Consider the following 57,671-nt stretch of genomic DNA (forward strand, 5'->3'; position numbering starts at 1 on the left):
AGACAATTTCTTCAAGCGATTGTTTAAATCCACCCATGACCCAGCGAACCGCAATTTGAGTCACATAGCCATTTAAACCTGTGGCAACCAAGGAAATTTCTTGTTCACTGCGTTCAATATGCGGCATCATTAGGGTAACAAAGGAGTGAATTAATCGGTCAAAACGGCCCATCGTTTCATGGATTGTGGCATGATTATGCAGTTCTTGAACCAGCATGGCGTCAATATAAATAATACGCGCCACACGTGGATCATTTTTTAACATGGTAAAGATTGCAGTTAAGCCACCACGGATCATATTTTTAGGATCAGGTGCTGCTTGCATGACCCCTTGCATCACGGTTTGTTGTAATTGTTCAATCAGTTGTAGAAAGATGACTTGGAACAGTTCTTCACTTTTTTTGAAGGACTCATAAAAATAACGTTCAGTCAGTTTCGCTTCATTACAAATATCTTTAACGGTGACAGAAAAAAAACCATGCGTGCCGTAGGCTTCAATCCCTGCTTCGATCAACTTTTCTCGACGTGCAAGTTTTCGCTCAGATAAGGACATACCCTTAAATTGACGTTCTTTGACTGCTTTATTTATAGTTTTCTTTTCAGTTGAAAGTGGTTCATTCATTGTAAAAAATTACTCGTGTCATATTTGATTGTCACAAAGAAGCGCTTATTTTAGCAATAAAAGCCATTGAAACCTATTCTAGAATTTTTGTATAAAAAAACATCGGTTAAATCACAATATAATATTGACAATAATGATTGTCAAAATTATATTGAGCAAGTGAGCTGCACATCACTCTGAATGCTTTGTGCGGGTTTAAAAAAGGATAGACAATGAAAAATTTTAAAAACAAAGTCGCTGCAATTACTGGTGCTGGCTCTGGTATGGGACAACAACTTGCTATTTTATTGGCAAAAGCAGGTTGTCATTTATCCATTAGTGATGTGAATGAAAAAGGTTTATCTGAAACCGTTGAACTGGTCAAATCATATAATGTCCGTGTGACCTCAAAAAAAGTGAATGTTGCCAAAGTTGAAGAAATGCGAGCTTGGGCTGAGGATACTGTGCAAAATCATGGTTCTGTAAACATGATTTTTAACAATGCTGGTGTAGCTTTAGGATCTACCGTAGAAGGTGCATCTTATGACGAACTTGAATGGATTATGAATATCAATTTCTGGGGCGTTGTCTATGGAACAAAAGAATTTTTGCCTTATATCAAGAAAACAGGTGATGGACATATCATCAACATTTCGAGCTTATTTGGTTTAACGGCTCAGCCGACCCAGTCTGCATACAATGCATCTAAATTTGCGGTACGTGGTTTTACTGAATCATTACGTCAAGAATTAGACATTGAAAAGTGTGGCGTATCTGCTCTATGTGTTCATCCTGGCGGTATTCGTACCAATATTGCAAATGATGCGCGTATGAATGACAGCTTACGTTCTTTGGGGATGAACCCTGAGAAATCAGCAAAAGCATTTAATAAATTATTGCGTATGCCTCCAGAAGATGCTGCTCAACAAATGTTGGATGCTGTATTGAAAGACAAGCGCCGTTTACTTATTGGGAATGATGCAAAAACCTTAGATTTAATTCAGCGTATTTTACCGACTGGATATCAAAAAATTACAGGTTTTGCGACTAAGTTTAGTAAAAAGTTAGAACCAAAATAGTTGATTGATATTAAAAAACCGTCAAGCTGACGGTTTTTTTCATTTTAGACTTTGAGAAATAATGGGTTGAATAACAACTTAATATCCATTCGTTTAAATTAAGATCTCAATGGTTTTCTTTTTCCAGACAAATTGGTAATAAAGACCTTGCATAAGACATAGACTGAAAAAGGTCAGGGCAAGCGCATACCAAATGCCTTGTAAACCAAACCATTGACTAAATAAGTAGGCACACGGAACTTCAATGAGCAGAATGGATAAAATATTAAAAATCATAGGCACAGTCACAGTTCCGCTGGCCCGCATGATCGAAGCAAAAATTGCACTTGCTCCAAAAAATATAATTGACCACAACACGATAAATAGTAATTGCTGACCCAACTCAATTACAGACGGATCTGTAATAAACAACGCCATCAAATATTTTGAACAAATATAGGCCAAGAGTACCAATGAACCTGTAATCACGATATTACTCAACAGCGCTGTTCGCGTCACTTTTGCCAGTAGTTCAGATTTCCCAGCACCAATAGCTTGAGCTGCGAAGATAGAACCAGCAATGGCAATCGACAAAGCAGGGAATTGGATATAGTTCAGGACTTGGTTGACTGCACCATATGCTGCTGTTGCGTGAGCGCCATGTTGATTGACCAGTCCAATCACCACCAGTCCTGCGACCGAGTTGGTCACCATTTGAATACCTGTCGGCACACCCAAGCGCAAGATACTGCGACTAAATTGAGGGTGATAGCGGATATGTTGGATTAACGCTGCATCAGGTCTTAAAGCATGATCTTTTTTATTCAAATAGACATAAAGGAAAACTAAAGTTGAAATAAAGCCTAGGCCACTGGCAATTGCTGGAGCAATAATGCCGAGCTTAGGTAGCCCAAAATAACCGCCAATCAACGCTGGAGTTACAATGACGCCAACAATGATCGTTAGACTTGAAGCCATCAATGGTGTGGTACTGTCACCCACACCACGTAAAATAGACGTATAGGTGATGTAGATGAATAGAAAAGGACTACTCATTAACATCCATTGAACATAGGGCAGGGCAAGATGCATGATTTTGGGATCTATCCCCAAAAGCAATAGAATCTGTTTGGCAAAAAACACCCCTAAAAAGGCAATGATTGATCCACCAATGAGGGTCATAAATAACAATGCGCCAACAATGGTACGCACTTTTTCGATATCTTTAGCACCCCAAGCTTGTCCAACTAGAACAGTCGCACCTGTAGATAGACCAATCACAAAAGCCAGCAATAAAAATAGGATCGGAAAAAATACTGAAATTGCGGCAATCGCTTCTACTCCCAGCATTTGCCCAACAAAAATGGTATTAATTGTTCCAGACAGGTTTTGCAGAATATTGGTTAGAATCAATGGACCAAGGAAGATTAAAAAAACCTTCCAGAATTTGGGTTGGTGAAGCATATCGGGACGAGCTGGCATCTTTTATTCTACTGTCTATTTCGAGTATCTTTATCTTATTGATAATATAACAAACGCTGAGAAAAAAGCCTGAGTATTTGAGTAACTCAGGCTTTAATTTTACAGAGATGATTTGTATGGGTTGGGATTAAATTTGGGTTAAAATTTCACAGGCCTGAATCAAAGTTTGCTCCTTTTTGGCAAAACAAAAACGCACTAAACGTAAATTTTCAGGGGCTTGCTTATAAAAAACAGAAACTGGAATCGCCACAATTTTATGTTCTTCCGCTAAGAATTTACACATATCGATATCATTTAAATCTGGGCGAATTTGGCTGTAATCAACATTTTGAAAGAATGTGCCTTGAGAGGGAATTAAACTGAATTTTGAATTCGCAATACCTGAAATAAACAGGTCACGTTTTTGCTGATAGAAGCTTGATAGATCGTCAATATGTTCAGGATGCTGTTGCATAAAATTGGCAAGCGCCATTTGTACGGGTGTTACCCCACAGAAGTTGGCAAATTGATAAATTTGAAGGAATACTTTCATGAGCTCGGGTGTCGCAATGCAATAACCTGTTTTCCAACCTGTTACATGGAAAGTTTTACCAAAAGAACCGACCACAAAACTACGTTCTCTGAGTTCAGGAAATGACAATGCTGAATAATGTTTTTCGCCGTCATAAATCAAATGCTCATAGACTTCGTCTGAAAGCACAATAATATTTTTATCTTGGATTAATTCAATTAAATTTAGCCAGTCTTGTTTAGACCAAATCGCGCCAGTTGGATTGTGTGGGGTATTTACAATGACCATACGGGTTTTATCTGTAATTGCAGATTTGACTTGATTCCAATCCACAGAAAACTCAGGCGCATTGAGTGGAATATGAATGGCTTTACCACCGGCCAATTGCACGCTCGGAGCATAGCTGTCATAGCTTGGATCAAAAATAATCACTTCATCACCACGATGAATTATGGCTTGTATTGCGCTAAAAATCCCGATCGTTGCGCCTGGTGTGATGGTAATTTCTGTGACTGGATCAAGTTGTAATTGATCACGTTTTAAAAACAGTTGAGCCAGTTGTTCTCTTAGTGGTAATAAACCATCACCCGCTGCGTATTGGTTAAAACCATCTAATGTAGCTTGGCTGAGTGCTTGTAGCAACGCTGGTGGTGCATCAAAGTCTGGAAAACCTTGTGACAGGTTAAGGGCGTTAAGACGATGTGCCATAGCGGTCATGATGCTAAAAATGGTGACACCTTGAGCAGGGAGTTTGGAGTGGATTTCGATCATGACCAGACTGATTTTATAAATGTATTAGTGGCAGTTTAGCAGGTCGTTTTAAGGAGCTGAATAGGATTAAGTAATCTATTGGTTAGGGGGAGAGGTGCTGTAGGAATTTAAGATAGAGAAATTAGATTTGAGAGGGGTAATATGTTGTTACAGAGTATGTTGGGTGAAGTTCATTAAAGCGATGTTGTTCTAGAGTCAAAGTAAGTTGACTTGCGGTAGGATCCTGACTATAACTTATTTATAATAATTTTAGCGATACTACAATAATGTAAAATAAATCAATCACATATAAAACTTTATGGGTCTTTGCACTCATTCTAAGTTTAGGATTCATTATCTCCGCAAGTGTCTTGGGCTATGCACTTAAGCAGTTTAATGGAGAAAAAAATTCAATAGTCGTCAAAGGGTTGGCTGAAAAACCCATACAAGCGGATTTAGCACGCTGGGAAATTCATCTGCAAACCAGTCATGCTTCAGACAGTGTTTCAGCCGCCTATCAATTGTTGGATCAAGAAATAAAAGCGTTACAAGATTTCTTTGTTGAGCGTGGATTTAAGGCAACAGAAATGAAATTGGGTAATAAAAGCTCTCAACCCTATTATGAGGAAGTTAATCAGGGAGATGGGAAAGTTACCCGTGAGTTTAGAGGTTATACTGCGATGCAGTCGTTGGTGATTGATAGTCGTGATATTCAAAAGATTGAAAAAGCAGCAAAAGATGCTTATTTATTAGATGAAAAAGGCATATCCATCGAGCAGAAACCGCAGTATTTAGTGTCAAATCTAGAAGAAATAAAAATGTCATTGATCGCCAATGCAACTAAAAATGCGCATAGTCGCGCCAATGAGTTTGCAAAGGTCGGAGGGGTAAAAGTCGGTGCGATGCGTTCTGCAAGTCAGGGTGCGTTTTATATTTTACCTGAAAGTGGTTCTGATGATGATAGCGATTATGGCGGTGCTTATGACAAAGCCACCATTAATAAAATTGCGCGTGTTGTCGTGACCATCAATTATGCGATTGATTGATACAGTTGATAAAAAGTCCAGTGCTAAAAAATGGGAGCTAGACTCCCATTTTTTTATGATTTAAATATGATTCATCACGATTAGCCAAATACCTAAGATAGAATCCATTTTATTGTATTCTTAAATCGCAAAATCAATCACAGCACGAATCACACCTAAACTTAGACCAATAAATGCGCCTACTACAACACCATTGACACGGATCATATGTAAATCACCACCTACCTCATTTTCAATCTTGGCGATCATTTCGGTAGAGTCCCATTCATGGATACGTTGACTAATAAATTTAATCACTTTCTCACTATATTGGTCACTTAAATTGATGGCAATTCCGCTGATTCGATCATTCAATAATTCTCGTACAGACTGATTTTGCATCAAGTTTTCACCAAGCTGTTGAATGGCGATACGTAAATTCATGGCAATACCCGAGTCTGCTTTAAGCAAGTCAGATTTAACCGCATCACATAAAATCACCACGGCACCAGTAATAAAGTTGAGTACCGGTTCGCTGTCTAAAAGAGCATTCTTGGTTTCATTTAAACTTATGCTGGCATGACTATTGTTATCCGCCAATTGCAACATAAGCTCATGTGCAGCTTCTTCAATTTTTTGACGAATAGGATGCTCGTGATCAGCAAGCATGGATTCCACTTTTTCAATCACTGAATCAATGGTCCGTTGCTCAACATCAATCCCAATCCAGCTGGCACCTTTAGCAAGACGGGAAACACCAAGCTCTTTAAACATAGTTTGAGTGATTTCACGGGTTTTTTCAGGATGGGTCATCATCCATTCATGGGCAATATCCAGTCCACGTTGTAATACATCTTGATGAAAATCATTTTCTAAAACTGCGCGCAACATTTCACTTGCCAATTGGTTCATTCGAGTATTTCGAACCCATTGAACACTGTTGTTTTGAATAAAGCGTCCAATTTGGTCTTGCCCCACAAATTCAAAAATTTTCGGAACCGTTTGCTGAATTACGTCCACCACTTGACCGTTATTTTTAGGATTGGCCAGCCATTGACCGACAGCAAAACTAAGATCAATACTTTTTAAACTACGTTCAACAATTTGTGGAGATAGAAAATTCTCTTGGACAAATTTACCCATCGATTCCGCAATACGTGCTTTATTACGTGGAATGATTTCGGTGTGATCTTTTAGAAATTTAGGAATGGGAATTTTCCCAAAGGGATTACGGAACAATACGGTAATCGCATACCAATCGGCTAAGCCACCGACCACGCCAGCTTCAGCGCCCAGCATGAGAATATGAATAAACCAAGCGTACTCAGGCATCAGTTTGGCGGAAATGATCAAAGCAAACCATGCGACAACAGCCACCACCAAGGCGATGGTCGCAAAGCGTTTGCTTCGATCTAAGTTTGGAATTTCATTAAGAACTTCACTTTGTTCAATTCCGCTCATTCATTTTCCTAAATAGATTTCTGCATTTTTATTTCGTTGATGTTACCGCATCAGGCTGTGGTTGCAGTACTTGTCCTGTCGGACTAACACCATATTTTTGTCCTAAAGATTGCAAAATCAGACGAGCGTCAAATGCATCATTCGGCGATGATTTTTTATCTTTATAACATTCTATCGTATAGGAAATTTGAACAGGGTCAATGGTCACGACTTGTGGCATATCATAAAATGGGTCATTCCAGAACACAGGATGACGACGATAGCCCCAGCCATATGGATAGTAGTTTGATGACGGATAAACTACTGCTTTACGAGGCGGTTGCTGAGTTCGATTGCTTGGGTCATCTAAAACCTTGAAGTAAGTAAATCCATTTAAAAGCGTTGTTTGTGCAGCTTTGACAAGATTAATTTCTTCAGCTGTTCCAAAACTCATATTGCTATTACCTTGGAAACTGATGCGATAGCTATGATCATTGAGAGGTACCGTGGTGTATTGTCCAAGCTGGTCAAAGGTACGCGGTTTGCTAGGGGTCGTTGCACAACCTGTGAAGGTGAGTGCCACCGCAATAGCCAGACCAATGAGTACTTTGTTCATGTGTCTCTCCTTTCCATTCTTCTGGATGGAATTTAATGAATTTTTAATCCTCTGTATATTGTTCTAAATTGATGGACTGACAATGAATTTCAAGAAGAATTTTGTTAATTCAAGATGATATCGATCATGGAAAATGGTGGTTCACATAAAGTTTAAACAGTAAGCCCAGTATTATGCGTATTTGATCCATAATAAAAATGGACCTTGTTTATAGAGAAATTAATGAGTATTCAAATCAAAGGCTATATTGCAACAAGCGCAGATGGCTATATTGCAACACTAGATGGTTCTGTAGATTTTTTAGCGCCATTTCAAAGTATTGATTGTGGATATGATGATTTTATCCAAGATATCGATATTGTGATTATGGGGCGTAAAACCTATGAAGTGATTTGTTCTTTTGGTGAGGCGTGGCCTTATCCAGACCAGAAAGGATTTATCGTCACTTCTAATCCTGATTTAGCTTTAACTCATGCCTCGCTTTCGCGGTGGAACTTAGGTGTGGATGAACTTGTTGAGCACCTTAAACAGAATTATAACGGTAATGTCTGGATTGTCGGTGGAACACAATTGCAGAATACCTTTATTGAACAGAAGCTACTCAATATCTTAGAAGTTTTTATCATGCCTGTTCTTCTTGGAAAGGGCATACCGCTCTTTCCAAGTTTTGACTCGCGTGAACAGCAGTTAAAGTCCATACATGCTGAAATGATTGAAAATACCATTATTAAACACAGCTATGTTTTCTAAAAGTTGATGATTGTTGTGGGTCATTATGATTTAGATAAGGTACTAAAACAGATTATGCAAAATATTTCTGCATAAGCTGTTTAGATGAAAATGAATAGGATTAAAAATGACTATTTGGCTGTTTTAAAAATTCAATTTCTTCTACCGTTGAGCTTCGCCCTAAAATTTGATTACGGTGAGGATAACGCCCAAAACGATCAATAATCACTTTATGCTTTTTCTCAAAATCTAGATTGAGTGGATTGCCCAACTCTTCAAAAAGTTGTAAAGCTTGGATATGGATAATTTTTGATTCACTGTGCATAAATGGCATATACAGGAATGAACGCTGTTCAGGGCTTAATTGCTGATCTAAATTTAGCTGAATGGCTTCTTGTGATAACGCAAGTGCCAAGGCATCTTGTGCAAAAGATTCAGCATGATCTCTATACAAATTACGCGAGAATTGATCCAAAACAATAATTTCAGCCAAGCGACCTTCTGCTGTGGCGCGCCAAGTCCATAGTTCACAATGTTTGGCTTGATCCAAGGTATGTGCAAATCGCTGGTGCAAAGTTTGATCGAATGCGTCACTTTTTGCGAACCAAAATGGCTGAGTTTCTTCACTAAACCAAAAATCGATAATTTCTTGATAATTCATAGTAGTTACAATTCTTTAGTGATGATTTTTCTATAAAATCACAAATTTTAAATGTCTTGTAGAGGTAGTTTGTGTTAAAAACTTTTCCGAAATAAAATGAATAATTGATTTAAAACAACGATGCTTATACGTGTATATCGATAAATAACGTTATACTGCGGGCATCAAAACATTTTATTTTAAAAAATTCTTTAAGATAAGCGAGTAAGTATGAGTCAACCCGAAACGATTTCCCAATCATTAGTACCAAATTGGGTGGATTCTACCTTATTCAGAGGCATGTTACGTGGCATCGAACGTGAAAGCCTGCGTATGCAAAGTAATGGCTTTTTATCACAGGCTGATCATCCTCAGTCTTTAGGCTCAGCCCTAACACATCCGCATATCACCACAGATTATTCAGAAGCTTTGATGGAGTTTATTACACCTCCCAAAGAAAGCATTCCTGAAGCCTTAAACTTTTTAACAGATGTACATGCTGTTGTGCATCGTCATTTAGAAAATGGTGAAAAGTTGTGGACTTTGTCCATGCCATGTATGTTGGATGACAAAGAAGAAAATATTCGTTTGGCGCAATATGGCACATCTAATATTGGTCAATTTAAAACCTTATATCGTCATGGCCTAGGCATTCGTTATGGTCGCCGTATGCAGACAATCTCGGGTGTGCACTATAATGTATCTTTTCCAGATGCGTTATTTGAACAATTACAACAACACGAAAGCAATGAAGCACTTAAAGCATTAAGCCTGCAAGATTATCGCAGTCATCGTTATCTTGGGTTAATCCGTAACTTTATTCGTTTAACTCCTCTCGTGATGTATTTAGTAGGTGCAAGCCCTTCAGTCTGTAAATGCTTTATGACAGGGCGTGAACATCAATTGTTGCCTTTAATTAAAGGCACATTATTTCTACCTTATGCAACAGCATTGCGCATGGGGCGTTTTGGTTATCAAAATTCCGCACAAAAACAATTGGGTATTCATTACAACAATTTAGAAAGTTATGTGGCTGAATTACAAAAAGCGGTTAATTCCCCTTATGCACAGTTTAGTCATTTAGGTTTAAACGATGCCAATGGTAAGCCGATTCAAATTAATGATCACGTCTTACAAATTGAAAATGAATACTATAGCTTAGTACGTCCAAAACAAGTGCCACAAGAAGGGGAAACTCCTTCTCAGGCCTTGTCAAATCGTGGTATCGGCTATGTCGAATTACGCGCGGTAGATGTAAATCCATACAGTGCAATAGGTATTGATGAAGATACAGCAGGCTTCTTGGAAGTGGTTGCGTTGTATTGTTTACTGAAAGAAAGCCCTGATCTATGGGATGAAGAACAAGATATTATTGAGCAAAACCAAGCTGAAGTGGTCAATCGTGGTCGTGCACCAAATGCGAAAATCATTGATGCCGGTGTTGAATATCCATTACTTGAGTGGATTCAACAGCATGTCACCGCCATGCACCCCCTTGCAGATTTATTAAATCAATCCTATTCAACGGATTTATATCGCCAAGCGATGATAGTGATGCAAACACGTATTGATGATGTGGATGAAACACTATCTGCGCATGTGATTGCCGATACTGTAGAGCAAGGTGGCACATGGAATTTTGGTGGCTATATGGCCAATCAGCATATCCAAAGTTACGAACAACATGTATTAAGTCCAGAAACTTTAGCGTATTTTGAGGGGCTTACTCGAACATCTCTCGCAGAACAACAGCAACTTGAACAAAATACAAGTATAAGTTTCGAGGATTATCTGAGTAAATTTAGATAAAGCATTGATTAGATAATGAGGAAGTTCCATGCAATGGCGTAGTTATCGCTTCGTAAGTGGTCTTTTATTTTTGGCAAGTGTGATTGGTATGTCATTTGCGCTCTATTTAGAGCATGTACAAGGGCTTGAGCCATGTCCACTATGCGTATTTCAACGTATTGGATTGATTGGCCTAGGGCTAATTTCACTGATTGCCTTTTTGCATAACCCAAAAACAAATGTATTTAAACGCATTTATAGCTTCTTGGGTTTCGCTGCAATTTCTTGGTCAGTTGGTGTTGCCGCTCGCCACGTGTGGCTACAGAACTTACCTAAAGATCAGGTTCCAAGTTGTGGGCCAGGTCTAGACTATTGGGTAAATACATTGCCTTTAAAAGCGGTGTTTGAAAATGTCCTTAAGGGTTCTGGCGAATGTGCTATGGTCGATTGGACTTTTTTAGGACAATCTTTACCCGTTTGGTCATTATTGTTTTTTAGTGTATTGGCATTGATCAGTCTGTGGCAGTTGTTTAGAAAGTACTAATTTAAAACATCAAGAGCCAGTCTAAACTGGCCTTTTTTTCAAATAAACTTCATTTATGTATAAATCAAGAAAAATCATAAATCATAAAATAAATTTAGCTGGGATCAGCATACTAGTCTGCTTGTCAACGGCACAAGTCTCTGCAAAGCTAGTCACTGTGATCAGTAAAGATGTGTCTTGTCAGTTTAAATCTGAATTTGATGACACTATCCCAGCCGACATTTCCTATATAAAATTGGGTGCTCAGCCATTTAAAAAATTTATTGTCGATCCAGATTATTTTTCAAGTCGAATTGAAGACTGTCAGTTGCATGGTGGCAGATACTACGTATTGTCCGTATCACAGAGCCATCCTGCTAGAACGCTTGCCCAGTCGCTCATTGAGGTGACGCAATTTGATTTAACAGGTAAAAAAACTTAGCCAAAAGAATTATAATAAAGCTTGGACTTGTGAATTAAAACAAGGCTTACTGATCGATACACAATGTGCAGAAAAAATCAAACTTTGATGAATATGGTGACATGATTGATCCTCATCAGAACAAGTCTTATCAAATTGAAGTGAAATAGCAGAAAAAAAAGTGGATTGAAGATCTGCTTTTTTACGATTAGGTTTCAACAATCCCTTGCATACTTTCTAATTTAATCAAATATTTGCGAATTTGTTCTTCCGCCAACTCATCATGGTGCGGATAAAACCATTTGGCAATTTGTTCCGAAACCAAAGGATGATATTGAATCTCAAGATGGTTTAAGCCATAAAACACAGCTTTATGCGATTCAGGTAATTTTAACTGGAAACGTGGGTTCGGATGTTCACCCAAGGCACTTTTAACACTGACCAGATAGTCGCCAATCACTTTTAAGGTGCGGTTTTTGCGGTTTTCAAATTCTAAGGTACCTGCAATTAAAAAGGTATTGATATGAGAGGGTAGCGGAGCGGGTTTACGGTTGTCATCCATCAAACCAATACGAGCATTGTTATGCTCCCAGTCATCATCTCGAACACTTCCATAGCGCAAGTCTAAGATGCCATTACTGCGGATATTGACGATATGACTGATCATTTTAACAATAGGAAAATTACCCACTTTCTCTTGCATGGCAAATCCGAAACGTTCTAATAACGCACCATGATGCGGAGAACCAATACAAACTAGATTCTCTACCATATGGAACCACTGGTGCATGTTTTGTTTGCCATAGAACAGCGCACTGCGAGATACCAAGCCACCCATACTGTGCCCAATTAAATCAATACTGGTAATGCGAGGGTTACGTTTCACTAAGTCTTCTAAAAGATTTGCTAATGAACGTCCATTGGCTGAAATTCTGCGCCCAGTATTGTAGTGAAAATACAACATGGTGTTGTGATCACGCTGGGCCAATAGTTTCTCACCAATACCGCCATTGTTACGGTTGGTCCAATCTTGATAATTCATACATAAACCATGTGAGAAAATCACTACACGTCCAGCCAAATCACCTTGCTGTAATGCACCATAATGATCATAGAGTACAGGTGAGAGTGCCAGAGGATTATGGCTCGCTAACAAATAATCGCCCAATACCCCATTTAAAGCACTGACTAAAAAAGTCATATGGGAGGTCAAAGGCTTATCATGCAAATTTGGAAAACGTTCAATGGTTTTACGTAAAACTGGAGCAAGCAGATGGCTACCATAATTTTGCAACGCGTGATAACCAAATTGATAGAATTTATCGACAATTGGACGTGACTGAAATCGTTTGGCTTTTTGTTTACTTAAGCCAAAAATACTCAGCAACATTTCGCGTTGAATCGACTGGATGAAGTCTTGAACCATGCCACTGAGTGGCGTACTCACTAACTGCGCTAAACCTTCTAATACGTCGGCCTGACTTGGAGGCGAGCGATCCCACTTACAATAGGTTTCGTGTAAAGGGGTTAAGCTTGGCATTGTTATTTCCTCATCCATATTGATCTGGAACAAAGACTTTATTTTTGCTGTAGATCAATGTATAAATCCCTAGGCAATCATCTTATCTTGTTCATCCTGAACGCTATTTAAAATACCGATAATTGCGATTATGTTTTAGTTTTTTGTCGGACAATATCACGACATATACAAATTAAAACAATAATGTGATTCAAATCACATTAAAAACTAAAACATTGGTGGTAAAAAAGCAAACTATTTTCAATGAATATTATTTATTTACATGGTTTTAAAAGTAGTCCTTTATCAATAAAAGGGCAACAATTAGATGATTATTGTCGATGCTATTCATCGCATAGTGTGCATTTGCCTGATTTAAACCAACATCCGCAACTGGTTTTAGATCAAATTTCAGCGCTCATTGAAAAATTGCCTGATGTTGTACTGGTGGGGAGTAGCTTTGGTGGATTTTATGCGACACAATTGGTCGCAAAATATGGTGTGCCTGCTGTTTTAATTAATCCAGCTATGCGACCATGGCAATTGTTCAGTAACTTATTTGGAATTGAACAGATTCCCTATAAGATCAATGAAAAATGGACTTTAGATCGTTTACAACTTGACTACTTGGAAGCGATTGCCGTGCCATTTGTACAAGATGCAGACAAAATACTGGTCTTATTGCAACAAGGTGATGAAGTTTTAGATTATCGTGACGCTGAACGGTATTATAGTGCAGCTCCACACACATCATTAATCATGACAGAAATGCATGGTAATCATGCGATGGAAGATTTTGCAGATAAAATACCCATGATTCTGGAATTTTTATCATACTCCGTAAAATAAAAGGAAAAAACTCAACGTGTCTCAATATACGGCCCAATCACTTGAAGTATTATCTGGTCTAGATCCTGTACGTCGCCGTCCAGGTATGTATACCGATACCACTCGTCCAAACCATTTGGCGCAAGAAGTAATTGATAATGCTGTCGATGAGGCACTTGCAGGACATGCCAATAAAATTACTGTTACAGTATATAAAGATGGTTCGTTGTCGGTCGAAGACAATGGGCGTGGTATGCCCGTCGATATTCACCCTGAATATGGACAAAGCGGGATTGAAATTATCCTAACGAAATTACATGCTGGCGGTAAATTTAGCACTGATAACTATCAGTTTTCGGGCGGTTTGCATGGTGTAGGGATTTCAGTGGTCAATGCCTTGTCTGATCGTGTTGAGGTTGAAGTTCAACGCCACGGCAATCTTTATAAAATGGCGTTTGAACATGGTGAACCTGTTGCGCCTTTAGAGGTTTTAGAAGGCAAAGCGCCAAAACGTGCTACGGGGACAACAGTACATTTTTGGCCAGAAGCAAAATATTTTGACTCACCTAAATTTGCTTTAAAAGCGTTAAAACATAATCTCAAAGCCAAAGCTGTATTGGCTGCTGGTCTACAAATTAATTATATTGATCAGATTAATGACGAAAAAATTGAATGGCAGTTTGAAAATGGTCTCGTCGACTATTTGATGGATGAATTACAAGATCGTGAAATCATTCCAGATCCTGCCTTTGTCGCAACGGGTGAAGCTGAACGCGCCAGCGCTGAGTTTGCAATTTGCTGGAATGCTGAGGGTGGTGAACAAATTCAGGAAAGTTATGTGAATTTGATCCCAACGGCACAAGGAGGAACCCATGTAAACGGGTTACGCTCAGGTGTTACTGATGCGATGCGTGAGTTTTGTGAGTTACGTAACTTGTTGCCACGTAATCTCAAATTGTCTGCTGAAGATGTGTGGGATGGGGTTAATTATATTCTGTCGCTTAAATTCCAAGAGCCACAATTCTCAGGACAAACCAAAGAACGTCTTTCAAGCCGAGAAGCATCCAACATTGTTTTAAATATTGCCAAAGATGCTTTTGCGCTTTGGTTGAATCAGAACTCTGAAGTGGCCATGCAATTGGCTGAGATTGTGATTGCGAAAGCGGGTCGCCGTTTAAAAGCAGCGAAAAAAGTTGAACGTAAAAAGATTGTTGCTGGTCCTACCTTGCCCGGAAAACTATCAGATTGCGTCGGTCATACCCTTGAAGAATCGGAATTGTTTATCGTCGAAGGTGACTCTGCCGGTGGTTCTGCAAAACAAGCCCGCGATAAAAACTTCCAAGCGATCATGCCGATTCGTGGGAAAATTTTAAATACTTGGGAAGTGTCTTCTGACGAGGTGTTGGCCTCTCAAGAAGTGCATAATATTGCGATTGCAATCGGTGTAGATCCGGGCAGTGATGATCTTTCCGAATTACGTTATGGCAAAATTTGTATCCTTGCCGATGCCGATTCAGATGGTTTACATATCGCGACCTTGCTGTGTGCACTCTTCGTCAAGCATTTCCCTGCAATGGTCGATGCTGGACACCTTTATGTTGCAATGCCACCATTGTTCCGTATCGATGATGCCAAAGATGTTTACTACGCGCTTGATAACGAAGAGTTAGAAGCTATCTTAAAGAGAGTTAAATCTAAAAACCCGCAAATTACTCGATTTAAAGGTTTGGGTGAAATGAACGCCAGTCAATTGCGTGAAACCACCTTAGATCCGAATACACGCCGTTTGGTGCAATTGGATTTGGACGACACGCATCACACAACAGGTTTACTGGATAAATTACTTGCCAAAAAAAGGTCAGGTGATCGTAAAAACTGGTTAGAGCAAAAAGGAAACTTAGCTGATTTGAGTGTTTGATTATCGAACTCATTCATATTTGAAAAATGATGCCTCAGTGCATCATTTTTTTGATACCTCTTAAATATCGCATTGATGTAAACAGAATTATATTCTTCGTAAAACAAAATATTTCTGTATAGCCTTTCTATTTTTTCTCCTATTCTTTTACCTCTGCTCCATCCATCTCAGGGATTGGATTATTACGTCAAAATCGTTTGGTGCTGTAAAGCAAAATTCATTAAGAAAGCTTAAAAATTTAATTTTGGGTCAATTTTTTGCACCCTCATTGCTCATTTTAAATAAAAAAAATCGCACTTAATTTGACCAGTATGACTTTTAATCTCGCACTTTCACCTGATCAACACTCGCACTATTGAGTCGTTGAAAGGCATTTAATGCTTATCAATGCACGTCCGATTTATATAAAAATAATAGTGACTAATATTTTGATTTTATTATTTTTTATCATGAAATATATTCAACGATAAAAGCACAAATTCTCCACTTGGCATAAAAATTGAATTAAGCCTGTCAGGTAAAAGCAAAATCGCGCATTCAAAAATGCACCAAAAGGTTTGGAGAGAAAAAGATGATGTTCCAACAAAAAATGTTTTCAAAAACACTTCTCGCTGTGGCAATGATGGGGAGCATTGCGCTGACAGCTTGCTCAAAACCAGCAGATAAAACGGAAGCGAAACCCGCAACAGAAAATAAATCGGCAACTGCAACAAGCGGTGACACAATTAAAGTGGGCATCTTGCATTCATTGTCTGGAACAATGGCTATCTCTGAAACGTCGCTTAAAGATACGGCACTTATGGCAATCAATGAAATTAATGCCAAAGGTGGGGTGATGGGGAAAAAGCTTGAGCCTGTTGTCGTCGATCCTGCATCAGACTGGCCATTATTTGCTGAAAAAGCCCGCCAGTTGATTACTCAGGACAAAGTCGCTGTCATTTTTGGCTGTTGGACTTCAGTTTCACGTAAATCAGTGTTACCAGTTGTAGAGGAGCTCAATGGTCTGTTGTTCTATCCAGTGCAATACGAAGGTCAAGAACAGTCTAAGAATATTTTCTATACAGGTGCAGCACCCAATCAACAAGCGATTCCTGCTGTTGAATACTTAATGGGCGAAGAGGGAGGTAAGGCACAACGTTTTGTCTTATTAGGTACCGACTACGTCTATCCACGAACCACCAACAAAATTTTACGTGCATTTTTAAAGTCTAAAGGCGTTGCCGATGCAGATATCATGGAAGAATACACGCCGTTTGGACACAGTAATTATCAAACCATTGTCGGCAATATTAAGAAATTCGCTGCGGGTAAAAAGACCGCAGTTATTTCTACCATCAATGGAGATTCTAACGTACCGTTCTATCGTGAATTAGGTAACCAAGGCATAAAAGCTTCGGATATTCCTGTGATGGCCTTTTCAGTCGGTGAAGAAGAATTACGCGGGATTGACACCAAACCATTGGTCGGGCATTTGGCATCTTGGAACTACTTCATGTCTGTGAAGAATCCAGTGAATACCGAATTCGTCAATAAGATGAAGCAATACGCAGTTGAATATAAGCTTCCCAATGCCAGTAAATTGGTGACCAATGATCCAATGGAAGCCACCTACGTGGGTATCAATATGTGGAAACAAGCCGTTGAAAAAGCGGGAACAACGGATGTAGATAAAGTCCGTGAAGCAATGGCAGGTCAAAGCTTTAAAGCACCGTCAGGCTATACCTTAAGTATGGATGCTACTAATCATCACTTACATAAGCCTGTAATGATCGGTCAAATTCGTGGTGATGGGCAATTTGATGTGGTTTACAAGAGCCCTCAACCGATCAAAGCGGAACCATGGAGCCCGTACATTCCTAAATAAAGACTTTACGACCCCAAAAGCCTGCTACATGCGTAGTGGGCTTAACTGATGACTAAACTTTAAAGGTCATTGTATTTAAACAAAAATAGGGGGAGTTGCACATGTCACTTAGACTGAAACTCGCAGCACTTTTTTTTACGATTTCTCAATTATTTCTTATTCAACAGATTTTTGCTGAATCTGAGCATAGCGCGCAATCGTCATCTGCTCAGGCAGTGGTAAGTCATGATGATGCCATTCAAAAATTTGTACGTGCAGATTTCTCAAACCGAAGAGCGATGTTGAATCAATGGCCGGCAAGTATTGACGAGCTTGATAAGTTGGTGGCTTATGTCGAAAACGACGAGCTTTATACCGACAGTTCAGGCAATACCTACATTATGAAAGCTGGAGACAAGCTGTTCAGTTATCCAGATGATCAGGCAATTACTGATTGGCCAGGTGATTTAAATCAAGTGACGTTGGTCAACACCTTGCACAAAGCCTTGAACTTTGGTCAGGCGAAGATCAAGTTACAGTCCCAAGATGCATCACAGCGATTGGCTGCGATTGATATCTTGGAGAACAATTTAGATGAGTTGGATATCAAAGCTATCAACCAACTTTATCTCAATGAAAAAAATAATAAAGTGAAGGCTCGTTTAGCCCAGTTAAAAGCACGAATTGATTTTAATAGTCCAGATACACTCACCAAAATTCAAGCGGTCAAAACGCTAAAAGATTCTAGTCGCCCTGATGTTTTGGCGATCATCGAACAAGCGCTAACACAGCCACACTTAAATCCAGAATTAAAGGCTGCATTGGTCAGTGCGCAAAGTAGTATTAAAACCCGAATTCAAGCAAGTGAATGGACAGGACATGTTTTTTCAGGCTTAAGTACTGCAAGTATTCTTTTGCTTGCAGCATTAGGACTGGCGATTACATATGGCTTACTGGGGGTGATCAATATGGCGCATGGCGAGTTGATCATGATCGGTGCTTATACCACTTATGTGGTGCAAAGTTTCTTTAAAATCCATTTGGGTGCTTATGTCGACTGGTACCTGATTGCAGCAATTCCAGCAGCATTTTTAGTCAGTGCTTTAATTGGTATGCTGATAGAACGAACCGTGATTCGTCCCTTATACGGCCGTCAGTTAGAAACCTTGTTGGCGACCTTTGGTGTCAGCCTTATTTTGATGCAATTGGTACGGATGATCTTTGGTGCACAGAATGTTGAAGTATCAAATATTTCATGGCTTTCAGGTGGAATTTCACTTACACCTAGTTTGATGCTGCCCTATAACCGTATTGCCATTATCGTCTTCACCATCACTGTATTACTTTTACTGGTTTATCTACTCAATAAAACCCGATTCGGTTTATTCGTCCGTGCAGTCACGCAAAACCGTCAGATGGCACGTGCTGTAGGTATTCGTTCTGCACGAATTGATATGATGGCCTTTGGACTGGGTTCAGGACTTGCAGGGCTGGCAGGCTGTGCCTTGGCACAAGTCGGTAATGTCGGACCTGACCTAGGGCAAAACTATATTATTGATGCTTTCCTTGTGGTTGTAGTGGGTGGTGTTGGTCAAGTTTGGGGCGCAGTGCTTGCCGCATTAGGTTTAGGTGTGAGTGGAACAATACTCGAAATTGGTATGGGCGCAGTGCTCGCCAAAATTATTCTCTTGGTTCTTGTGATTCTGTTTATTCAAAAACGCCCACAAGGTTTATTCGCTATCAAAGGTCGTTTTGTGGAGTAAGCCTATGAAAATCACATCATTACTTTCAGATAAACCCTATAGTGCAATCGCCATAGCTGTATGTTTCGCTGTGATGCTGATTCTGCCGTGGTTTCATGTGTTGCCACAAGATTCAGCATTACACCTCTCAGCATATTGGGTGACTTTGATTGGCAAAATCATGTGTCTGGCCTTGGTTGCACTAGCTTTGGATCTGGTCTGGGGCTATGCCGGCATCCTGAGTTTAGGCCATGGATTATATTTTGCTTTGGGTGGTTATGCTTTTGGTATGTACCTGATGCGAGAGTCAGCAGGGGAGCAATTGCCTGACTTTATGCGTTTTCTCAGTTGGACTGAGTTACCTTGGTATTGGGTCGGAACCCAGCACTTCTTATGGGCTTTGGCTTTGGTGATTTTGGTACCAGGTGTGATTGCCTTTATCTTTGGATTCTTTGCCTTCCGTTCCAAAATTAAAGGTGTGTACTTTTCGATTATCACCCAAGCTATGACTTTTGCTGCAGCACTGTTGTTTTTCCGCAATGAAACAGGTTTTGGTGGGAACAATGGCTTTACTGGATTTAAAACCATTCTTGGGATGGATATTACCTCTGCTTCTATGCGAGCAACATTGTGTTTCCTTACTGCCTTAGTGTTGTTACTGAGTTTTATCGGCTTACGTAGTTTAATGAATAAGCCTTATGGTCGAGTGTTGGGGGCAATCCGTGATAGCGAAAACCGGTTGCAATATTTAGGCTATCGTACCCTGTGGTACAAACTGTCGGCATGGGTCCTTTCAGCGGTGATTGCCGGAATTGCTGGTGCATTGTATGTCCCACAAGCAGGCATCATTAATCCAAGCGAAATGAATCCTGTGAATTCGATTGAAATGGCGGTTTGGGTTGCAGCAGGTGGTCGTGGCACATTGATTGGTCCAATTCTAGGTGCAGGTCTGATCAATGGAGTTAAAACCTATTTTACCGTTGCATATCCTGAAATATGGTTATTGATCCTTGGTGCATTATTTATCGTTGTAACCATCTTCCTCCCTAAAGGGGTGATTGGATTGCTTGAGCGCTTTAAAAAGGAGGATCACTAATGTCAGAGCTATTGTCAGATTTGGGCTTAAATTCGCAACATGGTGGTCAAATCGGTGAGGGCTATGGTCGTCCTAAAGCTGAAGGTGCTGATTTCAGCCATGGTATTGCACTTTACTTAGAAAAAGTCAGTGTATGTTTTGATTCTTTCCGCGCTTTAAATGATTTGTCTCTTTACATTGAAGAAGGGGAGTTGCGCTGCATTATTGGACCAAATGGTGCGGGAAAAACCACATTGATGGATGTCATCACCGGTAAAACACGCCCTACCGAAGGTTCTGCCTTTTTTGGTCAAAACTATGATCTTGCCAAAATGAGTACAGAGCAAATTGCAGAAGCGGGTATTGGTCGTAAGTTTCAGAAACCAACTGTATTTGAAAATTTTACCGTGATGGAAAATCTGCTCCTTGCTGCACCAAAAGACAAAACTGTGAAAAAAAGTTTTTTTAGCAAGTTAAGTCCCGATGCACAGTTGGCTTTGGATGAATCTTTGCAACAGATTCGTTTACAAGAGTTTATTCAAAAGCCTGCGGGATTGTTATCACATGGACAAAAGCAGTGGCTTGAAATTGGCATGCTGTTGATGCAACGACCTAAACTGATCTTGTTGGATGAGCCTGTAGCGGGAATGACCGATGCTGAAACTGAACGGACAGCAGAGTTATGTTTGGAATTAAAAAAGAATCATACCTTGGTTGTGGTCGAGCACGATATGAGCTTTATCGACACCATTAGTGAGAAAGTTACGGTTCTGGCACAAGGTGCCATTCTAGCCGAAGGAACTTTGGCGGAAGTACAAGCCAATGAAGATGTGATTGAAAAGTATTTAGGACGTTAAGGGGAGCAATATGCTAGAAATAAAAGACGTCAATCAATTTTATGGGGGCAGTCACATTCTCCGTGATGTGACTTTAACTGCGCCGATTGGTGAGTGTTCTGTGGTTTTAGGACGCAATGGTGTGGGTAAAACCACCTTATTAAAATGTTTGATGGGAATTTTACCGATTAAGTCTGGGCAAATCTTATTGGATGGCAAAGACATTGCTAAAATGAGCCCTGAACAGCGTGTACGCGCGGGTTTGGCCTATGTTCCTCAAGGGCGAGATATTTTTTCTACACTCACAGTAGAGGAAAATATTTTGATTGGCATGGCAAAATTTTCTGGTGCAAAAACCCGTAAAGTCCCTGAGCATTTATATGAAATTTTTCCTGTCTTAGACGAAATGAAACATCGCCGTGGCGGTGATTTATCGGGTGGGCAGCAACAGCAATTAGCCATTGCACGTGCTTTAGCATCGGAGCCGAAAGTTTTGATTTTAGATGAGCCGACCGAAGGAATTCAGCCTTCGATTATTAAAGATATTGGTCGAGTGATTCGAAAATTGGCAGATGGTGGCGAAATGGCGATTGTACTGGTCGAGCAATTCTATGATTTTGCCGAGGAGCTGGCCGATAACTATACCGTGATGGCACGTGGTCAAGTGGTTGCACAAGGCATCGGTGAAGAAATGCCTGAAAAGGGGATTCGTGATTTAGTGGCAATTTAACAGAATCGTGAAAACATTTTGTTTACCTCCCTGAGTCAAGGGAGGTGTGGTTAAACCCTATATTATTGAGGCTCAACTTTCTGATAATAGCCTGTTGATGAAACATTCATCCCAAAGCCACAATCGGCTTGTTCATTTAATTCTTTCACTTTAATAAAATTGCCTAAAGAGGCGTTATAAGTGAAATTGATGTCAATTTGACAATTTTCAAAACGATAGCTTGCTTTCTTGGCATGAAGTGGCATTTCTGTTTCAAATTCGCCAATATTTGGACCATAGATGAGACTTCGAGCACCCATCCATAGACCAGTGAACTGAATGAGATATTTCTGATCACGTTTTTTAATGGTGATATTGTTCCATTCGCCAAAACCTGCATAACTGGCATATTCTCCTGTTAAGTCATTGTTTGGTTTTGGTGTTACTAACTTTTTTAAATTAAATTGACTGGTTTTTGTGGGTTTAATTTGAAACCACGCTCTTGCCCATAAGGGTTGATTGAGTTTGCTATACGTTAAACCCACATTATTATTGGCAATGTCGATGTCATTATCTGAAACCCGAATACCAGCCTCTTCTTCACCCACAGACTGACAAAAAGCACTCCAAGATGCTTGTCTTTGAAACTGATCAAGCGCTTTTTTATAGTTTTTCTGGTCGTAAAATTTTTGTCCCAATTTACGATATTGACTGAGTTTGGCACAACCCTGTTTTATATTTTGTTCATCGTAGTCAGCAGCATGGCTTGCTGTATTAAGTATCAATGCAAATGGTGCCAATAGACTGATTATAATTTTATTCATCGATATTCGCTCTGAAGTTCAGCAATATTGTTTATGGTTATACAACAAATTTTGAAAAAACGACAAAAAAATTTACGACGGATGCTGTATAAATACTGCTCTATTTTAATCAAAATTTAATTGCATCAACACCAAATCACGCCACTGCCCAAATTTTTGTCCGACTCGTGGCATATAACCTGTTTGTTTAAATCCGAGTTGTTGGTGTAGATAAATCGAACAAGTATTTTCGTGGTCAATTGCAGCAACCATAACGTGGATATTGTGCTGTTGAGCATGTTCAATCAATTTCAGCATTAAGCGTTTGCCGAGCCCTTGTCGAGTAAATTCTGGGTCGATATAAACAGAGTGCTCAACTGTATATAGATAACCGTTGATTGCTCTAAAGCTTGCATAATCGGCATAGCCTGCAATGGCATGAGTCGCTGTTTCTTCAGCAACAAAAAGTGGAAATTGCTGTTGTTGTAATTCTATAAACCACTGCTGGTAATCTGCGAAAGTCTTTAATTGGCTGTTCCATGTTGCTAAACCTGTTGCAATTTCATGATTATAAATACGCATAATCTCAGTTAGGTCAGAAGCTTGAGCAGGGCGGATCTGAAAATTCATGGATACAGGTCAATGGAAAATTTATACGGGTATTCTAAAAAGATTTATTTTTAAGGGCAATAAAAAAAGCAAAACCGAAGTTTTGCTTTCTGATCAATGGATTTAGCTCAGTCTTAGAAATGATACTTGATTAAAGCGCTGACATTATTTTCGTCTTTGCCTGGCACACCGTATTTGTTGTGCCATACAGAGTGTTCAACACCAAGATATAGACGGGTATCTGGAGAAATGTGTTTACCCGCATTCCATTTCCATTGTGTCGTCCAGTTCAACTCGCTTGAGTGTGCAACTTGATCTTTTTCTGCAGTTGACCAATCAAGGAAACCGTCCACAAGGAATTCTTCAGATGCAATTTTAAATGGAATTCCATAGGTAAATGTCAATTGATAGTCATCTTCTTGGACTTCATTATTGGCACGGTAGAAATTTAATTGCGCATATTGAAAATAAGGAATGGCTAAATCAACACCAACACCGTATAGGTAGTTGTTCATGTCTTTACCACCTTCCCAAGTGGTTGCAATTAATACGTCTTTAATTGGGCCTAATTCAAGTTTTTTCCCAGAAACAGCACCTAAGCTAAGACGTGGAGAAACCTCAAAATAAGTATCCGACTGACCATCACTGTTGGTACGGTCAGCAAAGGCAAAGAAATCACCGTATTTAAGTTTGGCAGCATACTCAAAAGTGATAGTAGATTGTTTCTCATCTGGTGTTAGTTCATAGTTTTCACCATAAAGACCAGTAATACTAAAATCTTGCCAAACAGGCGCAGCTTGAGCCAAAGTTGCAGTTGAAGCGATTGCGCAGATAGCCGCAATTTGTGTAAGTTTCATGAATTCTTCCTTTCCCCCAAGAAAAGCGCTTCAAGAATACAGATTCTTAAATAAAAATAAAGCGAAAATTAGATGGAATGAAAATAAATATGTAAACATCAAGAGGTGAAATGTTTTAAAACGTGAGTCGCATATTTAAAGCAAAGATTTAAAATTTATATCCATTAAAAGTTTAAGAATTAAACATAGTTGATGTTTTTAGTCAGAATTAGTCATTAAAAAATCAATTAAATCATTTAATTATAAAGTAACGTAACAAGATGTCATTTTTCATATTCTTTTCATAAAAAAGTTAAAAATCTACTTGCATATTTTCCAATATGGCCTGATATTGAATGTATAAGAACACCTATCTGCAGATCGTTAAAAGTGTTCATCTTTGCAATAGAGGAGTTACGGTTCCAATTTATTGTAGGTGAAAAGCTGTCTTATACAGCAGGCGCAAAGTGTGCCGAAAATATAAGTTTTGCACTCGTTTTTTGATTAGAAAGAGGATGTTTTTTATGAATATAGAAATCCGTACAGATAAAAATATTAGAAATAGTGATCGTTTAATTACTTACGTACGCGATGAGCTAAATCAAGAATTCCAACGTCATAGCGAACGTATTACCCAGTTTTCAGTTCATATCAGTGATGAGAACGGTGACAAAGGTGGGGCGGATGATATCCAGTGTATGATTGAAGTCAAAGCAGCAGGTTTGAAGCCAGTCGTGGTAAAACATCGAGCGAAAAACATTGATCTTTCATTACACGGTGCGATAGATCGGGTAAAGCGTAGCCTAGAGCACGTATTAGAAAAAATTGAAAATCCACGTGGTGGAAAACTAGAACTTGCTGATGCAGATGAAGCATGATCTGATAAAAAGCCCTTCGGGGCTTTTTTTATGGTCTTCAATTTTATGGTTTTAAAACAGTCCTTGATTATCTTCTTTGTCATAAATGAACAATAAATGCCATTTATAAAATAAAAGCGACACGATTAAAATTTTTCAAAGCTATTTTAAAAATATTCGTCATAATGTTGTATAGGAATAGAATAGTGAGATCAACATGTTATCAGCACAACAACAAGTCTTTATACAGGCTTTAGAAGATTTAGACCTTGCTCAAGTCAAACGTTTGCTTGCAGATGGATTTGATCCTAACTTTATGGAACCTGAAAAAGGACCAGCTGTTTCAATTTGGTCAGATGGATTGTTTAAATGGTGGGAAAAAATTTGTGATGCCTATGAAGCAGGTCATCCTTTAACGGCAGAACAAAAAGCACAAGATTTACAACCGCATTTAGATATTTTGGATGCTTTAATTAGTGCCAAAGCAAACTTTTATTTGTGGGACACTGAAGAGTGCTATGGTCCACTGTGGGATGCAGCAAGCGCAGCCTGTGTACCTGCAATTCATAAGCTTTTAGATCATAAGGTTGACCCGAACACCAAAGATGAAGAAGGGAAGACCATTTTATCTTCGATCAGTGATTTGTTCTTTGATTGTGAATTTGATCAAATAGATTGGTCTCAGGCTTTACCTGAAGAGAAAGAATCTTTAGAGTTACTACGTAGTCGCGGTGCGAAAATGTCCAAAGAATTATCGTAAATTTTGAGTCTTGATATGGCAATTTTAAATAGAATCACATTAGCCCTTGCTTCGAGTCTAAGTATAAGCGCAATGGCAGCAGAATTTTCTTTTGATCGTCCTGGAACAGGTTTTGGAACAGGGATCACGCCTGTGGGACAATTGGCTTGGGAGCAAGGGCTACCAAGTGTGACCTACACGGAAACTAAAGTAGATGGCGCAAAAGCAAAAACTGTAACCCTCAATGGCGATATGCTTTTTCGTACAGGTTTAACCTCGAGTATGGAATTACAGTTAGGATGGCAAGGCCCAGCTTGGATGCAAACCAAATATAAAGGTATTAAAGAGGATGACTCTGGTTTAGGTGATGTTTCTATTGGGATTAAAAAAGCCATCGATTTAAAAGATGATAAATTATCAATGGCGATTTTGGCTCAAGCCTTGATCGCAACGGGTAATGATGGTTTTAGTGAAGAAGATGATATTTATAGCATCGGAACATCATTAGATTATCAGTATAACGATTTGGTCAATACTGGGATCACCATGAACTACGCTGTGCAAGATGGGCATTGGTCAGTGACTGCTGTACCTACTGTCGGTTATAAAATTGCAGGAAATCTTTCAGGATTCTCTGAGTTTGTTTATTCAAAAACAGAAAGCCAAGACTATAAGTATGGTCTAGGTTCTGGTTTAATCTATGCGGTCAATGAGCGTACTCAACTTGATGGAAGTGTGGGTGTAGATTTGGAAGGACGAGACCGTAGTTATAAAGCTGGTTTAGGTGTGGCATTCTTATTCTAATCAATTCAGTCTGGCACATTGTCAAGGAGTAGTAAATCTACTCCTTGACTTGTTTTAAAACCGCACATTTTTCTAAATGCTTTTAGAAAGGCTTTATCTTCTGTATGCTGAGTTCAAAATAAGCAATAAACACAGGAGTATTAAAATGTTAGAATTGTTTATTGGTGATAAAAATTATTCGACATGGTCAATGCGTACTTGGTTAGTGATTCAGCATTTCAACATCCCATTTACAGAGCACTTGATTCCTTTTGATCACTTTGACCTCGACAGCCAATTTAAACAAAGTATTTTAAAAATAAACCCAACTGGCAAAGTCCCAGCTTTAGTAGACGATGGCTTTTTAGTTTGGGATTCTTTGGCGATTTGTGAATATTTAGCAGAAAAGTTTCCTGAAAAACAATTGTGGCCTCAAGATGTAAAACAACGTGCACGCGCAAGATCGATGTCCGCTGAAATGCACAGTAGTTTTATGGCTTTGCGTAGTTGTTGTGATATGAATTTAGATGCTGATTTAAAGCATATTGGTGTACAGCTTTGGCAGGAAAATTTAAAACTACAGCAAGATGTAAAACGGATTGAACAATTATGGTCGGAGCGACCACACCCTGACAGTTTTTTATGTGCTGATGAGTTTACTATTGTCGATGCTTTTTATGCGCCAGTTGTGATGCGGTTTATGGGTTATGGCATTGCAGTATCAGCAAACAGTCAGCGTTATATTGACAAAATATTAGCCGTTCCTGCAGTACAACAATGGATAGCAGAAGCGCATGCAGAATTCCGGTTTGTTGCTTGTGAAGAGCAATATCGTAGCCAAGTTTAATGTATTAAATACCAATTAAGCAATTTCATTGATTTGATCATGATAGAACTGGACTTGATTGCGACCAGACTGTTTTGCTCGATATAGCGCTTTGTCTGCGAGATGAATAATTTTACTGATATTTTCATCGTCAATCGAGGTAGCAATACCAAAGCTGGCAGTAAGTTGTACATAATGATGATCAAGGGATTCAAGTACTTGATTTTGAATCGCTACTCGACAACGTTCAGCAAGTGCTTGTGCAATGCTTAATGATGTTTCAGGTAAGGCGATAATAAATTCTTCACCACCATAACGTGCCACAATATCAGAATGACGAATGTGAGAAGATAATAATTTGGCAACTTTACACAATGCTTCATCACCAAAATGATGCCCATATAAGTCATTGATTTCTTTAAAATGATCAATATCAATCAAGATAATGGCATAATGAGTTTGCTTATTTTGGATTTCATTAAGCTTTTCATTAAAAAAACGACGATTATATAAATTGGTCAGTGGATCTGTTTCACTGAGTTTCTTGATTAATGACTCTCTATGTCGCCACTGAGACAGTAAAATTTCACATAAAATCAAACATACAATTAAAATAGGAATAATAAAGTACAGCATAGTCCCCACCCAGAACGAATTATCATGTCGTTTATTTTCCAACATATGTTCATTAAAAATTGGTGCATAAGGAATTATGCGCCAATATGTACTGAACATCATTGAAATATAGAACAACAGGGCAGTTGTAATTTGAAGATATATAATTTTTCTATTGAATAAAATTAAACCCACACCAGAGATGCAAACGAATGCAAAAACAGTGGCTGGGCTATAGATACCCACCAAAAAACCATCTGCAAGCATTAAAATGATAAAAATACTGATGACAACATGGGGCAAGATAGTATTTGCCCATTTTTTATTTTGAAAGAAATAACAAAATGCGATAAGGGAAATAAGCAGTAGGGTTGAACCTGCATTGACAACAAGTTGTGAACGAATCAAGGAGATATTGACCCATTGCCATGTTTCTGGATTCAGCAAAATAAAAATTTTCCAAGCAATCCAAGATAAATGAAGGGCAACGGTCAGGAACAGAATCAAGATACATTTATGTAAACTGCTCCAATTCATAATGATATTTGAATCTAATTGTTGTTTCAGCTTTTGCCAGTAAAGATTAAGTCTTATATTCGATTCCTCCATTCATAATTATTCCATGATTTTTAAGTGACTAGTCATTAAGTGCTGATTAATAATTTTTTAAATTATAGGGGTTAAAATTTATTAAAACAAAGAATTGTTATCATTTATTTGTTAATAATCTGGTATTTTATTATGAACTTGAATTAAATAATGCTGTAAATAATTTTTAATTATGTAAGTGTTTTAAGATAAGAGTCCTGTGTCAGCATAACCAGGCTTACGATTTATTTTCGCAATATATAATGCTTGATCTGCTTGTTGTAATACCGTATTACTCATTGTATCTTGTTTAGAAACTGATACGCCATAACTTGTTTGAAGTGAAATGATTTTGCTATTGATCTTTAAATCATAATTATTAATTAAAAGAGATAGCCGATCTGCGATATGGTGTGCTTGATCTTGATTCACATCACTGAGAATTAAAATAAATTCGGATTCACTATAACGACCAACAAGGTCTGTCTCACGGATGTTTTGTAATAACTCTTGGGCAATTGCTGCTAAAGCCTTATGAGCAATTTTAATGTTGTATTTATTTTTGATTTCACACAAATTATCAACACTGAGCAAAACGATACCAAAATTAGATTCGCTTTGTGGATGTAACTCTTTTAAATAAGTGTTAATTGCAAATTGGTTATAAATACCCGTATATGGATCAATTTCTAGATTATTAATCAATTGGTTTTTATGTATTAATTTGGCAATAAATGAGTGTTTCAATACTTGATTGAACAATGAATGAATTTTACGTCGTTTTTCTGAATAAATTTTATTACGCATAATCGAATCCATTCCGTACTTGGATTTTTATTGTATGATGCCTTAAATGTAGCAATTTATTGGCTTGAACTCAAATTAAAGTTTAAGTAAATACTTGAAGGATATATACATAATTTTGAAAAATGTGATTAACTTTGTAGTATAGTTTAAGAATATATTAGAATTTGTAAAACCCGATAAAAATGATCAGACAATACATATAGTTCGAATGACGGATATGCGATTATTTGAATAAATATACGATTTGTTTAAATTGATTATTTTATCTTTAAAAATGAACAACAGTTTGGTTTGTTAAATGATCTGTTGTTCATCATTGAGTAAATATCGAGGTTAGTCGCAGTCTATTTTATGAGCGAATTCAGCAATATCTGCTAAAGATTGTTTTGCCTCATCAAACCATGGACTAAACATTTGGAAATTATGCCACATTCCCGTGTACAACTTGTAATTGACTTTCACCCCAGCAGCTTTGGCTTTTTTTTCAAAACGTTGAGCATCAGATAAAAGAATTTCTTTAGAGCCGATTTGCACTAAAGTTGGCGGCAGTCCTTCAAAATCTCCGAAAATAGGCGAAAGAGGAGGTAGGGAGCGGTCCAAGTTTTTCGGTACGTAAAAGTCAATACCAGACTCAAGTGCTTCGATAGAAAGCAAAGCATCATGCTTCTGATTATAACGTAAAGACTCACCTGTTAAAGTTAGGTCTAAGAAGGGAGACATAAGAATTAAAGCGCTAGGAAGTTGTTGTTTATTTTCTTCCTTAATTCGTAATGCAAGTGCTAAAGCCAAATTTGCACCGCAAGAATCACCTGAAACAATGATGTCCTTAGGTTGCACACCTTGATCTAAAAGTTGTTGATAAATATCATAAATCGCATCACCTGCTTCAGGAAACTTACTTTCCGGTGCGAGCGGATAATCTACATGTAAAACTTGCATCTGAGTGCGTGCAGCAACTTCAGATAAAAAAGCTCGATGGGTTTTAATTGAGCCTACAAAAAACGCTCCACCATGGATATGAAAAATCATTTGGGTTGTATGCGCTTGAGGTTTAATTTCTTCTGCCCGAATCCCTGCAATGCGTAAAGAACGGATCTGCACATCTTTACGTTGCGGAAAAACGCGTGAAAGTTGTTCTATTCCGAAACGTGCAGTTGTGGGCGGAAGATTGAAACGACTTGGAAATTTGAAGCTAGATTTAAGAATAGATTCTGTAATGTATTGTTTCAGAGCTGAGTTAATCTTCATGTTCCTTCCATATTGTTAAATTTGTGACTTTATTTTTGTTGATTCACCAACACTTGTTACAAGGGTACACTATATAGTCACATTCAAGAATTGCTAAATTGGTGTAAATTTTTAATACTATAAAGTGTCAATTAGACTAGGGAAAACAAAACAATGAAAAAAATTGTACTTGCATTAGGCTTATTATCAGCAACAGTTCTTGCAAATGCTGCAGATCCACTGAATGGAACTGTTTGGAAAACAATTGATGATACAACTAAGCAGCCAAAAGCAATTGTAAAGTTCACTGAACAAAAAAATGGAACATTGACGGCTGCAATTCAAAGTGTTTTAACGCCAGGTGAAGAAAACTCTTGTACTAAATGTGAGGGTCCATACCACAATAAATCATTGAAAGGTGTAACGATTGTCACTGGTTTAAAAAATGTCGGTGGAAAAAGCTATGATAATGGTACGATTCTAGATCCTAAAAATGGCAAAACCTATAAACTCAAAGGTGAGCTTGCTGGTAATCAGTTAAAGTTACGTGGTTATATGGGTATTTCTGCTTTAGGCCGCAATCAAACTTGGGTACGTGCAAACTAAGTATATTGATTCACCACAATAAAAAGCCTAATCTATTGATCAGGCTTTTTATTGCTCGATTATTTTTATGCTGTAAGTTTTAAAGCCTTAATTTTATCCTCATCAAAACCAACCACATATTGGCCATTTTGATTAATCATAGGGCGTTTGATTAGACTGGTATGTGTGGTAAGCGCTTGGATGAGTGCTTGTTCACTTGACAAAGCCAGTTGTTGTTCTTGTTCACTGAGTTTTTTCCACGTTGTGCCTTTTTTATTGAGCACAAGATCTTGCCCAATATGATCGAGCCATTGTTTAACGGTTTCTGCATCTATACCTTGTTTTTTATAATCATGAAACTCGTAACTCAAGCCAAGTTCAGTCAGTAAATCAAAAGCTCTTTTCATGGAGTTACAATTTTTGATTCCATAAATTTTCAACATGTCTTAACCTAATATTCAATTGTTTGATTTAACAGAAAGAGTAGCAAAATTGCCAATATATACAGTATAAGAATAGATAAAAATATTTAAAAGGTATGATTGTTGTCATCAGAAATTAACAATTTGTGCTTAATATTTTATTTAAGCGAGCAAGTAGACTGGCTGATTAAATGATTTAAGTCTAAAAAATAAAAAAAATTGAGACTAAAGGAAATTAAAAAAGAGAAAACCCGCATCTAATCATCCTGATTATGCGGGTCTCATTACAACGTCCAATGTCACATCCTTGGAAAATAAATATTCAAAATACTTATTTCCTTTTCTTCCTACGGCGTCCTATCCTTTTGCTGTCATCCTGACAATGTCCCTGTGCCGTGCGTGTATAATGCGCTTGTTGATATGAAGAAAATATAAGATAACACGACAAAATTTGTAAGTTATTACCCTATAATCAGTGAACAGTTGTTCACAAAATTGCTCAATTCTTATTTAAATACTGAGCAATTTTCTATTTAAATTTGATAATCAATAATCACAGGGGCATGGTCGCTATACCATTCATCTTTGTAGACCCAGGCATTGACTGTACGATCTTTCCAGTCAGGGGAGCATGCTTGATAATCAATTCGCCAACCGACATTTTTAGCACGCGCTTGTCCACGATTAGACCACCAAGAATATACTTCAGCTTCTTTACGCACTTCACGAAATGTATCGACATAGCCGAGTTCATCATAAATATGATCTAGCCAAGCACGCTCATGCGGTAAGCAACCTGAAGATTTTTGGTTGCCTGACCAGTTTTTAATATCGATTCGTTTATGCACAATATTATAATCGCCACATACAATGATCGACTTATCTTCATCACGCCATTGTTTTAAAATTTTTCGATATTCTTCTAAGAAGTGATCTTTACGGGCTTGTGCTTCATCACCTGATGAACCTGAAGGTAAATATAGTGAGCAGATGTGCACAGGTTTGGCTAAACCGACATCAAATTCTGCACTAATAAAACGACCTTGGCTATCGGCGAGTTCAAAACCCAGACCATTTTGGATCGATTTAAATGGCAAGCGACTGTAAATCGCAGTACCTGCATAGCCTGATTTTTCCGCAGGAAACAGATGGGTAAACCAACCGTCAGGTTTAAATTTATCTGTCCACTGTTCATGCGTAATACGACTTTCTTGGATACAAATCACGTCTGCATCTGACTTTTCCATCCATTCAAGTAAGCCTTTTGTGACGGATGAACGTAAGCCATTTACGTTAATTGAGACAACTCTTAAAATTTTTTGATCACTTGGATAGCTACTCTTTGGTATCATTCGCAGTCATAACCTCAATGTATGAATTTTGGAGCACCTCATGTCAACGCCAGCTCAGTTTAACCCGCAAGCTTTTATCGAACTCGCATTATCACGTGGTGTGCTTAAATTTGGTGAGTTTACTTTAAAATCAGGCCGTGTAAGCCCTTATTTTTTTAATGCAGGTTTACTCAACGATGGTGAAGCATTATCGCTTTTAGCTCAAGGTTATGCAGATAAATTAACACAATGTAACAACGTTGAAGTGATCTTTGGACCTGCATATAAAGGAATTCCTTTTGTTGCAGCAACAGCTGTGGCTTTGTCACAAGTACATGATGTAAGTGTGCCTTGGGGGTTTAACCGCAAAGAAGCCAAAGACCATGGCGAAGGTGGCGTGTTGGTCGGTGCTTCAGTAGAAGGCAAAAAAGTCTGGATTATTGATGACGTGATTACAGCGGGTACTGCAATTCGTGAAGTTGTCACAATTCTTAAAAATGCAGGTGCGACAATTGCAGGCGTATTGGTTGCGCTAGATCGTCAAGAAAAAGGGCAAGGTCAACTGTCTGCCATCCAAGAAGTTCAACAAGAACTTGAGATTCCAGTACATGCTTTAATTACCATGAAAGATTTAATGGATTATCTTGATGCTAAAGGTGAGCAAGATGCTTTAGCAAAAATGGAAGCTTACCGTGTGAAATATGGTATATAAGTAAAAAAAAAGGATAAGATAAGGAGCATAAGCTCCTTATTTTTATGGACTATAAAGGATTAGGTGCCATTTTAAATGTTCATTCTATTGATAATCGTCGTGATTGCTGTACTTGGCATTATGCTGGTCAAACATATCGACCAACGACGTTGGCAACGTTACCAATTTGAGCGGGATATGTTTTTTCGGCAATATCCATTTCAATGGAAAGGTTTAGGACAGTTTGAGCTGGTTTTAAATATCAATGTGCACGCCCAGAAAAAATTAATCAATGAGTTGATGTTAAGAGCATCTGAGAGCAGTTATATCAAAAAATCACGTATTCAACGTGAACCTGAATGTTGGAGACAGCAATACTCAATTAAAGTCATGATTCAAGATTTAACCATTGGGCACTTAGAAAAGAAGTATGCAGACTTGTTGGGAGAAAGTTTAGACCAAACCGATTTTGAAATTGGTCGCCCGATCGAGCTAGATGCTGAAATCATTGTGTTTGAAAAAGATGATATCGAGTTGGGCTGTCGTGTCAAACTCGCCTTACCGCGTGATCCACGTACTGCGCATCAATACTTGATAGAAAATAGCCAGCAACAATTTCAAGAAAAATAAGCTTAATCAGTATGAGAATTAAGCAAGTAGATACTTTGCTCAATCTCTTTTTGGTCTTGTAAAGTACTGACAATCCGATGGGTTTTAGTCGTTTCAACAATAAATTTGAGTGCATATTCCTTTAAATACTGCTGAGCAACCAACTTGGCGACAAGTTGGTCATGCTGTCTGAAAACTTGAATTTGTAGTGGCTGATCTAAACAATTTTGAAACTGTAAGTCCTTATAGCCATACACCACAGTTGCATCACTACCTAAAGGTGTAAAGCGCTCATGTTCCTGATAAATATCAATCGAATGTGAATGTCGTTCCGTGATAGTTAAACCCGCTTTTAGCGCATTGATATAGAGCAAACAAGAAATTTGGCAGATTCCACCACCCAGATCTTCTGCAATTTTTCCATTGACCAGATTACGTCCTGTTTTGTAGCCATTATTAAAAGTCGGAGCTTTTACCAAATGCCAAAATGAAAAGATTTGATTTGGCTCAATAACCAAGCCATTTATGCTCTGAATCGCGAGATCAATGTTATAGGTTTTATTTTCAAAATAACGATTTATATTGATGCTTTGTTGGGTTGAAATTTGTTGGTCTGATTGCCACAGTGTTTGATATTTTAAGGCAAACTGTAGCTTCGAGAAAAGGTGTTCACGACAATACCTGCGTAATAACTGATAAAGCAGTTTCCATGATTTGGGTAAATATTGCCGCATATTCCACCTGCTTATTCTAATTGTTTACTGACGGTTGTTTTTCTAAAACGACAACCAAGTATGAGGCATATTCTTTTAAAAATGAATTGCACATCAAGCTGTCTAGGTTTCTAAACAGTGGGCGTAAAATTGTTGGAATACGATGGATAGGAAAAAATAAAAAGCCCTGGCTTTCAACCAGCTTCCATTGAGTGCCAATCAGCTTTTCAATATCTGCCAATGTCATTTGATGAGCAGCATGCCAACTTTGTTGTTGATGCTTTACAGCTTGTCGACGTTTGGCGGAGGGGAAATCAAAAATAAGCTTGCCATTGGGTCTTAATTTTTGATGCGCCTCATTCAGAAACTGTTCTGTGGTTGCATGGTCTTGATGCATGATCACATGGAAGCTATAAATCACCTCAAGCTGGTAATTTTCGATTGGAATTTCAGTCAGAGTCCCTTCAAGCAAGATTTTATGTGGATATTTTTCTATTGCGACTTTCAGCATTTCAGGACTGAAATCTACACCGTAATCTGCATAATCGAGTAAACGACCTGTACCACAACCAATATCCATACAATATGTAGGTGCTGTTTTACTTAGAATACGCTTGAGAAAAACCCGCTCTTGTTGGTCTAAATATTGCCCGTAACTGTTGTTAAAACGGTTGTTATCGTAGTCGTGCGCAAGTTTGTTATAGTAATTTTTAATCTCTGAGTCAGGTTGATTCGACATTGAATAACTCTTTTTATTGACGAATAGAAACTAATTCAACTTATAAACTATTTTTTTGAAGATCACACGTTTTACACGCTAAAAACATGCCTATTTTTTCCTGTCGTCCTTGTTCTGTCAACACCCACGGAAGATTCTGCCAAGGAGGAAGATGACGCACATGTTGTTGATGCCCACATGCAAGTTTAGCCACATAATGTTGCTCCTCACCCAAATGAAATTCCACAATGGCTTGTTGCATTTCGATCATCATATTCACAATAATTGCTAAGAGTTTAGCGAAATTTCGAAAAAGTACACTACATTCTCCGCTATACTGCATTCAATCCAAAATTTTATAAGAGCATCAATATGCGCGTACTTGTTGTGATGGATCCCATCGAAAGTGTAAACCTGAAAAAAGACTCAACAATGGCAATGTTATGGGCGGCTGCACGTCGAGGGCATGAGTTAGGCTATGCATTACAACAAGATTTGTATATTGATCAGGGCAAAGCATTTGGTTTGATTTCACCTCTTCAGGTTTTTCAAGATTACGATCACTATTATGAGTTAGGTGAAAAAGCCAAAGAGTCACTTGCAGCTTATGATGTGGTATTGATGCGTAAAGATCCGCCTTTTGACATGAACTTTGTTTATACCACTTATATTTTGGAACAGGCAGAGCGTGAAGGGGTGTGGATTATTAACAAACCACAAAGTTTGCGTGATTGTAATGAAAAACTATTTGCGACCCAATTCCCAGATCTACAAGTACCCACTTTAGTGACCTCACAACAAAGTTTGATTCGTGAATTCCTAAAAGAACATGGTGACGTTATTGTTAAGCCACTAGATGGTATGGGCGGAATGGGGATCTTCCGTTTATATCAAGATGGCGTCAATATTGGCTCAACCATTGAAATTTTAACTGAAAATGGCACACAACCGATTATGGCACAACGTTATATCCCTGAAATTGTGGATGGTGATAAACGTATTTTGATGATTAATGGTGAGCCGGTACCTTATTGCTTGGCTCGTATTCCTCAAAATGGTGAGGTGCGAGGGAATTTGGCAGCGGGCGGTTTGGGTGAAGCTCGTCCATTGACTGAAAATGACAAAGCCATCGCAGCCAAAGTTGGACCATTCTTAAAAGCAAAAGGCTTGGTTTTTGTCGGATTAGATGTGATTGGAAATTATGTCACTGAAATCAATGTCACCAGTCCAACCTGTATTCGCGAAATTGATGATCAATTTGGTACTTCAATTGCAGATGATTTGTTTGATGTGCTAGAAGCAGGTCACTCAGCTTAATTTAAGCTGGGATACTGCATTCTAAATCTCAACTAAAAAATAGAGTCGTGCATGGCTCTATTTTTTGCTGTCGATTGGCTATAAAAATGATAAATCATCGAGAAATATAAAAAAATAACGTTTAATTCCACTTTTTTTAACAGATTAATGATAAAAGTAGTTTAAACTTTCAAATCAGTAGAAAAAAACAATGAAAGGCTTGGTGAAAAAAAGTAAATAAACTTTTCCCCATAGCGGATTGTGATTACAATTGGTTGTTTAAGACATTCGTTAATATTTATTTTTGCATTGAAGAATTAGACCGTGACCGAACCCCAGCAAAGCACACCTAAACACATCATGATGATGGCGGCAGGTACAGGTGGACATGTATTCCCTGCACTGGCAGTTGCAAAAGAATTGCAACAGCAAGGCAGCCAAGTGTCTTGGTTGGCGACTCCGACAGGTATGGAAAATCGACTTTTAAAACAACATGATATTCCAATCTATCAAATTGATATTCAAGGTGTACGTGGCAATGGAATTGTACGTAAATTAGCTGCACCATTTAAGATTTTAAAAGCAACTTTGAGCGCGATGCGCTATATGAAACAGCTCAATGTTGATGCAGTGGCTGGTTTTGGCGGTTATGTTGCGGGGCCAGGCGGTTTGGCTGCGCGTTTGTTGGGTATTCCTGTAATTATTCACGAACAAAATGCAGTGGCAGGCTTTACCAATACTCAACTTTCAAGAATTGCTAAAAAGGTCTGCGAGGCTTTTCCAGATACTTTTCCGAAAAGTGAAAAAATTGTGACGACAGGTAATCCTGTACGGGCAGAAATTACCGCAATTTATAATCCTTCTTTTCGTTATAAAGAACGCGAAAATGCGACTGAACCCTTACATATTTTAATTGTTGGTGGTTCTTTGGGTGCGCAAGCCTTGAATGAGTGTGTCCCTCAAGCCTTAAAACAATTTGATGTTCCATTAAAAGTGTTTCATCAATGTGGGCAAAACAAGCAAGAGATCACACAGGCTTTATATGCGGATGCACCTGAAAATATACAGGTTGAAGTTCAGCCATTTATTGAAGATATGGCATTGGCCTATAGCAACGCAGATTTAATTATTTGTCGTGCAGGTGCATTGACGGTCACTGAAGTGGCGACTGCTGGTGTGGCGGCTGTATTTGTGCCATTACCAAGTGCGGTAGATGATCACCAAACTGCCAATGCAAGATTTTTGGAGAAAACAGGTGCTGCGAAAATCTGTCCGCAGCAGAGCATGACTCCAGATTCATTAAAGGATTTATTAACACCGTTGATGAACCGCCAATTATTAATGGAAATGGCGGTAAAAGCTCGTCAACAAGCTCAACCAGATGCAACACAACGTGTGGTTGGTTTAATTCAAGATTTGTAAGTTAGAGTTGATTATGTCTCCAACAAGCCCTGCTGATAAAGCAAAAAACCTAATTAAAATTCCAGAGATGCGCCGTATTAAACATATCCATTTTGTGGGTGTCGGTGGTGCTGGAATGTGTGGTATTGCAGAAGTATTGAAAAACCAAGGCTATAAGGTTTCTGGTTCTGACATTAAGGCATCAAAAACGACGGCTCAACTTGAAGAAAATGGAATTAAAGTTTTTATTGGACATACTGCAGACAATATTAAAGGTGCAAATGTACTGGTTGTCTCTACTGCAATCGACCCTGAAAATTTAGAAGTAAAAGCAGCAATTGAAAACCGTATACCGGTAGTTCGTCGTGCAGAAATGTTGGGTGAATTGATGCGTTACCGTCATGGTATCGCTGTTGCAGGAACCCATGGTAAAACCACGACAACCAGTTTAGTGACCTGCATGCTGGCAGAAGAAAACATGGATCCAACTTATGTGATCGGTGGTCTGTTAAATCGTACGGGTGTTAACGCAGCTTTGGGTGCCAGTCGTTTTATTGTCGCTGAAGCAGACGAATCAGATGCGTCATTCTTACATCTAGAGCCTATGGCGGCCATTGTCACCAATATTGATGCAGATCATATGGATACCTATGGGGGTAGTTTTGATGTACTCAAAGACACCTTTATTAAGTTCTTACAGAAAATGCCGTTCTATGGCTTGGCTGTAGTCTGTGGTGATGATGCCAATATTCGTGAAATCATGCCACGTATTGGTCGTCCAGTATTGACCTATGGTTTTAATGAAGACAATGACATTCGAGCAATTGATGTTGAACAAGTCGGTATGCAGTCAAGCTTTACCGTATTACGTAAAGGTCGTGAGCCATTACGTTTAACTATCAATCTTCCGGGGTTACATAATATTCTAAACGCATTGGCTGCTATTGGTATTGCAACGGATGAAGGTGTGTCTGATGCTGCGATTGCACGTGCCTTAGAAAGCTTTAGTGGTGTAGGTCGTCGTTTCCAAGTTCAAGGTGAGTTTGAATTGGATGAAGGTACTGTAAAACTGGTTGATGATTATGGTCATCACCCGAAAGAAGTTGAAGCAACCATTAAAGCTGCACGTGCCAGCCATCCAGATCGCCGTTTAGTAATGATGTTTCAGCCACACCGTTATAGTCGTACTCGTGACTGTTTTGATGATTTTGTAGATGTGTTGTCACAAGTCGATCAATTATTATTGTTAGAAGTATATCCTGCAGGTGAGAAACCGATTGTTGGTGCAGATAGTCGTTCTTTAGCGAGGAGTATTCGTTTGCGTGGGGAAGTTGAACCGATTTTGATTGATCCAGTGGAAGGTAATTTACAGAACGCGATACAAAAAGTGTTACAAGCGAATGACTTGTTATTAACACAAGGTGCGGGTAACGTGGGAGCAATTTCTGTAGAATTGGCTCAAAATCAACTGTATTTAAAATAATTGATTTGGTTTTGTTTAAACTTGGATTTAAATAAAGCCTAGAAATTAAATTGACTAACTTATAAGTTTAAGGATTTAAACGTGTCAAATGCTTCTAAATTCGGCAAAGTAGCGGTGTTGCTTGGTGGGAAATCTGCTGAGCGTATGGTGTCATTAGATAGTGGTAAAGCTGTTTTAGAAGCATTATTACGTTCGGGGGTGAATGCGGAAGGCTTTGATCCACAAGAGCGTAGTGTGACGGAACTTGTAGGTTATGATCGTGCATTTATTGTGTTGCATGGTCGTGGTGGTGAAGATGGTCAAATCCAAGGCGTATTAGAATGGATGAATGTACCGTATACAGGTACAGGTGTTCAGGGCTCCGCTATTGGGATGGACAAAGTTAAAACCAAACAAATTTGGCAAGGTTCAGATTTACCGACGGCACCCTATCGTATTATTTCTAAAGATTCTGATTTAAATGAAGTGATTGAAAGCCTTGGTTTACCGCTAATCATTAAGCCTGTACATGAAGGTTCTAGTGTAGGTATGAGTAAGGTTGAAAAAGCTGAAGATCTTACTGCTGCAATTGAAAAAGCCACAATACATGATGCAGTTGTGATGGCGGAAAAATGGATCACGGGGCGGGAATATACTATTTCTTTCCTTAATGGTTTGCCACTGCCAGTCATTCGTTTGCAACCACCTGCTGATGTTGCATTTTATGACTATGAAGCAAAATATAACCGTAATGACGTGGAATATGGTATTCCATGTGGTTTAAGTGAGTCAGAAGAAAAGAACTTACAGGAATTGTGTTTACGCGCTTTCCAAGCAGTTGGTGCTAGTGGTTGGGGGCGGATTGATGCGATGTTAGATGAACAAGGTAATTTCTGGTTATTAGAAGTAAATACTGTACCAGGTATGACCAGTCACTCGCTTGTTCCTAAAGCTGCAAAAGCTGTAGGTTATAGTTTTGATGAACTGTGTGTTGCGATTTTAGCGCAAACACTCACGGAACAAGCACACTAAGTTTATGGCTCAACTTCCTGCTTCGATGCGTCGCAAACGTGCGGCAATTACATCAATACACGATAGGCCGCCAACACGTCAGGAAAAGCTTCTCAACGTGGGGAGCTGGTTGCTTATGGTTATTGCTATGGCTGTGTTATTTGCAGGAATCTATGGTCTGTATAAAGTGATTACTGATGCTCGGGTAGCCACCCTTCAAGTGGTAGGTACTACCTCATCGGTAGAGTCACAAGCGATTACACAACATTTGTCACCTGTTGTTAAGAATAATTATTTCACCTCGGATTTAGAACAGATTCGAGATAAAGCACTTGAAGTATCATGGGTGGATCGTGTCGTGGTTTCTCGAGCATGGCCAAATGGTATTCGCGTGCGAATTATGCCACGTCATGCAATCGCACGTTGGGGAACCGGGCGATTACTCAGTGATGCTGGAGATGTCTACTCAGAAGCGGTGGCGAAGAATTATTCAAACCTGCCATTGCTTCATGGGCCACTCAGCCAATCCAAAGTCATGATGCGTCGCTATAATGAAATTAATCAATTATTTCACCCAGTCAATTTACGGTTAAAAGAGCTTTATCTTACTGAACGTATGACTTGGTTTATGCAGTTTGATTCAGGGCTACGGGTGATTGTAGATCAAGATCAGACCATGAGTAAGCTACAACGTTTAAGTCACTTGGCTCAAACAGATTTGCAACCAGCTTGGTCGAATATATCCGCAATTGATTTGCGCTATCGAAATGGTTTGGCAATTCAATGGAGAAATTCTATTTCGCCAAAGATTGTGAATGGTCAGTTTGTTGTAACCAGTAATGACATAAGCGTTGCAGGTGGGATGGTTGCACAGCCATAATACGTGGCTTGAAAAAGAGGCATATAGCCAAACATAAACAATGAAGATAATGGTAGCAAAGTGATGAATGAAGCTGTTCCCTCAGTTGTTGCAATTGACATTGGGACACATAAAGTTTCAGTACTGATTGGTAAAGTACATGCCCCTGATAATATTCAGGTTATTGGCATGGCAAGCGCACGCAATAAAGGAATGAATAAAGGCAAAATTGTGAGCCTTGATAAAGTCACAAATGCAATTAAACAAGCCGTTCAAGAAGCTGAAGATATGGCTGAGTGTCGTATTCATTCAGCTTGGGTTTCAATTCCAAGCACCGAATTACAAAGCCATTATGCGATTGGTCGTACGCCGATTTCAAATTCAGAACATACCATTACTACAACTGAAATGGTGCGTGCATTAGAGCTTGCTAAAGCCAGCCATATGACAGCCGATCATTACTTAGCAAGTGCAGTACCTTTAGGTTTTGAGCTGGATGATTCGAGTGAGTGGGTGCAGAACCCAATCAATTTATCTGCCAATAGTATGACAGCCCATTATCAATTGATGATGATGCCAATCAGTACCATGCAGAACTTGGATCGTGCAATGAAAGGTGCCAATATTTCGGTTGAAAAAATGGTGGTGTCTTGTTTAGCAACTGCAGAAGGCAGTTTGCTTAAAGATGAAAAGGAATATGGCGTTTGTTTGCTCGATATCGGTGCTGGAACGACCAATATTGCGGTCTATATTGAAGGGCATTTGGCATTAGCCCATACCATTCAATGTGGCGGTGAAAATGTCACACGTGATATTGCAACTGTGCTGCAAACCACAACTGAAGAAGCTGAACGGATTAAGTTACTGCATGGTTGTGTCGATATTCATCAAGTCAAACCAGATCATATGATTCAGTTTGAGGCAATTGATGGCCCACAAACCATTAGTCGTATTGAGTTGACTGAAATTATTATCGCACGTTATGAAGATATCTTAAGTAAAGTACGATACGAATTAGAACAACGTAGTGCACTACAAAGTTTGTATCATGGTGTAGTACTGACAGGTGATGTTTGTCAGATTGAAGGCATGGTGACATTGGCTCGTCGTATGTTGGGTATCTCTGCACACTTAGGCAATCCACCATTACAAGTGGTGACCGATGATCAGAATTTACCATCTTTACGTCGTTCAATGTATGCTACGGCAGCAGGGCTACTATTGTTTAGTCAAAGTGACATGCAAGAGGCGATTGAAGAGCCTGAAGTTCAAGGTGGAAGACCATTCTTTGATCGGATTGTGAATGGTTGGAATGCCTTAAATAACAAATTAAAAGGTATTTTTTAGGTGTGGTTTTTTGGGGAATATTGTTAGGAAGTTGTAAGTGTTCTGTCCAATACTTGACAAGCTCTGCAATGAACAGCATCCTAAAAACAATTTTTATTATTGAAGATCAAGGCAGTATACGGGCTTAAGTGACTGCCAAATTATATTAGGAAATCTAAAGGTCATGGCCTCATTTGAATTTTTAGACGATGGACAAACCGATAACAACGGTCAAGCCCGTTTTACTGTGTTTGGTGTTGGTGGCGGCGGTGGTAATGCTGTACAACACATGGTGCAATCTGACATTAAAGGTGTGAAATTTGTTTGTGCAAATACAGACAAGCAAGCCCTTGATCGAATGAATGCTCCTTTCAAAATGCAACTTGGTGAGCAAAGCACACGTGGTTTGGGTGCTGGTGCCAATCCAGATGTAGGTCAAATTGCCGCTGAAGAAAGTCGTGAGCAAATCCGTCAACACCTTGAAGGTGCGGATATGGTGTTTGTGACTGCTGGAATGGGCGGTGGTACAGGTACAGGTGCTGCACCAGTTGTTGCTGAGATTGCTCAAGAAATGGGCATTCTTACTGTGGGTGTGGTGACAACGCCATTTAACTTTGAAGGTCGTCGTCGTCAACGTTCGGCTGAAAAAGGCATTGAAGCATTAGAACAACATGTTGATTCTTTAATTATTATACCGAACCAACGTTTACTCAGCGTTTATGGTGACATCTCTATGCAAGATGCTTACCGTAAAGCAGATGACGTATTGCTGAATGCAGTACGTAGTATTTTTGATCTAGTTGTTCGTCCGGGTCACATTAACCTTGACTTTGCTGACTTGAAAACTGCGATGAGTACACGTGGTTATGCGATGATGGGTGAAGGCAAGAGTAGCGGTCCAGACCGTGCTGAAGAAGCTGCACGGTTGGCGATCCGTAGTCCGTTATTGGATAATGTAAATATCATGAATGCTAAAGGAGTGTTGATTAACATCACTGGCGGCGCTGATGTGACTTTACGTGAAACCGAAGTGATTACAGATGTTGTGAACCAGATTGTTGACCTTGAAGAAGGTGAAGTGTTCTTTGGTACGGTATTTGATCCAGATGCGCGCGATGAAATTCGTGTCACTGTGATTGCAACAGGTTTAACACGTAATGCCAGTGATGCCACTGAAGCAAAACGTAGAACCCATATCAGTAACGTTGCGCAGTCATATAGCCAACAAGCCAGCCACAGCACTGTTGTTGATGAAGATGATGTTCCGGCGATTAATAAACGTCAAGAAGACGGTGCACCTGTTGCAGCACCAAGTTCAAGTGGTCGTTCTACGCCAATGAGTATTCAAGATTATTTGAAAAATCAACAGCGTAAATAATTGATAATTATTAAAAATAATTAAGATTAACGAAAAAGGTAGTGAGATTCATTACCTTTTTTGTTTTTTATCAATGGCTAAATGTGCTAACGTATAGCGGATTTGAGAATGAAGACCGAATTAGCATGTTGAAACAACGTACCCTGAAGCGAGTCGTTAAAGCGAGTGGCATCGGACTACATAGCGGACAAAAAGTCATGATTAACTTTTTGCCACATGTGGCGGACGGGGGTATTGTATTTCGCCGTATCGATTTAAATCCACCTGTAGATCTTCCAGCAGATGCAATGCTAATTCAAGAAGCATTCATGTGTTCTAATTTGGTCAGCCATGAAACTAAAGTTGGAACCATTGAACATGTGACCAGTGCAATTGCAGGTTTAGGTATAGATAACCTGATTATAGAAGTATCTGCTTCTGAAATACCGATTATGGACGGTAGTGCAGGCCCATTCATATATTTACTTATGCAGGGTGAATTAGTCGAACAGGATGCACCGAAAAAATTTATTCGGATTCTCAAACCTGTTGAAGCATTGATTGAAGATAAACGCGCGATTTTTACCCCACACGATGGTTTTCAAATTAATTTTACCATTGACTTTGATCACCCAGCCTTTGCAAAAGAATATCAGTCAGCAACCATTGATTTTTCTACAGAAACTTTTGTTTATGAAGTGAGTGGTGCACGTACTTTTGGTTTCATGAAAGATTTAGATTATTTAAAAGCCAATAATCTGGCGCTAGGTGCAAGTTTAGATAATGCTGTCGGTTTAGATGATACTGGCGTAGTCAATGAAGAAGGTCTACGTTTTGCCGATGAGTTTGTTCGCCATAAAATTTTGGATGCTGTGGGTGATTTGTACCTACTTGGGCATCAAATCATTGCCAAATTCGATGGCTATAAATCGGGTCATGCACTTAACAATCAGCTTTTACGCAATGTTAAAAGCGATCCAAGCAGCTATGAAATTGTAACATTTGATGACGAGAAGCTGTGCCCAATTCATTTTGTCAACGTGACATAAGTCTTTGTCTTTTAGGCATTGTGTTATAATGTAACAATGAAAAGTGTGATATTTATCATATTTTGATCAGTTTTAACCTTAATTTAATCTAATCAGTTTACTTTTTATTGCTTGCCAAACGTAGTAAAGCTTGGCTAAGCTTAGGGTCGCTCACAAAACTAGCGGCATTTTGTAACATTTCAGATGTTGCAGGTTGTATGCTTCTTACAGTTTTATGGGATTGTAGGGGTGTTTCAGTATTGCTGTTTTGAATACGTAAACGAACTTGCAGTTTTTGTAAATCACGAAGTTCGTTGATTTGTGATAATTGAGAAATATACTGTTTTTGAAGATAACCGAGTTGACTAATCATGGCTTGATTTTCACCGGTGATGGTCAAAATACCGTATTGATAACAGACAACTCGCCAATCCTCAGGTTGAGGGAGTAGCGGTTGAATTAATTTAGTAAGTTTTTGCCATTCGGCAACTTGCTTTGTAAGAAACGATAAGTTTCCTGTTTTTAAGTGTTGTCTTGTTGGTTGAAAGACGTTTTTTGGTTCAGACATACATGGTTCCTACATATTTATGTCCTATCTTAAGCGTTCATTTTGATAGATATCAAGGATGAGATCACTCAAGAAACTTGACTAAGAACAGTTAAAGAGGTTTTTATGCATACGCGACGTATTTTATTGGCTTTTACTTTAGCAGCTTCCGCTGCAACTGCTGCATTTGCAGACTTGGTTCAATCACCAGATCGTTTAGAACAATTATCAAAGACTTTATCACAAGGCTCTTACAATCCAGATGATTTAGATCTTCCTGCTTCAGCAAAGATGAATATTACTTTGCGTAGCAAAGATGTACCAATCGAGTTAAACAATGCAAGTATCGCTAAAAAATACGGTTCTAGCTCAAACTCTGCTTCTCGTTATACTGCAAACTCTCCATATTCTTGGTTAGTCACTCATCCTCTGCCGGATATGAAGCGCGTAAGCTCTGACTTCGGTGGTCGCACAATGGGTGGTCGTGCCGAACATCATTCTGGTTTAGATCTTTCAGCGCCAAGTGGTACACCAATTTATGCAACAGGTCCTGGTATTGTCACCAAGTCTGGTTGGGGTACGGGTTATGGTCAATATGTAGAAATCAACCATGGCAATGGCTATATCACGCGTTATGCACACGCTTCACGTCTAATTGCACGTGTAGGTGATCAAGTTAAGGCAGGTGAACATATTGCCAACGTGGGTTGTACTGGTCGTTGTACTGGTCCACATTTACATTATGAAGTAGTGAAAGATGGTCAACGTAAAAATCCATCTTCTTACTTAGCAATGTTACCATAACCTTAACCCTTTCATTGTTGAAGGTATGACTGATGCTCTGTATGCATGGTTGAATTCGTAGTCGCGATGAATTAAATACTGTATTCAGACTATCATCAAATAAAAAATATTTTGTATAAAAAACCGCCTTTATTGGCGGTTTTTTGTTATTTTAAGTGTCAATTAGTCAACAACTATTTAGTTGCTAAATAATCCTCACAATCTGCATTTGGCTGTAACGATAACTTAACATGCCCAAAACATGATACATATAATATATAGAAAACTATTCAAGGAGTAAGTGGGAAATGGCGTATTATGGTGATAGCGACGCTCAGGAAACACAAGAATGGCAAGACGCCTTTGATTCAGTGCTCCAGCATATGGGCACTGATCGTGCTGCGTTTTTATTAGAAAAATTATATCAACAAGCAATTTCGAAGCATGTACCTATTCAGCGTCTAAATACCCCTTATTTAAATACCATTCCAGTAGAAGAATCTCCAGCGATGCCAGGCGACCAAGATATGGAGCGTCGTATTAGAGCATTAATTCGTTGGAATGCTTTGGCAATGGTTTTACGTGCCAATAAAACAGGTGATGACTTAGGTGGTCACTTGGCAAGTTTCGCGTCTTCAGCGACCCTATATGATGTCGGTTTTAATCATTTCTTCCGTGCCAATAGCGATAGCTTTGGTGGCGATATGATCTATTACCAAGGTCATTGTGCACCAGGTATTTACGCACGTTCATTTTTAGAAGGTCGTTTGACCGAAGATCAGTTGAGTAATTTCCGTCGTGAAGTGGGTGGTCAGGGACTTTCAAGTTACCCGCATCCTTATTTAATGCCTGATTATTGGCAGTTTCCAACCGTATCGATGGGCCTTGGTCCAATCATGTCAATTTATCAAGCACATATTCAAAAATACTTGATGAATCGTGGTTTGATTAAAGAAGAGAACCGTAAGGTTTGGGCGTATCTTGGCGATGGTGAAATGGATGAACCAGAAAGTTTAGGTGCAATCTCGCTTGCGGGTCGTGAAAAATTAGACAATTTAATCTGGGTAGTGAACTGTAACTTACAGCGTCTAGATGGTCCAGTTCGTGGTAATGGTAAAATTATCCAAGAGCTGGAGTCACTATTCCGTGGTGCAGGTTGGCGTGTGATTAAAGTCGTATGGGGTCGTCATTGGGATCCTTTGCTTGACAAAGATACATCAGGTGCTTTGAAAGCCCGTATGGATGAAACGCTAGATGGTGAATACCAACGCTACCAAGTAAAAGGTGGTGCTTATACCCGTGAAAAATTCTTTGGTAAATACCCAGAAGCGGCGGAATTGGTAAAAGGCTTAAGCGATGAAGATATTGATAATCTGAATCGCGGTGGTCATGACCCATACAAAGTATATGCTGCGTATGCCGCAGCAATGACCAGCAATGGTCAACCGACTGTAATCTTGGCGAAAACTGTCAAAGGTTATGGTTTGTCTGACGAAATTGAAGCTGTCAACAAAACCCACCAAATCAAGAAAATGCAACACGATTCATTGAAATATGTACGTGACCGTTTTAATTTACCATTCTCTGATGAGCAACTCGAAGAGCTTCCATTTTATCGTCCAGGTGAAAACTCACCTGAATTGAAATATATGAAAGCACGTCGTGAAGCTTTAGGTGGTTATTTGCCTGCACGTCGTAAAGACAGCGAAGTATTGGCGATTCCTGAGATTTCAGTATTTGATGGTGTACTTAAAGGCAGTGGTGGTAAAGAGCAATCAACTACGATGGTTATGGTGCGCTTGATTGCAGCTTTGTTAAAAGAAAAAGCCATTAAAGATCGTGTTGTGCCTATCGTGCCTGATGAAGCACGTACTTTCGGTTTAGAAGGTATGTTCCGTCAGTTGGGTATCTATGCTGCGCATGGACAAAACTATACCCCAGAAGACCAAGAACAGCTCATGAACTATCGTGAAGCAAAAGATGGTCACATGTTGCAAGAAGGGATCAATGAAGCAGGTGCAATGAGCGCTTGGTCAGCATTGGGTACCAGTTATTCAACCAATAACTTACCAATGATTCCGATGTATATGTATTACTCAATGTTTGGTTTCCAACGTATTGGGGATATTGCATGGGCAGCAGGTGACTCTCAGGCACAAGGCTTCTTGTGTGGTGCAACAGCTGGTCGTACAACATTAAATGGTGAAGGTTTACAACACCAAGATGGTCATTCTCATATCTTGGCAGGTACGATTCCAAACTGTGTAGCTTATGATCCTTGCTTTGGTTATGAGTTAGCCGTGATTGTGCATGATGGTTTACAACGTATGTATGTGAATCAGGAACGTGTGTTCTACTACTTGACTCTCATGAATGAAAATTATGATCAACCGGCATTGCCTGAAGGTGCTGAAGAAGGCATCAAACGTGGTATGTACTTGTTCAATAAAGATGAAAAAGCCACAGTTCAGTTATTGGGTTCAGGCGTGATTCTGCGTGAAGTGATTAAAGCTGGGCAAATTTTACGTGATGAATACCAAATCCATTCCAATGTATGGAGTGTAACAAGCTTTAATGAGTTGGCACGTGATGGTATGGCTGTTGAAGAATACAATCGCCTGCATCCACTTGAAGACGGTAAAGAGTCTTGGGTTTCTCAGCAATTACGTGACACGGATGGTATTGTTGTTTCAGCAACAGATCATATGCGTGCGTATAGCGAACAGATCCGCGCTTACCTTCCAGATAGCCGTCCATACGTAACTTTAGGTACAGATGGTTATGGCCGTTCAGATACACGCAGTAATTTACGTAGTTACTTTGGTGTAGATGCAGCACATATTGTGGTTGCAACATTGAAAAAACTTGCAGATGAAGGTGAAGTTGATCCACGATTAGTCAAAGATGCAATCTCTTCATTTGAACTTGATGTTGATCGTCCAGTTGCATGGTTACCGCAAGCGCATCCATCTGTACAAGAAGTTGCTGCTTATACTGAAGTGACAGAGGAGAAATAATGATGCAAGTTAAAACTCCTGATATTGGCGTTGATAAGGCCACTGTTGCAGAAATCTTGGTGAAAGTAGGGGATACCATCGCTGTTGATGACAGTATCGTTCTACTTGAGTCAGACAAAGCCTCTGTTGAAGTGCCAAGCACTTCAGCAGGTGTGGTTAAAAGTATTGCCGTTACGGAAGGTGATGAAGTTTCAGAAGGTGCTGTATTGATCGAAGTTGAATCTGCGGATGCAACAGAGACAGAAACACCCGCACAGCCTGCTCAAGAAGCTGCAAAAACTGAACCTGCTGTAGAAACTAAAGTTGAATCTGTGGCGCCTGCTGCATCTGCGACAGCTTCATCTCAAACAGTTGAAGTTCAAGTGCCAGATATTGGTGTTGAAAAAGCTTTGGTCGGCGAAGTTCTGGTTAAAGTGGGCGACGAAATTGCGGTAGATGACAGTATCGTTGTAGTGGAATCGGATAAAGCAACGGTTGAAGTTCCAAGTACCGTTGCCGGCACGGTTGAAAGTGTTGTGGTTAAAGAAGGCGATAATGTTAAAGAGGGTGTGGTGCTGATTACAGTGAAAACTGTAGGCGCTGCAACGACTTCATCGGCAGCGCCTGCTGAAGCACCTCAACAAACATCAGCAACACCGACTCAAACTGCTGCACCAGAAGCATCAGCGCCAGCCCAATCGGGTAAAGTTGAAGTTGCTGTTCCTGATCTTGGTGTAGATAAGGCAACAATTTCTGAAATCTTGGTGAGCGTAGGCGATCAAGTTGAAAAAGACCAAAGCCTTTGCGTTGCGGAGTCAGATAAAGCCTCTGTAGAAGTGCCAAGTACGGTTGCAGGTACGGTGACGGCGATCCATGTGGAATTGAATCAGTCTGTGAGTCAGGGCACTGCTTTGGTGACGATTGAAGCACAAGGTCAAACTGCACCAGCACCACAAGAAAAGCCAGCTGCTCAAGCAGTACAAACTGCATCAACACCAGTCGCAAAAACGGCAACATCAGCGCCAAAAGCTGAAGTAGCAGTTGCTCAAGCGGGTACTGAAAAGTTATCTAAAGCGCAACAAGCTGAAAATGCTAAAGTTTACGCTGGTCCTGCAGTGCGTAAGCTTGCGCGTGAACTGGGTGTGGTTTTATCACAAGTCGAGGCCTCTGGCCCTCATGAACGTGTGATGAAGGATGATGTTTTTGCTTTTGTTAAAGCCAAATTGACTGCTCCACAAGCAGCAGCTCAAACATCTGCTACGCCAGTCGTTTCAGGTTTGCCTGCATTACCAGATTTCAGTGCATTTGGTGGTAGTGAAATTGCGCCAATGACGCGTTTACAGCAAGTGTCTGTACCGCAATTGTCATTAAATAATTTTATTCCACAAGTGACACAATTTGATTTAGCCGATATTACTGAGCTAGAAGCTTGGCGCAGTGAGCTAAAAGGGAAATTTAAGCAAGATGGTATTAGCTTAACGATCCTTGCCTTTATTGCAAAAGCGGTGGCGTTCCTACTCAAAGAAGAGCCTTATTTCGCGGGTCACTTGGCAGATGATCAAAAGTCTGTGCTGTTGCGCAAAGAAATTCATATGGGCATCGCTGTGGCGACACCAGATGGTTTAACTGTTCCAGTATTGCGTAATCCTGATCAAAAATCGATTAAGCAAATTGCTATTGAATTGGGAGAGCTGAGTAAGAAAGCACGTGATAAGAAACTTTCTCCGAAGGACTTACAAGGTGCAAACTTTACCATTACCAGCCTAGGTTCAATTGGCGGTACTGCATTTACACCATTGGTGAACTGGCCTCAAGTTGCGATTTTGGGTATTTCACCTGCAACGATGCAACCAGTATGGAATGGCTCAGGCTTTGATCCAAAACTGATGTTGCCATTGTCATTGTCTTATGACCATCGTGTGATTAATGGTGCAGATGCTGCGCGATTTACCAATAAATTGACCAAGTTGTTATCAGATATTCGTAACATCTTGCTTTAAGTTTTAAATCATAGAAGACCTCGCTTTAGGCGAGGTTTTTTATGCATCTAATTTTGTTTTATCAATAATTTTCGAACCTGCTTTAAAGTTATCATTCAATATCGTCAATCTGTCAAAAAACTCAGGCACAAGAATATAATTTCTCTTAATTAATATTTTTTATTAAATCAATTATATGAAAAACCAATTATCTGATTATAAAAAAGCGTGCAATGCCACACCTTACATTCAAAGTTTAAATACTATTGCGTAGGCGATGCTTCACTTTTGGTAGGGGGATGTCAAACCTTGCGCTGCAAACAAAGCTATGCTTTGTTTTTGCTCATGTAGGGTGAGGGATACGTCCGTCCTGTACCCCCGGCCAACGGCGACATTCATGTCGCCCCACAATAGGATAACCATCTAGGGTTCAAAATTAGTGAGGAACGAAATTGAATTTATTCTATGCGGGTATTAAAAATGCTTCGGTACGATATTTTTTGAAGTTTATCTAAGCCTTAAATTTTTTAATTTTTAAAAATTGAAAATGATCGATAAAGCGTTGTAGAATAGCTGTACTTCATTGGGGAGTAGCCGCTGTTTGTCATCTGCGAGATGATAAATGGGTGATGATCAACATAATTACTCAACAGAGTATGGTCATCATAGCAAAGAACCAATTTAGCTGAAGGTGTTTACTCAGCTATCTTTTGTTGGCAAGACCTTTGATTTATCACTCCGCGTTGAATAGGCAACTATTCATATTGGCTAGCAGGAGGGATAAGTCATCGGTAAATATTGCTAGCCAGAGACTTTGAAATGTTAAATGCCTTCCTCATCTCTTTAGTGGTTGTCGCTTTATCCGAAATGGGCGATAAAACACAACTACTCGCATTACTTCTTGCTGCACGTTTTCGTAAACCTATTCCGATTTTAATTGCAATTTTATTGGCAACTATTGTCAATCATGGTGTATCGGCTGTGCTTGGTCAGTGGATTACCACGGTCCTTAGCCCGACAGTTTTACTTTGGATTGTATCACTTGGCTTTATTGGTATGGCTGGGTGGATGCTGATTCCAGATGAATTGGATGATGAATCTGAAAGTATTAATAAATGGCAAAAATATGGGGTCTTTGGTGCAACCTTTGTATTATTCTTCCTTGCAGAAATTGGCGATAAAACTCAAATCGCCACAGTGGCACTTGCTGCACGCTTTGACAGCATCGGTTGGGTAACCCTAGGGACCACATTGGGGATTATGTTGGTCAATGCACCTGCTGTATTTATTGGCAATAAATTGGCGGATAAATTACCTATTGCGTTGATTCATAAAATTGGAGCTGCAATCTTCTTTATTATTGGTGTCGCGGCTTTAGTTCAGCATTACTTTTTTTAAGCTCAATTCTCCTAGCTGATTGAACATCAATAAAGTCATCTATTTTTAAAGCTGAAAACCCAACTTAATGTTGGGTTTTTTACTATTTTGAGAATGATGACACAAATAATCTTTAAACTTAGGTTGTAGATTTATTGTAACTTTGAAGAAAACCTTATATGTTGTATGGGATAACTAAAGATTTATTTTAAAAAAGGTTTTGGGGTTTCTGGTATGGCTTTAGATCGCACCACATCGCAAGTTTTGTTTGATAATGGCACTCATAAATGTATAAGTTTTACCAGTTTGGTGAAAGGTGAAGGTGTACAAGCCAATCAGTTTCTTATTTTAAATAATGAACGTGCAGCAGTATTAGATCCCGGCGGTGATTTGACCTATGTGCCACTGACCATGGAGCTTAATAAATACACCCGATTACAAAATCTAGACTATGTCATGGCATCTCACCAAGATCCCGACATCATTACTTCTATGCCACGTTGGTTGGTCTATACCGATGCCAAAGTGGTCGCATCTAAATTATGGGCACGCTTTTTACCTCATTTAAATTCCGCATTTATGAGTGATCGTATGAAAGGGGGCTGGTTAGAGCGTCTGATCGAATTGCCTGACCAAGGAGGCTCTATTCCATTGGGAGAAACACGCATTATCGTAGTTCCTGCGCATTTCCTACATTCCGTTGGAAATTTCCAGTTTTACGATCCAATTTCAAAAATTTTATTCTCAGGTGATATGGGGGCATCGATTGTTGATGATGCATCGAAACCAATTGAAGATTTTGCAATGCACATTCCAACCATGCATGGTTTTCATCAGCGCTATATGTGTACCAATCGGGTGATCCGTTTATGGGTGAAAATGGTACGTCAAATGGATATTGAAATGATTGTGCCACAACATGGTAAGCCGTTTATTGGTAAAGAGATGATTCATCAGTTTTTAGACTGGATCGAAAATTTACAATGTGGTGTCGATTTGATGGATGAGTCCGTGTTTACCTGTCCGCAATAAAAAATTCAAAAAATATATTGAGTTTGAGTGCGACTTTTTTTAGGATTTTCTTGCCAAAATTTTAAATTGATAACGAGAATCTTAAAAAAATGTTGTTACAAATATCAGCACAGGATGCGTGCTTAAGTTGCGGGGCGTGTTGCGCCTTTTTCCGAGTCTCATTTTATTGGGCAGAAGGAGAAGCCATGCCAGCAGATTATGTCGAACCTTTGACAGCAGTGTATTCTTGTATGCAGGGCACCAATCAAAAGCAACCGCGTTGTGTGGCATTAAAAGGTGAGATTGGACAGCAAGTCAGCTGTAGTATGTATGAACAACGGAGTTCTTCATGCAAACAGGTACATGCTGGTGATTCTCAATGTGCAAAAGCAAGACAAGGCTATGGTTTGATTCCGCTGATCGAAATCGAGGTTGCTACCCCCAGCAATGATGAAGACTTTGATCAGGTATGTTAAAACTTAAGTGGAAAAATTTAGGATAGAAGAATGTTTATATTCAGTATTCTACGTGGTAAAGAGTGGATTAATCTGAATAATCAACCAGTGTAAAAGTCAGCTGTTGCGCTGTTAAATACTGTCGAGCTCCTCCCACACAGCTGCGCTTGAATATGGACAAATATATAGTCCATCCTGTTGAAAAAGCATCATCAAATGGGGCAAGCTTTTTGGATTTAAGCTATCTTGACTGCGCTACTCAATATAATCATATGTTCAGTAGGGTTTTTGATGAAAGCCTAGCTGTTACTTTAAAAGCAGAGACTGTAAGTCGACACTTTGCTGCAGTGTTAAATCCACTAAAATCTTATATTCAAAGCCTATTTTTATTTCAATAAGATACTGAAAAATAAAGTGAGACTGAGAATAAAAGAAATCCACGTAATAAAAAATGAAAATTGAACGGAAATTTGTATATAATAGCTCACGGAAATTACCAGCGAGACTGTTATGTTGACCATCGTTCAAGAAGCGCTAACCTTCGATGATGTCTTATTACTCCCTGCCTATTCTACTATCCTCCCAAAAGATGTCTCTCTAAAGACACGCCTCACACGCGGCATTCAACTGAACATCCCTATGGTTTCAGCAGCAATGGATACTGTGACTGAGTCACGTATGGCGATTGCAATGGCGCAAAACGGTGGTATTGGTATTTTACATAAAAACATGGATATTTCTGCACAAGCTGCAGAAGTTCGCCGTGTAAAAAAATTCGAAGCGGGAATGGTGAAAGATCCGATTACCGTGACACCTGAAACCACAATTCGTGATTTGATGGCAATTACGCAAGCCAACAATATCAGTGGTGTACCTGTCGTTAAAGATGGCAAAGTGGTTGGAATTGTGACTGGCCGAGATACTCGTTTTGTAACGAACTTGGAACAACCAGTAAGCAATATCATGACAGGACAAGATCGTCTTGTGACTGTTCGTGAAAATGAATCTAAAGAAAATATTCAAGCATTATTGCAAAAACACCGTATTGAAAAAGTATTGGTGGTTGATGAAAGCAATGCATTAAAAGGCTTAATTACTGTTACAGATTTCCGTAAAGCGGAATCTTATCCAAACAGCTGTAAAGATGAGTTAGGTCGTTTACGTGTTGGTGCAGCGGTGGGTACGGGTGCTGAAACTCCAAGCCGTGTTGAAGCTTTGGTTGAAGCCGGGGTCGATGCAATTGTTGTAGATACTGCACATGGTCATTCTGCGGGTGTAATTGAGCGTGTCCGTTGGGTAAAAGCAAACTTCCCTCAAGTTCAAGTCATTGGCGGTAATATTGCAACGGGTGATGCTGCTTTGGCGTTACTTGATGCTGGTGCAGATGCCGTTAAAGTGGGTATTGGTCCTGGTTCAATCTGTACTACACGTATTGTTGCTGGTATTGGTATGCCACAAATCTCTGCAATTGATAGTGTTGCTAATGCATTGAAAGATCAAATTCCATTAATTGCTGATGGCGGTATCCGTTTTTCTGGGGATATGGCGAAAGCGATTGGTGCTGGTGCAAGTACGATTATGGTGGGTTCACTCATGGCAGGTACTGAAGAAGCGCCAGGTGAAGTTGAATTTTTCCAAGGTCGCTATTACAAAGCATACCGTGGTATGGGTTCTTTGGGTGCAATGGCGGGTGCGACGGGTTCTGCAGATCGTTATTTCCAAGACTCAAAAGCGGGCGCTGAGAAGTTGGTACCTGAAGGTATTGAAGGTCGCGTACCGTACAAAGGTCCAATGGGCAATATCGTACATCAAATGATGGGTGGTTTACGTTCATCTATGGGCTATACGGGTTCTGCTACGATTGAAGACTTACGCCAAAATGCAAAATTTGTGAAAATTACTGCCGCAGGTATGCAAGAGTCACATGTGCATGATGTAACGATTACTAAAGAAGCGCCGAACTATCGTGTAGGTTAATCTTTTGTAATATTTTGATTGGAAAAAGCCGTCAGTTTATGACGGCTTTTTTATTTTGGTGTAAAGTAGTAAAAGTTAAAAATTGATTGTTATACAACACATAATAAGTGGGTAAAAAATGAGTTATTTTGGAACAGACGGGATTCGTGGAAAATTTGGTGAACTCCCAATTACCCCAGAATTTGCACTTAAACTCGGATTTGCAGCAGGAAAAGTATTAAAGCAAATTAGCCCTAAATCAAAGCCGATTGTGGTGTTAGGTAAAGATACGCGTTTGTCTGGTTATATTCTTGAAACAGCCTTACAGGCGGGCCTCAATGCAGCTGGTGTTTATGTACACTTGCTTGGGCCACTACCGACCCCTGCAATTGCTCATTTAACCCGTGCATTGCATGCAAATTTAGGTATCGTGATTTCTGCTTCGCATAACCCTTATTTTGATAACGGCATTAAATTCTTCTCAGATGAAGGGAAAAAGCTTCCAGATACCATTCAAGATGCGATTAATCGAGAGCTTGAGAATGATATTGTTATTGAAGACACAGCAAACCTAGGTAAGAGTGTCCGTGTTAAAGATGCCAATGGTCGTTATATCGAATTTTGTAAATCGACATTCCCCTATCATTTCAACTTGCGTCATTTAAAAATTGTGGTGGATTGTGCCAATGGTGCAGCCTATAGCGTAGGCCCAGCAGTATTTCGTGAATTAGGTGCGAAAGTTATTGCACTTTTTAATGAGCCAGATGGTTTAAATATCAATAAGGATTGCGGTTCGACACATCCTGAAAATTTACAAAAAGCAGTGATTGAGCATCAAGCTGATTTAGGCATTGCTTTTGATGGTGATGCTGATCGGGTGGTTTTGGTCGATCGTTTTGGTAACTTGGTTGATGGCGACCATATCCTGTATATTTTAGCGACACAAGCGTCGCAAAAACCAGCAGGTATCGTGGGTACAGTCATGAGTAATATGGCATTAGAGTTAGCACTTGA

The 57,671-nt window shown here is 39.3% G+C and carries 55 protein-coding genes and 1 riboswitch (1 of these 56 running past the window's edge); of the genes, 36 read left to right on the forward strand and 19 right to left on the reverse strand.

Annotated elements, in window-relative coordinates; all coding sequences use genetic code 11:
* Positions 1-622, reverse strand: a 622-nt coding sequence (locus AC4CUY_RS21710) for a TetR/AcrR family transcriptional regulator (RefSeq protein ID WP_490774700.1), incomplete at its 3' end; no start/stop codon positions are given.
* 212 nt (positions 623-834) lie between these two features.
* Here AC4CUY_RS21710 and AC4CUY_RS21715 point away from each other — a divergent pair.
* Positions 835-1,680 (forward strand): SDR family NAD(P)-dependent oxidoreductase, encoded by an 846-nt coding sequence (locus tag AC4CUY_RS21715; protein WP_490774701.1) that lies wholly within the window; start codon positions 835-837, stop codon positions 1,678-1,680.
* A gap of 93 nt (positions 1,681-1,773) precedes the next feature.
* Here the strand turns inward: AC4CUY_RS21715 and AC4CUY_RS21720 are convergent, their stop codons facing one another.
* Both AC4CUY_RS21720 and AC4CUY_RS21725 read right to left on the reverse strand, forming a co-directional pair.
* Complete coding sequence (locus tag AC4CUY_RS21720; RefSeq protein ID WP_336952509.1) at positions 1,774-3,141, reverse strand: MATE family efflux transporter; 1,368 nt, start codon at positions 3,139-3,141, stop codon at positions 1,774-1,776.
* A 127-nt stretch (positions 3,142-3,268) separates the two neighbouring features.
* Positions 3,269-4,423 carry a methionine aminotransferase gene (locus tag AC4CUY_RS21725; protein WP_490774702.1) on the reverse strand — a complete coding sequence of 385 codons (1,155 nt, stop codon included), beginning with the start codon at positions 4,421-4,423 and terminating at the stop codon, positions 3,269-3,271.
* Between the two features lie 281 nt (positions 4,424-4,704).
* Here AC4CUY_RS21725 and AC4CUY_RS21730 point away from each other — a divergent pair, with 281 nt between their 5' ends.
* Complete coding sequence (locus AC4CUY_RS21730) at positions 4,705-5,448, forward strand: SIMPL domain-containing protein (protein ID WP_490774720.1); 744 nt, start codon at positions 4,705-4,707, stop codon at positions 5,446-5,448.
* A gap of 120 nt (positions 5,449-5,568) precedes the next feature.
* Here AC4CUY_RS21730 and AC4CUY_RS21735 read toward each other — a convergent pair whose 3' ends face one another.
* Together AC4CUY_RS21735 and AC4CUY_RS21740 are read right to left on the reverse strand one after the other, a co-directional pair.
* Positions 5,569-6,888 (reverse strand): DUF445 domain-containing protein, encoded by a 1,320-nt coding sequence (locus tag AC4CUY_RS21735; RefSeq protein ID WP_336952506.1) that lies wholly within the window; start codon positions 6,886-6,888, stop codon positions 5,569-5,571.
* Positions 6,889-6,916: 28 nt separating this feature from the next.
* The gene (locus tag AC4CUY_RS21740; protein WP_490774703.1) at positions 6,917-7,483 is read right to left on the reverse strand and encodes a CC0125/CC1285 family lipoprotein; all 567 of its coding nucleotides are present in this window, start codon (positions 7,481-7,483) and stop codon (positions 6,917-6,919) included.
* 222 nt (positions 7,484-7,705) lie between these two features.
* Here AC4CUY_RS21740 and AC4CUY_RS21745 point away from each other — a divergent pair, with 222 nt between their 5' ends.
* Complete coding sequence (locus AC4CUY_RS21745) at positions 7,706-8,233, forward strand: dihydrofolate reductase family protein (RefSeq protein WP_490774704.1); 528 nt, start codon at positions 7,706-7,708, stop codon at positions 8,231-8,233.
* A 100-nt stretch (positions 8,234-8,333) separates the two neighbouring features.
* Here AC4CUY_RS21745 and AC4CUY_RS21750 read toward each other — a convergent pair whose 3' ends face one another.
* Entirely contained in the window at positions 8,334-8,873 is a 540-nt protein-coding gene (locus AC4CUY_RS21750; RefSeq protein WP_336952503.1) for a DUF924 family protein, read from the reverse strand.
* A gap of 210 nt (positions 8,874-9,083) precedes the next feature.
* On the opposite strand from AC4CUY_RS21750, the gene gshA reads away from it, so the two are divergent.
* From gshA to AC4CUY_RS21765, 3 genes are all read left to right on the forward strand, one after another.
* Positions 9,084-10,661 carry a glutamate--cysteine ligase gene (gshA, locus tag AC4CUY_RS21755; protein ID WP_490774705.1) on the forward strand — a complete coding sequence of 526 codons (1,578 nt, stop codon included), beginning with the start codon at positions 9,084-9,086 and terminating at the stop codon, positions 10,659-10,661.
* 28 nt (positions 10,662-10,689) lie between these two features.
* Positions 10,690-11,184 (forward strand): disulfide bond formation protein B, encoded by a 495-nt coding sequence (locus AC4CUY_RS21760; protein WP_336952501.1) that lies wholly within the window; start codon positions 10,690-10,692, stop codon positions 11,182-11,184.
* A gap of 121 nt (positions 11,185-11,305) precedes the next feature.
* Entirely contained in the window at positions 11,306-11,605 is a 300-nt protein-coding gene (locus AC4CUY_RS21765; protein ID WP_490774706.1) for a hypothetical protein, read from the forward strand.
* 187 nt (positions 11,606-11,792) lie between these two features.
* Here AC4CUY_RS21765 and AC4CUY_RS21770 read toward each other — a convergent pair whose 3' ends face one another.
* Entirely contained in the window at positions 11,793-13,124 is a 1,332-nt protein-coding gene (locus AC4CUY_RS21770; RefSeq protein WP_419360603.1) for a PGAP1-like alpha/beta domain-containing protein, read from the reverse strand.
* Positions 13,125-13,367: 243 nt separating this feature from the next.
* Between AC4CUY_RS21770 and AC4CUY_RS21775 the strand changes: the two genes are divergently transcribed.
* From AC4CUY_RS21775 to urtE, 7 genes are all read left to right on the forward strand, one after another.
* On the forward strand, positions 13,368-13,952 hold the full coding sequence (locus tag AC4CUY_RS21775) for a YqiA/YcfP family alpha/beta fold hydrolase (protein ID WP_336952498.1): 585 nt from the start codon (positions 13,368-13,370) through the stop codon (positions 13,950-13,952).
* A 16-nt stretch (positions 13,953-13,968) separates the two neighbouring features.
* Positions 13,969-15,849: a DNA topoisomerase IV subunit B gene (parE, locus tag AC4CUY_RS21780; protein WP_490774707.1), complete on the forward strand. Its 1,881-nt coding sequence runs from the start codon at positions 13,969-13,971 to the stop codon at positions 15,847-15,849.
* Between the two features lie 574 nt (positions 15,850-16,423).
* Positions 16,424-17,713 (forward strand): urea ABC transporter substrate-binding protein, encoded by a 1,290-nt coding sequence (urtA, locus tag AC4CUY_RS21785; protein WP_336952598.1) that lies wholly within the window; start codon positions 16,424-16,426, stop codon positions 17,711-17,713.
* A 101-nt stretch (positions 17,714-17,814) separates the two neighbouring features.
* Positions 17,815-19,455 carry an urea ABC transporter permease subunit UrtB gene (gene urtB / locus AC4CUY_RS21790; RefSeq protein ID WP_490774708.1) on the forward strand — a complete coding sequence of 547 codons (1,641 nt, stop codon included), beginning with the start codon at positions 17,815-17,817 and terminating at the stop codon, positions 19,453-19,455.
* Positions 19,456-19,459: 4 nt separating this feature from the next.
* Positions 19,460-20,530 (forward strand): urea ABC transporter permease subunit UrtC, encoded by a 1,071-nt coding sequence (gene urtC, locus AC4CUY_RS21795; RefSeq protein WP_004718664.1) that lies wholly within the window; start codon positions 19,460-19,462, stop codon positions 20,528-20,530.
* Positions 20,530-21,366 carry an urea ABC transporter ATP-binding protein UrtD gene (gene urtD, locus AC4CUY_RS21800; RefSeq protein ID WP_490774709.1) on the forward strand — a complete coding sequence of 279 codons (837 nt, stop codon included), beginning with the start codon at positions 20,530-20,532 and terminating at the stop codon, positions 21,364-21,366. The genes urtC and urtD overlap by 1 nt, the downstream gene beginning before the upstream one ends.
* Positions 21,367-21,376: 10 nt before the next feature.
* Entirely contained in the window at positions 21,377-22,075 is a 699-nt protein-coding gene (urtE, locus tag AC4CUY_RS21805) for an urea ABC transporter ATP-binding subunit UrtE (protein ID WP_056517139.1), read from the forward strand.
* Positions 22,076-22,137: 62 nt separating this feature from the next.
* On the opposite strand, the gene AC4CUY_RS21810 is transcribed toward urtE, so the two are convergent.
* The 3 genes from AC4CUY_RS21810 to AC4CUY_RS21820 all read right to left on the reverse strand — a co-directional run bounded on the left by AC4CUY_RS21810 (position 22,138) and on the right by AC4CUY_RS21820 (position 24,323).
* Positions 22,138-22,878, reverse strand: coding sequence for a hypothetical protein (locus tag AC4CUY_RS21810; RefSeq protein ID WP_336952494.1), 741 nt, complete (start codon positions 22,876-22,878; stop codon positions 22,138-22,140).
* A gap of 105 nt (positions 22,879-22,983) precedes the next feature.
* Positions 22,984-23,487, reverse strand: coding sequence for a GNAT family N-acetyltransferase (locus tag AC4CUY_RS21815; protein WP_490774710.1), 504 nt, complete (start codon positions 23,485-23,487; stop codon positions 22,984-22,986).
* 113 nt (positions 23,488-23,600) lie between these two features.
* Positions 23,601-24,323, reverse strand: a complete 723-nt coding sequence (locus tag AC4CUY_RS21820; RefSeq protein ID WP_490774711.1) for an outer membrane protein OmpK — start codon at positions 24,321-24,323, stop codon at positions 23,601-23,603.
* A 503-nt stretch (positions 24,324-24,826) separates the two neighbouring features.
* Here AC4CUY_RS21820 and AC4CUY_RS21825 point away from each other — a divergent pair.
* The 4 genes from AC4CUY_RS21825 (at position 24,827) to AC4CUY_RS21840 (ending at position 27,528) form a co-directional block, all read left to right on the forward strand.
* Positions 24,827-25,180: an HPF/RaiA family ribosome-associated protein gene (locus AC4CUY_RS21825; RefSeq protein WP_004718651.1), complete on the forward strand. Its 354-nt coding sequence runs from the start codon at positions 24,827-24,829 to the stop codon at positions 25,178-25,180.
* Between the two features lie 196 nt (positions 25,181-25,376).
* Positions 25,377-25,919, forward strand: a complete 543-nt coding sequence (locus tag AC4CUY_RS21830; protein ID WP_105713903.1) for an ankyrin repeat domain-containing protein — start codon at positions 25,377-25,379, stop codon at positions 25,917-25,919.
* A gap of 15 nt (positions 25,920-25,934) precedes the next feature.
* Positions 25,935-26,702: a transporter gene (locus AC4CUY_RS21835; RefSeq protein ID WP_336952491.1), complete on the forward strand. Its 768-nt coding sequence runs from the start codon at positions 25,935-25,937 to the stop codon at positions 26,700-26,702.
* A 145-nt stretch (positions 26,703-26,847) separates the two neighbouring features.
* Positions 26,848-27,528, forward strand: coding sequence for a glutathione S-transferase family protein (locus AC4CUY_RS21840; RefSeq protein ID WP_419326936.1), 681 nt, complete (start codon positions 26,848-26,850; stop codon positions 27,526-27,528).
* 15 nt (positions 27,529-27,543) lie between these two features.
* Here the strand turns inward: AC4CUY_RS21840 and AC4CUY_RS21845 are convergent, their stop codons facing one another.
* From AC4CUY_RS21845 to AC4CUY_RS21855, 3 genes are all read right to left on the reverse strand, one after another.
* A complete protein-coding gene (locus AC4CUY_RS21845) occupies positions 27,544-28,659 on the reverse strand; it encodes a GGDEF domain-containing protein (RefSeq protein ID WP_419326937.1) in 1,116 nt (371 codons plus the stop codon).
* A 255-nt stretch (positions 28,660-28,914) separates the two neighbouring features.
* Positions 28,915-29,517, reverse strand: a complete 603-nt coding sequence (locus AC4CUY_RS21850) for a GGDEF domain-containing protein (protein ID WP_419326938.1) — start codon at positions 29,515-29,517, stop codon at positions 28,915-28,917.
* Between the two features lie 333 nt (positions 29,518-29,850).
* The gene (locus AC4CUY_RS21855; RefSeq protein ID WP_336952484.1) at positions 29,851-30,765 is read right to left on the reverse strand and encodes an alpha/beta hydrolase; all 915 of its coding nucleotides are present in this window, start codon (positions 30,763-30,765) and stop codon (positions 29,851-29,853) included.
* A gap of 153 nt (positions 30,766-30,918) precedes the next feature.
* On the opposite strand from AC4CUY_RS21855, the gene AC4CUY_RS21860 reads away from it, so the two are divergent.
* Positions 30,919-31,350: a DUF2147 domain-containing protein gene (locus AC4CUY_RS21860; RefSeq protein ID WP_419819760.1), complete on the forward strand. Its 432-nt coding sequence runs from the start codon at positions 30,919-30,921 to the stop codon at positions 31,348-31,350.
* Positions 31,351-31,415: 65 nt separating this feature from the next.
* On the opposite strand, the gene AC4CUY_RS21865 is transcribed toward AC4CUY_RS21860, so the two are convergent.
* Entirely contained in the window at positions 31,416-31,772 is a 357-nt protein-coding gene (locus AC4CUY_RS21865) for a Spx/MgsR family RNA polymerase-binding regulatory protein (RefSeq protein WP_419360821.1), read from the reverse strand.
* Positions 31,773-32,284: 512 nt separating this feature from the next.
* A complete protein-coding gene (locus AC4CUY_RS21870; protein WP_336952479.1) occupies positions 32,285-33,103 on the reverse strand; it encodes an exodeoxyribonuclease III in 819 nt (272 codons plus the stop codon).
* 40 nt (positions 33,104-33,143) lie between these two features.
* Here AC4CUY_RS21870 and pyrE point away from each other — a divergent pair, with 40 nt between their 5' ends.
* Both pyrE and AC4CUY_RS21880 read left to right on the forward strand, forming a co-directional pair.
* The gene (pyrE, locus tag AC4CUY_RS21875) at positions 33,144-33,794 is read left to right on the forward strand and encodes an orotate phosphoribosyltransferase (protein ID WP_336952477.1); all 651 of its coding nucleotides are present in this window, start codon (positions 33,144-33,146) and stop codon (positions 33,792-33,794) included.
* Between the two features lie 75 nt (positions 33,795-33,869).
* Positions 33,870-34,403 (forward strand): hypothetical protein, encoded by a 534-nt coding sequence (locus tag AC4CUY_RS21880; RefSeq protein ID WP_490774712.1) that lies wholly within the window; start codon positions 33,870-33,872, stop codon positions 34,401-34,403.
* Between the two features lie 2 nt (positions 34,404-34,405).
* Here the strand turns inward: AC4CUY_RS21880 and AC4CUY_RS21885 are convergent, their stop codons facing one another.
* The 3 genes from AC4CUY_RS21885 to AC4CUY_RS21895 are packed head-to-tail and all read right to left on the reverse strand — an operon-like array spanning position 34,406 to position 36,075.
* Positions 34,406-35,116 (reverse strand): VanW family protein, encoded by a 711-nt coding sequence (locus AC4CUY_RS21885; RefSeq protein ID WP_490774713.1) that lies wholly within the window; start codon positions 35,114-35,116, stop codon positions 34,406-34,408.
* A 16-nt stretch (positions 35,117-35,132) separates the two neighbouring features.
* Positions 35,133-35,834 (reverse strand): class I SAM-dependent methyltransferase, encoded by a 702-nt coding sequence (locus tag AC4CUY_RS21890; protein WP_490774714.1) that lies wholly within the window; start codon positions 35,832-35,834, stop codon positions 35,133-35,135.
* Positions 35,835-35,874: 40 nt separating this feature from the next.
* Positions 35,875-36,075, reverse strand: coding sequence for a DUF3565 domain-containing protein (locus AC4CUY_RS21895; protein WP_490774721.1), 201 nt, complete (start codon positions 36,073-36,075; stop codon positions 35,875-35,877).
* Between the two features lie 110 nt (positions 36,076-36,185).
* Between AC4CUY_RS21895 and gshB the strand changes: the two genes are divergently transcribed.
* From gshB to lpxC, 8 genes are all read left to right on the forward strand, one after another.
* On the forward strand, positions 36,186-37,130 hold the full coding sequence (gshB, locus tag AC4CUY_RS21900; RefSeq protein ID WP_490774715.1) for a glutathione synthase: 945 nt from the start codon (positions 36,186-36,188) through the stop codon (positions 37,128-37,130).
* Positions 37,131-37,433: 303 nt separating this feature from the next.
* Positions 37,434-38,531, forward strand: coding sequence for an undecaprenyldiphospho-muramoylpentapeptide beta-N-acetylglucosaminyltransferase (murG, locus tag AC4CUY_RS21905; RefSeq protein WP_336952467.1), 1,098 nt, complete (start codon positions 37,434-37,436; stop codon positions 38,529-38,531).
* Between the two features lie 13 nt (positions 38,532-38,544).
* Positions 38,545-39,993 (forward strand): UDP-N-acetylmuramate--L-alanine ligase, encoded by a 1,449-nt coding sequence (gene murC / locus AC4CUY_RS21910; protein WP_336952465.1) that lies wholly within the window; start codon positions 38,545-38,547, stop codon positions 39,991-39,993.
* An 81-nt stretch (positions 39,994-40,074) separates the two neighbouring features.
* A complete protein-coding gene (locus AC4CUY_RS21915; protein ID WP_336952463.1) occupies positions 40,075-41,004 on the forward strand; it encodes a D-alanine--D-alanine ligase in 930 nt (309 codons plus the stop codon).
* Positions 41,005-41,008: 4 nt separating this feature from the next.
* A complete protein-coding gene (locus AC4CUY_RS21920; protein ID WP_336952461.1) occupies positions 41,009-41,863 on the forward strand; it encodes a cell division protein FtsQ/DivIB in 855 nt (284 codons plus the stop codon).
* Between the two features lie 63 nt (positions 41,864-41,926).
* The gene (gene ftsA, locus AC4CUY_RS21925; protein WP_336952459.1) at positions 41,927-43,189 is read left to right on the forward strand and encodes a cell division protein FtsA; all 1,263 of its coding nucleotides are present in this window, start codon (positions 41,927-41,929) and stop codon (positions 43,187-43,189) included.
* A 163-nt stretch (positions 43,190-43,352) separates the two neighbouring features.
* On the forward strand, positions 43,353-44,546 hold the full coding sequence (ftsZ, locus tag AC4CUY_RS21930; RefSeq protein WP_336952457.1) for a cell division protein FtsZ: 1,194 nt from the start codon (positions 43,353-43,355) through the stop codon (positions 44,544-44,546).
* Between the two features lie 125 nt (positions 44,547-44,671).
* Positions 44,672-45,574, forward strand: coding sequence for a UDP-3-O-acyl-N-acetylglucosamine deacetylase (gene lpxC / locus AC4CUY_RS21935; protein WP_016539103.1), 903 nt, complete (start codon positions 44,672-44,674; stop codon positions 45,572-45,574).
* A gap of 97 nt (positions 45,575-45,671) precedes the next feature.
* On the opposite strand, the gene AC4CUY_RS21940 is transcribed toward lpxC, so the two are convergent.
* Positions 45,672-46,121 carry a DUF721 domain-containing protein gene (locus tag AC4CUY_RS21940; RefSeq protein WP_336952455.1) on the reverse strand — a complete coding sequence of 150 codons (450 nt, stop codon included), beginning with the start codon at positions 46,119-46,121 and terminating at the stop codon, positions 45,672-45,674.
* A 105-nt stretch (positions 46,122-46,226) separates the two neighbouring features.
* Between AC4CUY_RS21940 and AC4CUY_RS21945 the strand changes: the two genes are divergently transcribed.
* The 8 genes from AC4CUY_RS21945 to glmM form a co-directional block, all read left to right on the forward strand.
* Positions 46,227-46,904 (forward strand): M23 family metallopeptidase, encoded by a 678-nt coding sequence (locus tag AC4CUY_RS21945; protein WP_336952453.1) that lies wholly within the window; start codon positions 46,227-46,229, stop codon positions 46,902-46,904.
* 287 nt (positions 46,905-47,191) lie between these two features.
* The gene (gene aceE / locus AC4CUY_RS21950; protein ID WP_004818397.1) at positions 47,192-49,900 is read left to right on the forward strand and encodes a pyruvate dehydrogenase (acetyl-transferring), homodimeric type; all 2,709 of its coding nucleotides are present in this window, start codon (positions 47,192-47,194) and stop codon (positions 49,898-49,900) included.
* 2 nt (positions 49,901-49,902) lie between these two features.
* Positions 49,903-51,879, forward strand: a complete 1,977-nt coding sequence (locus tag AC4CUY_RS21955) for a 2-oxo acid dehydrogenase subunit E2 (RefSeq protein ID WP_419327072.1) — start codon at positions 49,903-49,905, stop codon at positions 51,877-51,879.
* Between the two features lie 552 nt (positions 51,880-52,431).
* A riboswitch (yybP-ykoY riboswitch) is annotated at positions 52,432-52,589 on the forward strand.
* Positions 52,590-52,677: 88 nt separating this feature from the next.
* Entirely contained in the window at positions 52,678-53,256 is a 579-nt protein-coding gene (locus tag AC4CUY_RS21960; RefSeq protein WP_336952447.1) for a TMEM165/GDT1 family protein, read from the forward strand.
* A gap of 213 nt (positions 53,257-53,469) precedes the next feature.
* Positions 53,470-54,267 (forward strand): oxygen-binding di-iron domain-containing protein, encoded by a 798-nt coding sequence (locus AC4CUY_RS21965; RefSeq protein WP_004718609.1) that lies wholly within the window; start codon positions 53,470-53,472, stop codon positions 54,265-54,267.
* A gap of 89 nt (positions 54,268-54,356) precedes the next feature.
* On the forward strand, positions 54,357-54,722 hold the full coding sequence (locus AC4CUY_RS21970; RefSeq protein ID WP_490774716.1) for a YkgJ family cysteine cluster protein: 366 nt from the start codon (positions 54,357-54,359) through the stop codon (positions 54,720-54,722).
* A 489-nt stretch (positions 54,723-55,211) separates the two neighbouring features.
* On the forward strand, positions 55,212-56,678 hold the full coding sequence (guaB, locus tag AC4CUY_RS21975; RefSeq protein WP_004718605.1) for an IMP dehydrogenase: 1,467 nt from the start codon (positions 55,212-55,214) through the stop codon (positions 56,676-56,678).
* Positions 56,679-56,796: 118 nt separating this feature from the next.
* Positions 56,797-57,671, forward strand: the 5' portion of a protein-coding gene (gene glmM, locus AC4CUY_RS21980; protein WP_490774717.1) for a phosphoglucosamine mutase. The gene runs 457 nt beyond the window's last position; 875 of the gene's 1,332 nt are visible here — the first part of the coding sequence; its start codon is at positions 56,797-56,799; the stop codon falls past the right edge of the window.

It is taken from the genome of Acinetobacter sp. 778_lipA (assembly GCF_058242985.1).

What these genes read in the sequence shown, in the direction of transcription:
- AC4CUY_RS21715 (WP_490774701.1), top strand. Translation starts at nt 835, where the DNA reads ATGAAAAATTTTAAAAACAAAGTCGCTGCAATTACTGGTGCTGGCTCT.
- AC4CUY_RS21720 (WP_336952509.1), bottom strand. Translation starts at nt 3,141, where the DNA reads ATGCCAGCTCGTCCCGATATGCTTCACCAACCCAAATTCTGGAAGGTT.
- AC4CUY_RS21725 (WP_490774702.1), bottom strand. Translation starts at nt 4,423, where the DNA reads ATGATCGAAATCCACTCCAAACTCCCTGCTCAAGGTGTCACCATTTTT.
- AC4CUY_RS21735 (WP_336952506.1), bottom strand. Translation starts at nt 6,888, where the DNA reads ATGAGCGGAATTGAACAAAGTGAAGTTCTTAATGAAATTCCAAACTTA.
- AC4CUY_RS21740 (WP_490774703.1), bottom strand. Translation starts at nt 7,483, where the DNA reads ATGAACAAAGTACTCATTGGTCTGGCTATTGCGGTGGCACTCACCTTC.
- AC4CUY_RS21745 (WP_490774704.1), top strand. Translation starts at nt 7,706, where the DNA reads ATGAGTATTCAAATCAAAGGCTATATTGCAACAAGCGCAGATGGCTAT.
- AC4CUY_RS21750 (WP_336952503.1), bottom strand. Translation starts at nt 8,873, where the DNA reads ATGAATTATCAAGAAATTATCGATTTTTGGTTTAGTGAAGAAACTCAG.
- gshA (WP_490774705.1), top strand. Translation starts at nt 9,084, where the DNA reads ATGAGTCAACCCGAAACGATTTCCCAATCATTAGTACCAAATTGGGTG.
- AC4CUY_RS21760 (WP_336952501.1), top strand. Translation starts at nt 10,690, where the DNA reads ATGCAATGGCGTAGTTATCGCTTCGTAAGTGGTCTTTTATTTTTGGCA.
- AC4CUY_RS21770 (WP_419360603.1), bottom strand. Translation starts at nt 13,124, where the DNA reads ATGCCAAGCTTAACCCCTTTACACGAAACCTATTGTAAGTGGGATCGC.
- AC4CUY_RS21775 (WP_336952498.1), top strand. Translation starts at nt 13,368, where the DNA reads ATGAATATTATTTATTTACATGGTTTTAAAAGTAGTCCTTTATCAATA.
- urtA (WP_336952598.1), top strand. Translation starts at nt 16,424, where the DNA reads ATGTTCCAACAAAAAATGTTTTCAAAAACACTTCTCGCTGTGGCAATG.
- urtB (WP_490774708.1), top strand. Translation starts at nt 17,815, where the DNA reads ATGTCACTTAGACTGAAACTCGCAGCACTTTTTTTTACGATTTCTCAA.
- urtC (WP_004718664.1), top strand. Translation starts at nt 19,460, where the DNA reads ATGAAAATCACATCATTACTTTCAGATAAACCCTATAGTGCAATCGCC.
- urtD (WP_490774709.1), top strand. Translation starts at nt 20,530, where the DNA reads ATGTCAGAGCTATTGTCAGATTTGGGCTTAAATTCGCAACATGGTGGT.
- urtE (WP_056517139.1), top strand. Translation starts at nt 21,377, where the DNA reads ATGCTAGAAATAAAAGACGTCAATCAATTTTATGGGGGCAGTCACATT.
- AC4CUY_RS21810 (WP_336952494.1), bottom strand. Translation starts at nt 22,878, where the DNA reads ATGAATAAAATTATAATCAGTCTATTGGCACCATTTGCATTGATACTT.
- AC4CUY_RS21815 (WP_490774710.1), bottom strand. Translation starts at nt 23,487, where the DNA reads ATGAATTTTCAGATCCGCCCTGCTCAAGCTTCTGACCTAACTGAGATT.
- AC4CUY_RS21820 (WP_490774711.1), bottom strand. Translation starts at nt 24,323, where the DNA reads ATGAAACTTACACAAATTGCGGCTATCTGCGCAATCGCTTCAACTGCA.
- AC4CUY_RS21825 (WP_004718651.1), top strand. Translation starts at nt 24,827, where the DNA reads ATGAATATAGAAATCCGTACAGATAAAAATATTAGAAATAGTGATCGT.
- AC4CUY_RS21830 (WP_105713903.1), top strand. Translation starts at nt 25,377, where the DNA reads ATGTTATCAGCACAACAACAAGTCTTTATACAGGCTTTAGAAGATTTA.
- AC4CUY_RS21835 (WP_336952491.1), top strand. Translation starts at nt 25,935, where the DNA reads ATGGCAATTTTAAATAGAATCACATTAGCCCTTGCTTCGAGTCTAAGT.
- AC4CUY_RS21840 (WP_419326936.1), top strand. Translation starts at nt 26,848, where the DNA reads ATGTTAGAATTGTTTATTGGTGATAAAAATTATTCGACATGGTCAATG.
- AC4CUY_RS21845 (WP_419326937.1), bottom strand. Translation starts at nt 28,659, where the DNA reads ATGAATTGGAGCAGTTTACATAAATGTATCTTGATTCTGTTCCTGACC.
- AC4CUY_RS21850 (WP_419326938.1), bottom strand. Translation starts at nt 29,517, where the DNA reads ATGCGTAATAAAATTTATTCAGAAAAACGACGTAAAATTCATTCATTG.
- AC4CUY_RS21855 (WP_336952484.1), bottom strand. Translation starts at nt 30,765, where the DNA reads ATGAAGATTAACTCAGCTCTGAAACAATACATTACAGAATCTATTCTT.
- AC4CUY_RS21860 (WP_419819760.1), top strand. Translation starts at nt 30,919, where the DNA reads ATGAAAAAAATTGTACTTGCATTAGGCTTATTATCAGCAACAGTTCTT.
- AC4CUY_RS21865 (WP_419360821.1), bottom strand. Translation starts at nt 31,772, where the DNA reads ATGTTGAAAATTTATGGAATCAAAAATTGTAACTCCATGAAAAGAGCT.
- AC4CUY_RS21870 (WP_336952479.1), bottom strand. Translation starts at nt 33,103, where the DNA reads ATGATACCAAAGAGTAGCTATCCAAGTGATCAAAAAATTTTAAGAGTT.
- pyrE (WP_336952477.1), top strand. Translation starts at nt 33,144, where the DNA reads ATGTCAACGCCAGCTCAGTTTAACCCGCAAGCTTTTATCGAACTCGCA.
- AC4CUY_RS21880 (WP_490774712.1), top strand. Translation starts at nt 33,870, where the DNA reads ATGTTCATTCTATTGATAATCGTCGTGATTGCTGTACTTGGCATTATG.
- AC4CUY_RS21885 (WP_490774713.1), bottom strand. Translation starts at nt 35,116, where the DNA reads ATGCGGCAATATTTACCCAAATCATGGAAACTGCTTTATCAGTTATTA.
- AC4CUY_RS21890 (WP_490774714.1), bottom strand. Translation starts at nt 35,834, where the DNA reads ATGTCGAATCAACCTGACTCAGAGATTAAAAATTACTATAACAAACTT.
- AC4CUY_RS21895 (WP_490774721.1), bottom strand. Translation starts at nt 36,075, where the DNA reads ATGCAACAAGCCATTGTGGAATTTCATTTGGGTGAGGAGCAACATTAT.
- gshB (WP_490774715.1), top strand. Translation starts at nt 36,186, where the DNA reads ATGCGCGTACTTGTTGTGATGGATCCCATCGAAAGTGTAAACCTGAAA.
- murC (WP_336952465.1), top strand. Translation starts at nt 38,545, where the DNA reads ATGTCTCCAACAAGCCCTGCTGATAAAGCAAAAAACCTAATTAAAATT.
- AC4CUY_RS21920 (WP_336952461.1), top strand. Translation starts at nt 41,009, where the DNA reads ATGGCTCAACTTCCTGCTTCGATGCGTCGCAAACGTGCGGCAATTACA.
- ftsA (WP_336952459.1), top strand. Translation starts at nt 41,927, where the DNA reads ATGAATGAAGCTGTTCCCTCAGTTGTTGCAATTGACATTGGGACACAT.
- ftsZ (WP_336952457.1), top strand. Translation starts at nt 43,353, where the DNA reads ATGGCCTCATTTGAATTTTTAGACGATGGACAAACCGATAACAACGGT.
- lpxC (WP_016539103.1), top strand. Translation starts at nt 44,672, where the DNA reads ATGTTGAAACAACGTACCCTGAAGCGAGTCGTTAAAGCGAGTGGCATC.
- AC4CUY_RS21940 (WP_336952455.1), bottom strand. Translation starts at nt 46,121, where the DNA reads ATGTCTGAACCAAAAAACGTCTTTCAACCAACAAGACAACACTTAAAA.
- AC4CUY_RS21945 (WP_336952453.1), top strand. Translation starts at nt 46,227, where the DNA reads ATGCATACGCGACGTATTTTATTGGCTTTTACTTTAGCAGCTTCCGCT.
- aceE (WP_004818397.1), top strand. Translation starts at nt 47,192, where the DNA reads ATGGCGTATTATGGTGATAGCGACGCTCAGGAAACACAAGAATGGCAA.
- AC4CUY_RS21955 (WP_419327072.1), top strand. Translation starts at nt 49,903, where the DNA reads ATGCAAGTTAAAACTCCTGATATTGGCGTTGATAAGGCCACTGTTGCA.
- AC4CUY_RS21960 (WP_336952447.1), top strand. Translation starts at nt 52,678, where the DNA reads ATGTTAAATGCCTTCCTCATCTCTTTAGTGGTTGTCGCTTTATCCGAA.
- AC4CUY_RS21965 (WP_004718609.1), top strand. Translation starts at nt 53,470, where the DNA reads ATGGCTTTAGATCGCACCACATCGCAAGTTTTGTTTGATAATGGCACT.
- AC4CUY_RS21970 (WP_490774716.1), top strand. Translation starts at nt 54,357, where the DNA reads ATGTTGTTACAAATATCAGCACAGGATGCGTGCTTAAGTTGCGGGGCG.
- guaB (WP_004718605.1), top strand. Translation starts at nt 55,212, where the DNA reads ATGTTGACCATCGTTCAAGAAGCGCTAACCTTCGATGATGTCTTATTA.